Annotated in this window: 50 protein-coding genes and 2 tRNA genes (2 of these 52 running past the window's edge); 18 read left to right on the top strand and 34 right to left on the bottom strand. The window is 70.1% G+C overall.

Going from position 1 to position 55494, the window contains the following annotated elements:
- From KY572_RS00255 to KY572_RS00280, 6 genes are all read left to right on the top strand, one after another.
- Positions 1-114: the 3' end of a hypothetical protein gene (locus KY572_RS00255; RefSeq protein ID WP_224240100.1), read on the top strand. It extends 270 nt beyond the left edge of the window; 114 of the gene's 384 nt are visible here — the last part of the coding sequence; the start codon falls outside the window, past its left edge; its stop codon occupies positions 112-114.
- A gap of 94 nt (positions 115-208) precedes the next feature.
- The gene (locus KY572_RS00260; RefSeq protein WP_224240101.1) at positions 209-1531 is read left to right on the top strand and encodes a phosphatase domain-containing putative toxin; all 1323 of its coding nucleotides are present in this window, start codon (positions 209-211) and stop codon (positions 1529-1531) included.
- 438 nt (positions 1532-1969) lie between these two features.
- Positions 1970-2929: a hypothetical protein gene (locus KY572_RS00265; RefSeq protein ID WP_224240102.1), complete on the top strand. Its 960-nt coding sequence runs from the start codon at positions 1970-1972 to the stop codon at positions 2927-2929.
- A complete protein-coding gene (locus KY572_RS00270) occupies positions 2926-3570 on the top strand; it encodes a DUF2621 family protein (protein ID WP_224240103.1) in 645 nt (214 codons plus the stop codon). Before KY572_RS00265 ends, KY572_RS00270 begins: the two co-directional genes overlap by 4 nt.
- A 138-nt stretch (positions 3571-3708) precedes the next feature.
- Entirely contained in the window at positions 3709-4113 is a 405-nt protein-coding gene (locus tag KY572_RS00275; protein ID WP_224240104.1) for a hypothetical protein, read from the top strand.
- 115 nt (positions 4114-4228) lie between these two features.
- On the top strand, positions 4229-9250 hold the full coding sequence (locus tag KY572_RS00280; RefSeq protein ID WP_224240105.1) for a hypothetical protein: 5022 nt from the start codon (positions 4229-4231) through the stop codon (positions 9248-9250).
- A gap of 53 nt (positions 9251-9303) precedes the next feature.
- On the opposite strand, the gene KY572_RS00285 is transcribed toward KY572_RS00280, so the two are convergent.
- Both KY572_RS00285 and KY572_RS00290 read right to left on the bottom strand, forming a co-directional pair.
- Positions 9304-9588: a hypothetical protein gene (locus KY572_RS00285; protein WP_224240106.1), complete on the bottom strand. Its 285-nt coding sequence runs from the start codon at positions 9586-9588 to the stop codon at positions 9304-9306.
- A 305-nt stretch (positions 9589-9893) separates the two neighbouring features.
- Positions 9894-10580 carry a DUF4291 domain-containing protein gene (locus KY572_RS00290; RefSeq protein ID WP_224240107.1) on the bottom strand — a complete coding sequence of 229 codons (687 nt, stop codon included), beginning with the start codon at positions 10578-10580 and terminating at the stop codon, positions 9894-9896.
- Positions 10581-10722: 142 nt separating this feature from the next.
- Here KY572_RS00290 and KY572_RS00295 point away from each other — a divergent pair, with 142 nt between their 5' ends.
- Positions 10723-11160 (top strand): SRPBCC family protein, encoded by a 438-nt coding sequence (locus KY572_RS00295; RefSeq protein ID WP_224240108.1) that lies wholly within the window; start codon positions 10723-10725, stop codon positions 11158-11160.
- A gap of 26 nt (positions 11161-11186) precedes the next feature.
- Here KY572_RS00295 and KY572_RS00300 read toward each other — a convergent pair whose 3' ends face one another.
- From KY572_RS00300 to hemL, 3 genes are read right to left on the bottom strand one after another with little or no spacing between them, the layout of a single operon-like run.
- The gene (locus tag KY572_RS00300; protein WP_224240109.1) at positions 11187-12026 is read right to left on the bottom strand and encodes an alpha/beta hydrolase; all 840 of its coding nucleotides are present in this window, start codon (positions 12024-12026) and stop codon (positions 11187-11189) included.
- Positions 12027-12045: 19 nt separating this feature from the next.
- A complete protein-coding gene (locus KY572_RS00305; RefSeq protein ID WP_224240110.1) occupies positions 12046-13440 on the bottom strand; it encodes a serine/threonine-protein kinase in 1395 nt (464 codons plus the stop codon).
- Positions 13433-14719 (bottom strand): glutamate-1-semialdehyde 2,1-aminomutase, encoded by a 1287-nt coding sequence (gene hemL / locus KY572_RS00310; RefSeq protein ID WP_224240111.1) that lies wholly within the window; start codon positions 14717-14719, stop codon positions 13433-13435. The genes KY572_RS00305 and hemL overlap by 8 nt, the downstream gene beginning before the upstream one ends.
- A gap of 161 nt (positions 14720-14880) precedes the next feature.
- Between hemL and KY572_RS00315 the strand changes: the two genes are divergently transcribed.
- The gene (locus tag KY572_RS00315; protein WP_224240112.1) at positions 14881-15810 is read left to right on the top strand and encodes a DUF6929 family protein; all 930 of its coding nucleotides are present in this window, start codon (positions 14881-14883) and stop codon (positions 15808-15810) included.
- 15 nt (positions 15811-15825) lie between these two features.
- Here KY572_RS00315 and KY572_RS00320 read toward each other — a convergent pair whose 3' ends face one another.
- The 8 genes from KY572_RS00320 to lspA (KY572_RS00355) all read right to left on the bottom strand — a co-directional run bounded on the left by KY572_RS00320 (position 15826) and on the right by lspA (KY572_RS00355) (position 22345).
- Complete coding sequence (locus KY572_RS00320; protein ID WP_224240113.1) at positions 15826-16743, bottom strand: tetratricopeptide repeat protein; 918 nt, start codon at positions 16741-16743, stop codon at positions 15826-15828.
- Positions 16740-16994, bottom strand: a complete 255-nt coding sequence (locus tag KY572_RS00325) for a hypothetical protein (protein ID WP_224240114.1) — start codon at positions 16992-16994, stop codon at positions 16740-16742. Before KY572_RS00325 ends, KY572_RS00320 begins: the two co-directional genes overlap by 4 nt.
- A 100-nt stretch (positions 16995-17094) precedes the next feature.
- Positions 17095-17472 (bottom strand): hypothetical protein, encoded by a 378-nt coding sequence (locus KY572_RS00330; RefSeq protein WP_224240115.1) that lies wholly within the window; start codon positions 17470-17472, stop codon positions 17095-17097.
- Positions 17473-17637: 165 nt separating this feature from the next.
- Positions 17638-18147: a KdsC family phosphatase gene (locus KY572_RS00335; protein WP_224240116.1), complete on the bottom strand. Its 510-nt coding sequence runs from the start codon at positions 18145-18147 to the stop codon at positions 17638-17640.
- 9 nt (positions 18148-18156) lie between these two features.
- The gene (locus tag KY572_RS00340) at positions 18157-19632 is read right to left on the bottom strand and encodes an MXAN_5187 C-terminal domain-containing protein (RefSeq protein WP_224240117.1); all 1476 of its coding nucleotides are present in this window, start codon (positions 19630-19632) and stop codon (positions 18157-18159) included.
- A gap of 41 nt (positions 19633-19673) precedes the next feature.
- Positions 19674-20972, bottom strand: a complete 1299-nt coding sequence (locus KY572_RS00345) for a prolipoprotein diacylglyceryl transferase (RefSeq protein WP_224240118.1) — start codon at positions 20970-20972, stop codon at positions 19674-19676.
- A gap of 126 nt (positions 20973-21098) precedes the next feature.
- Entirely contained in the window at positions 21099-21689 is a 591-nt protein-coding gene (gene lspA / locus KY572_RS00350) for a signal peptidase II (protein ID WP_224240119.1), read from the bottom strand.
- A 32-nt stretch (positions 21690-21721) separates the two neighbouring features.
- Complete coding sequence (lspA, locus tag KY572_RS00355) at positions 21722-22345, bottom strand: signal peptidase II (protein WP_224240120.1); 624 nt, start codon at positions 22343-22345, stop codon at positions 21722-21724.
- A gap of 114 nt (positions 22346-22459) precedes the next feature.
- Here lspA (KY572_RS00355) and KY572_RS00360 point away from each other — a divergent pair, with 114 nt between their 5' ends.
- A complete protein-coding gene (locus KY572_RS00360) occupies positions 22460-22852 on the top strand; it encodes an FAM210A/B-like domain-containing protein (RefSeq protein WP_224240121.1) in 393 nt (130 codons plus the stop codon).
- Here KY572_RS00360 and KY572_RS48005 read toward each other — a convergent pair.
- A complete protein-coding gene (locus tag KY572_RS48005) occupies positions 22849-26001 on the bottom strand; it encodes a lamin tail domain-containing protein (RefSeq protein ID WP_407659854.1) in 3153 nt (1050 codons plus the stop codon). The genes KY572_RS00360 and KY572_RS48005 overlap by 4 nt on opposite strands.
- 259 nt (positions 26002-26260) lie before the next feature.
- Between KY572_RS48005 and KY572_RS00375 the strand changes: the two genes are divergently transcribed.
- A complete protein-coding gene (locus tag KY572_RS00375) occupies positions 26261-27019 on the top strand; it encodes a Mut7-C ubiquitin/RNAse domain-containing protein (protein ID WP_224240122.1) in 759 nt (252 codons plus the stop codon).
- A gap of 4 nt (positions 27020-27023) precedes the next feature.
- Here KY572_RS00375 and ileS read toward each other — a convergent pair whose 3' ends face one another.
- The 12 genes from ileS to KY572_RS00435 form a co-directional block, all read right to left on the bottom strand.
- Complete coding sequence (ileS, locus tag KY572_RS00380) at positions 27024-29921, bottom strand: isoleucine--tRNA ligase (protein ID WP_224240123.1); 2898 nt, start codon at positions 29919-29921, stop codon at positions 27024-27026.
- Between the two features lie 33 nt (positions 29922-29954).
- Positions 29955-30635 (bottom strand): hypothetical protein, encoded by a 681-nt coding sequence (locus KY572_RS00385; RefSeq protein WP_224240124.1) that lies wholly within the window; start codon positions 30633-30635, stop codon positions 29955-29957.
- Positions 30632-31576, bottom strand: a complete 945-nt coding sequence (locus KY572_RS00390; protein ID WP_224240125.1) for a hypothetical protein — start codon at positions 31574-31576, stop codon at positions 30632-30634. The genes KY572_RS00385 and KY572_RS00390 overlap by 4 nt, the downstream gene beginning before the upstream one ends.
- On the bottom strand, positions 31570-33165 hold the full coding sequence (locus KY572_RS00395) for a pilus assembly protein TadG-related protein (protein ID WP_224240126.1): 1596 nt from the start codon (positions 33163-33165) through the stop codon (positions 31570-31572). Before KY572_RS00395 ends, KY572_RS00390 begins: the two co-directional genes overlap by 7 nt.
- Before the next feature lie 7 nt (positions 33166-33172).
- Positions 33173-33976, bottom strand: a complete 804-nt coding sequence (locus tag KY572_RS00400) for a TadE/TadG family type IV pilus assembly protein (protein ID WP_224240127.1) — start codon at positions 33974-33976, stop codon at positions 33173-33175.
- A 168-nt stretch (positions 33977-34144) separates the two neighbouring features.
- Positions 34145-34423 (bottom strand): hypothetical protein, encoded by a 279-nt coding sequence (locus KY572_RS00405; protein ID WP_224240128.1) that lies wholly within the window; start codon positions 34421-34423, stop codon positions 34145-34147.
- A 55-nt stretch (positions 34424-34478) separates the two neighbouring features.
- Entirely contained in the window at positions 34479-35153 is a 675-nt protein-coding gene (locus KY572_RS00410) for a hypothetical protein (protein ID WP_224240129.1), read from the bottom strand.
- Between the two features lie 27 nt (positions 35154-35180).
- Entirely contained in the window at positions 35181-35489 is a 309-nt protein-coding gene (locus tag KY572_RS00415) for a hypothetical protein (RefSeq protein ID WP_224240130.1), read from the bottom strand.
- Complete coding sequence (locus KY572_RS00420) at positions 35489-36478, bottom strand: TadE/TadG family type IV pilus assembly protein (protein ID WP_224240131.1); 990 nt, start codon at positions 36476-36478, stop codon at positions 35489-35491. Before KY572_RS00420 ends, KY572_RS00415 begins: the two co-directional genes overlap by 1 nt.
- On the bottom strand, positions 36478-38109 hold the full coding sequence (locus tag KY572_RS00425) for a pilus assembly protein (RefSeq protein WP_224240132.1): 1632 nt from the start codon (positions 38107-38109) through the stop codon (positions 36478-36480). Before KY572_RS00425 ends, KY572_RS00420 begins: the two co-directional genes overlap by 1 nt.
- A gap of 3 nt (positions 38110-38112) precedes the next feature.
- Positions 38113-38877 (bottom strand): TadE family protein, encoded by a 765-nt coding sequence (locus tag KY572_RS00430; protein ID WP_224240133.1) that lies wholly within the window; start codon positions 38875-38877, stop codon positions 38113-38115.
- A gap of 233 nt (positions 38878-39110) precedes the next feature.
- Complete coding sequence (locus KY572_RS00435; RefSeq protein WP_224240134.1) at positions 39111-40556, bottom strand: sigma 54-interacting transcriptional regulator; 1446 nt, start codon at positions 40554-40556, stop codon at positions 39111-39113.
- A gap of 77 nt (positions 40557-40633) precedes the next feature.
- Between KY572_RS00435 and KY572_RS00440 the strand changes: the two genes are divergently transcribed.
- On the top strand, positions 40634-41659 hold the full coding sequence (locus KY572_RS00440; RefSeq protein WP_224240135.1) for an ATP-grasp domain-containing protein: 1026 nt from the start codon (positions 40634-40636) through the stop codon (positions 41657-41659).
- 126 nt (positions 41660-41785) lie between these two features.
- Positions 41786-42463 carry a DsbA family oxidoreductase gene (locus tag KY572_RS00445; RefSeq protein WP_224240136.1) on the top strand — a complete coding sequence of 226 codons (678 nt, stop codon included), beginning with the start codon at positions 41786-41788 and terminating at the stop codon, positions 42461-42463.
- Between the two features lie 42 nt (positions 42464-42505).
- Here KY572_RS00445 and KY572_RS00450 read toward each other — a convergent pair whose 3' ends face one another.
- Positions 42506-43450, bottom strand: a complete 945-nt coding sequence (locus KY572_RS00450) for a hypothetical protein (protein ID WP_224240137.1) — start codon at positions 43448-43450, stop codon at positions 42506-42508.
- A 256-nt stretch (positions 43451-43706) separates the two neighbouring features.
- Here KY572_RS00450 and KY572_RS00455 point away from each other — a divergent pair, with 256 nt between their 5' ends.
- The 3 genes from KY572_RS00455 to KY572_RS00465 all read left to right on the top strand — a co-directional run bounded on the left by KY572_RS00455 (position 43707) and on the right by KY572_RS00465 (position 46997).
- Positions 43707-44870, top strand: coding sequence for a hypothetical protein (locus KY572_RS00455; RefSeq protein ID WP_224240138.1), 1164 nt, complete (start codon positions 43707-43709; stop codon positions 44868-44870).
- Positions 44871-44948: 78 nt separating this feature from the next.
- On the top strand, positions 44949-45806 hold the full coding sequence (locus tag KY572_RS00460; protein ID WP_224240139.1) for a carboxypeptidase regulatory-like domain-containing protein: 858 nt from the start codon (positions 44949-44951) through the stop codon (positions 45804-45806).
- Between the two features lie 81 nt (positions 45807-45887).
- Positions 45888-46997 carry an FAD-dependent oxidoreductase gene (locus KY572_RS00465; protein WP_224240140.1) on the top strand — a complete coding sequence of 370 codons (1110 nt, stop codon included), beginning with the start codon at positions 45888-45890 and terminating at the stop codon, positions 46995-46997.
- Between the two features lie 6 nt (positions 46998-47003).
- Here KY572_RS00465 and KY572_RS00470 read toward each other — a convergent pair whose 3' ends face one another.
- The gene (locus tag KY572_RS00470; protein ID WP_224240141.1) at positions 47004-48113 is read right to left on the bottom strand and encodes a TolB family protein; all 1110 of its coding nucleotides are present in this window, start codon (positions 48111-48113) and stop codon (positions 47004-47006) included.
- A gap of 4 nt (positions 48114-48117) precedes the next feature.
- Positions 48118-49722 carry an N-acetylmuramoyl-L-alanine amidase gene (locus tag KY572_RS00475; RefSeq protein ID WP_224240142.1) on the bottom strand — a complete coding sequence of 535 codons (1605 nt, stop codon included), beginning with the start codon at positions 49720-49722 and terminating at the stop codon, positions 48118-48120.
- A 404-nt stretch (positions 49723-50126) separates the two neighbouring features.
- Between KY572_RS00475 and KY572_RS00480 the strand changes: the two genes are divergently transcribed.
- On the top strand, positions 50127-50864 hold the full coding sequence (locus tag KY572_RS00480) for a metallophosphoesterase (protein ID WP_224240143.1): 738 nt from the start codon (positions 50127-50129) through the stop codon (positions 50862-50864).
- An 83-nt stretch (positions 50865-50947) separates the two neighbouring features.
- Entirely contained in the window at positions 50948-51529 is a 582-nt protein-coding gene (locus KY572_RS00485) for a TIGR02265 family protein (RefSeq protein ID WP_224240144.1), read from the top strand.
- Positions 51530-51561: 32 nt separating this feature from the next.
- Here KY572_RS00485 and KY572_RS00490 read toward each other — a convergent pair whose 3' ends face one another.
- The 5 genes from KY572_RS00490 to KY572_RS00510 all read right to left on the bottom strand — a co-directional run bounded on the left by KY572_RS00490 (position 51562) and on the right by KY572_RS00510 (position 54663).
- On the bottom strand, positions 51562-52938 hold the full coding sequence (locus KY572_RS00490) for an SDR family NAD(P)-dependent oxidoreductase (RefSeq protein ID WP_224240145.1): 1377 nt from the start codon (positions 52936-52938) through the stop codon (positions 51562-51564).
- A 31-nt stretch (positions 52939-52969) separates the two neighbouring features.
- Positions 52970-53044, bottom strand: a tRNA-Met gene (locus KY572_RS00495).
- Positions 53045-53106: 62 nt separating this feature from the next.
- A tRNA-Ser gene (locus KY572_RS00500) sits at positions 53107-53179 on the bottom strand.
- A gap of 98 nt (positions 53180-53277) precedes the next feature.
- Positions 53278-53577, bottom strand: a complete 300-nt coding sequence (locus KY572_RS00505) for a cyclic-phosphate processing receiver domain-containing protein (RefSeq protein ID WP_224240146.1) — start codon at positions 53575-53577, stop codon at positions 53278-53280.
- Between the two features lie 150 nt (positions 53578-53727).
- A complete protein-coding gene (locus KY572_RS00510; protein ID WP_224240147.1) occupies positions 53728-54663 on the bottom strand; it encodes a LysR family transcriptional regulator in 936 nt (311 codons plus the stop codon).
- 90 nt (positions 54664-54753) lie between these two features.
- Here KY572_RS00510 and KY572_RS00515 point away from each other — a divergent pair, with 90 nt between their 5' ends.
- On the top strand, positions 54754-55494 hold the 5' portion of the coding sequence (locus KY572_RS00515) for a DODA-type extradiol aromatic ring-opening family dioxygenase (RefSeq protein ID WP_224240148.1). The gene runs 192 nt beyond the window's last position; 741 of the gene's 933 nt are visible here — the first part of the coding sequence; it begins with the start codon at positions 54754-54756; its stop codon lies beyond the right edge, outside the window.

A 55494-nucleotide genomic window follows, 5' to 3' on the forward strand; every position in this document is an offset into this window, starting at 1 on the left:
CCCTCACGGGCGCGGGCCTCGGTGTTCGTCTCCGTGGTGCTGGACCGGGAGCGCGCCAACCTCGGTCGAGCCCGCCTCGCGCTCTCCACCGTGGAGCAGGGCCTGAGCCTCTGAGCGGCCCGGGGGCTCCCTCGGGCTCCCTGCGCCGCACCTGGCGATGGTGGACAGGCCCGAGCAGGCTTGAGACGCTGGTGACGAACGGAGCTCAATGGCGGAATCGCGCGACGAGCAGGCGAGCAGCGGAGCCGACACGGTGCTGTCTCTGCGCCGCTTCGGCGTGTCCTTCGGCTTGAAGGTGGTGCTGGCGGAGGTCGACCTGGAGGTGCCGGCGCGAGGCGTCGGGGTGCTCCTGGGGCCTGGCGGGGCGGGCAAGTCCACGCTGCTGCGCACCGTGGCGGGCCTCAATGACATGCAGCCAGAGCTGGCGGTGTGGGGCAGCATCTCCTATCAGGGCGCGCCGCTGTCCCCGAGCCACCGTCCCTTCCTCATCCTCCAGAAGGCCCGCCTGCTCGGCTCCACCGTGCGCGAGAACGTCATCTCGGCGCTCCCCCACCGGGATCGGCTCACGCCCGGGCAGCAGCGGGAGTTCATCGTCGAGCTGCTCACCCGCCACGGTCTGCCGGAGCTCGCCCAGGCCCAGGAGCGCGGCGTGCTGGAGCTGCCCCTGGGCGTCCAGCGCCGGCTGCTGATCATCCGCGCGCTGTGCGCCTCACCAGCGCTGCTCATGGCGGACGAGCCCACCACCGGCCTGTCCGAGCAGGATGCGCAGGCGGTGCTGGAGCTGCTGCGGCTCCAGGGCCAGGAGCGCGCCGTGCTGGTGGCGCTGCACCACCAGGGCCACGCCCGGGCCGTGGGACAGTGGTGTGCCCTGCTGGCCGGCGGGCGCATCCAGGAAGTGGCGCCCACGCACGACTTCTTCTCGGCGCCTCGGAGCAGGGCCGCGCGCAGCTTCGTGGACACCGGCAGCTGCTCGGTCCCCAGCCCGGATGCGCAGCCCGCGGACCTCTCTCCCGATGAGGCTCCGCCGCCCCCTCTGCCCCCGCAGGCCCGCGACGCGACGGTGGCGGCCTCGCGCGGTCCCCGAGGCTTCTGCTGGCTGCTGCCCGGCCTGCTGGGAGGCACACCCCGTCCCGGCATCGTGTCCTCGCTGGAGGAGGACCTCCAGGCGCTCACCCGGGTGGGCATCCAGGTGCTCATGGGGCTCGAGGAGGAGCAGCACTTCCAGGTCCTCCCCGAGCTGGGCATCGACTACCTGCGCTTCCCCATCCCAGACATGCGCGCGCCCTCCTTGGAGGAGGCCCGACGGTTCTGCCAGGAGGTCGATCGACGGCTGGCCGCACGCCAGCCCGTGGCGGTGCACTGCCGCGCGGGGCTCGGCCGCACGGGCACCATGCTGGTGGCCTACCTGGTCTGGAAGGGGCACGCGGCCCGCGAAGCGCTCGAGCAGGCTCGCGGCATCAACCCGCGCTGGGTGCAGTCCGAGGATCAGCTCCGGTTCATCACCGAGTTCGAGTCGTGGCTGAAGGCCTGAGCCATACCTGGACCCATACACTCCAGGACAGCCCCGTCCGGAGCTGATCGCCTGTCATTGGCGCCAGCGTGGGCGAAGCCTGCTGAGGCAGAACGCTACACATTGCCCCGCACGCATCGCGCTCGCGAGCCCATCTCGCGGAAATCCTTGGTGGAATCCGGGCGGACCGGCTCAGTGAGGCAAAAAGTCTCGCTGCACACCACGGGCGCGCACTGCGGACGTTCGGGAAGCTCCCAGACACAGACATTCCGCAGGTTTGAAAGACAAGCAAGGTCCGGCATCCCGGTTGCTAAGGCTCTGGATCGTGCACTGGCGTGAGAGTGCGAACGATTGGAGGTCCATGTGTCGCTTCAGGCTGTGACGGGACTCGAGCCTCGAGAGGACTCCTCGCCTCGCACCAGACTCCATCTGACGGTGGTGCCTCGCGACGGAGCGAGCGTGCAGCCGACGCACAAGGGCTTGCTGGCACCCCGCGTGATGCAGGCCCTGAGCGAGGGGCTCGCGCACGCGGACGGGGGAGAGGTCGTCGTCCGCGCGGGAGAGGAGATCGGACACATCTATCTCCACAAGGGGAGCATCGCCTGGGTGAACTGCTCACGGGCCCGGTCGCGCGCACGGGACACGCTGCTGGCGAACTCGGCCATCACCGCCGAGGACCTGGACGCCGCGCTGCAGGAGTCCCAGCGCACGCGGCAGCACCTCGCCGAGACGCTGCTGACCTGGGGGCTCATCGAGCAGAAGCAGCTGTGGCAGTGCCTGCGCCTGCACAACGCCCATCACCTGAGCGCCCTCACGGAGCTGCAGCACGAGCTCCAGGCCATCTTCGTACCGCTGGCGCGCACCTACTCCGCGGGCGTGGGCTTCACGCTGGCGGAGCTGCTGGAGCCCCACGAGGTGCCGGCGGAGCTCGCAAGCGTCCTCCTGGAGGAGCCCGCCCCGGTGGTGCCGCTGGCCTCGCCCAGGTGCTGTGCCTTGGAGCACGCGGAGGCGGACCACGCCAGCGTGGGCAAGCGGCTGGCGGCGCTGCTGCCCCCGGGCGCGCTCGCGGGCGCGCTGCTGGACATGGATGCCCGGCATGTCTGCGGACAGCGCTCCCTCATGCCAGCGCTGGAGCCCGAGCTGGGCAGCATCACCGGCTGGCTCATGGAGGTGCTGAGCGCTCGGGCCGAGCCGTCCGGCGCGCTGCCTCGCGAGGTGCTGCTGGTGGCCGAGGACACCGTCCACGTGCTGAGCCGCTGCGAGGCGCACCCCTCGGTCTACCTGTGGATGATGTTCGACGGCGCCACCAACGTGGGAAGCGTCCTGGCCCGCTGCCACCTGACGCTCAGGAGCCTGGTCGAGGAGCTCTTCGTGGCGCCGGCCAAGCGCTCGGAGCGCGGGGAAGGAGGCCAGCCATGATCTTCGGCCTCAGCCACGTGGACGTGCCGGTGACGAACCTGGAGGCGGCGCTGCGGCTGTACGGCGGAGGGCTCGGCTTCTCCGAGCGCCGGCGCGGGCCGGGCTTCGTGGACCTGGATGGAAGCTCCTGCCTGCTGCGCCTGGTGGAGACGCGCCAGGTGGAGCACCCCGTCACGCTGCGGCTGTCGGTGGGGGACGTGGAGGTGGTAGCCCGAGCCCTGACGGACGCGGGGGCCCGGGAGCTGTACGCGCCCATGCGGATGGAGGGTGAGTTCCTGGCGCAGGTAGCGGACGCGGACGGCAACGCCCTCATCGTCTGGCGCGAGCTGAGCGAGGACGAGCGCGGGGTGGTCCCCGCCCTCCCGACGGAGCTCACGTGGGAGCCGGAGGCCGAGGAGCTGCTCAAGTCCCTGCTGCAGCGGGTGCCCGTCTTCTTCCGCGCGATGGCCCGGCGCCGGGTGACGGCCAACGCCGAGCACCTCGCCAGCGCCACCCGCCGCGTCGAGCGGCTGCACGTCATCCGCTCCTACGTGCTCTCCAGCGCCCGCGTCACGCGCTACCGGCTGCGCAAGCCGCTGCAGGAGCACGGCATCTCTCCCGATGACTTTCGCGAGGAGTTCGAGTGCGAGGAGCGGCTGTGACCCCGACCACAGCGTAGCCGCACTCGAACGCCTCTACCTCTTGAAGCAGGGCCACGGACGCATGGCGAGGGTCTCCGCGGCCACAGCTCCCTCCTCACCACCCCACCTCACGCCACACATAGAAAGCGCAGGCACACGATGTCTCTCGAGAAAGCGTTGGTTACGGCCCAGACCCAGGTCCCGGAGTGTGTCGCGGTCGGCTACGTCGACATGAGCACCGGGATGCTGCTGGGCTCCAAGACCGTGGACTCCCACCCCGCCGAGGTGCTGGACCTGGTGGCCGCCGCGACGGCCGACCTGTTCCAGGGCCCGAGCGTCTCGACCATCGAGAAGCTGTTCCGGCGCTCGCGCGGGCAGCAGGAGGATGGCCGGCACTACTTCCAGGAGATCTTCGTGATGAGCGAGAACCTCCTGCACATCTTCATGCGCGGGAAGAAGAACCCGTCGCAGGCCGTCTGCTTCGTCTGCCGTGCGTCGGTAAACATCGGCATGGCGCTCTCCAAGAGCCGCCAGGCGCTGCCCGCGCTCGAAGCCTCCGTCTGACAGCGGCTGGAGGCACCGCTGCACGCCTGCCTACCTGGGTCACACGCACGAGCCCACGTCTCGCCGATCCGATGGGTTCTTTGCTTCTGTTGATCACTGAACATACTGCCCGTGCATGAAACTCCACGGACAGTTGCGCGGCCCCCACGGCACGGATTTCTCCTCCCTCGAGCTCTTGCTGGGACAGAAGCTCGAAGCCCCCCTCTTCACCGGCGAGGTGACGAGCCCCCAGGGGGACTTCCTGTTCAAGGGGCTCACCTCCTCGAAGCTCCCCTATCCCCTCACCCTGTTCGCCCGGCTGGAGGGAGCCGTCGTCGCGCAGCGGAGCTTCCCCGACAAGCCCTCGCTGGACGCGGTGTTGATCGCGGAGAGCAAGCCCCTCGAGGAGGCCCGGAGCGTCGTCCTCGAGCTGCCGCCACCCGCCGCCGTCGAGAAGATGGAAGTGCTCGCGCCCACCCACGCGAGCAGGGCGGGAGTGGTGTTGGCGGAGGCGCCCGTCTTCACAGTGACGGACGCGGTGAAGGGCCCGTCCTCGAGCGGGACGATCCAACCCGTGAGCAGCGCCACGGCGGCCACGGCGGCCACGGCGGCCACGGCGGCCATCGCGGACGAGCTGCAGCTGTGCACGCTCCGAGGCACGGTCCTCAGCACCCGGGCCGGCGAGTCCATCGCCGGCTACATCCTGGAGCTCTCCTGTCCGGACACCATCGCGCTGGATGACAAGGCCACCCCCATCCACCGGCAGCTGGTGCTGGGCCACAACGGCGGCTTCCAGGTGGACTTCGTCGCCGCGGGCCGCTTCTCCGAGAGCCCCCTCACCCTGGTGGTGCGCACCCCGAACGGCCTGCCCGCGCGCATCGTCTCGCCGCAGCAGCTCACGCTGAAGCAGGCGCTCAAGCTCCCCTCGCTCGAGGTGACGGTGGAGCCCTTCACGCCCCGCGTCGTCGCCGCGAGCCCCAGCGCCCCGGCGAGCACCCGCGTCCTGAAGGGCCGGCTGGTGGACCGCGCCGGCAAGGCCATGAAGAGCCAGCAGATCATCTTCTACGGCCAGCACCTGGGAGCCAACGGCGAGCCCGTGGACGTGCCCCTGACGACGGTGAGCACGCAGGCGGGCGGCAGCTTCTCGGCGGTGGTGCCCAACGCGCCGTTCACCGGCGCCTACGCGGTGGCGGCCACGCGCCCGGACCAGCCGTGCCCCCTGCTCCTCCAGGCCGATGGCCACTTCCCCGCCTTCACCCAGCTGGTCATCGAGGCCCGGCCCACCGCCGAGGGAGGTGACGAGGACTGCGCCTGCCATGAGCCGACGCCGCGCCTGCCGGGCACCGAGGAGCTCGTCTCCGGCGAGTCCAGCTACTCGCAGGACATCGGCGGGGCGTGCGTCAACTTCACCGTGCCCAACCGGACGCTGGAGGAGTTCAGCCACTACGCCATCGTCCGGACCACGGATCCGCGCGGCCAGCTCGTCCCCATCGGCGAGAGCCCGCCGTGGGAGTGGAACGGCAACCCGGCGGACACGGCCGGCTACGCGAAGCACCTGCACCGCACCCTGCGGCAGACGCTCGGGCCGAAGAACCCCCTGCGCTGGGACGACGACGCCACCGGCTTCGAGCTCTACCAGGCCGTCACCCTGGCCCACGGCCACGTGCTCCACTTCAAGCAGACGTTCAAGGCGGACGGCTACTCGATGGGAGACCTGCTCTACTCGCTGCCCCTGGCGCCCGGGCAGAAGAAGCAGCTCGTCATCTACGACTGGAACCGCACCGAGGAGGCCTCGCGCGAGGAGAGCTCCTCCGTCCAGGAGCAGCTCAGCCACAGCCTCTCCCGGGACCGCGACATCGACGAGATCCTCAGCGGCACGATGAGCGAGTCCATGAAGGGCGGCAGCAAGGCGCGCACCCGGGGCTCCTCCTTCGGGCTGGGGCTGGCCGGCAGCGGGAGCAAGGACGGGGTGTCCCTGGGCCTGTCCACCGGCTTCAACATCTCCGGCGGCTCGGGCACCTCGTCGGCGTGGCAGGACAGCACCCGCGACATGACGTCCACCCTGCACAACCGCCTGCGGGACGCCACCATGCAGGCCACCTCCGCGGTGCGCAGCCAGCGGGCCACCGTCGTCACCAGCGCCCGCCAGGGCGAGACGTTCTCCGTGCAGACGGAGGTGGTGGCCAACCACAACCACTGCCACGCGCTGACCATCCAGTACTTCGAGATCCTCCGGCACTTCGTCGTCCAGCAGGAGCTGGTGGATGTGCAGGAGTGCCTGTTCGTCCCGCTGATGATGAGCCGCTTCACGGACGCGAAGGCCCTCCGCTGGCGCGAGTGCCTGGCCGAGCACCTGCTCTACGCCCCGGAGACGCCCAAGGGCCAGGAGCTGCTCAAGGGCTTCGAGGCCCTCGAGCGCATCTCCCGCGGCTACCAGGGGGTGGACTTCCCGCAGCGCCGCGAGGCCAACGGGAGCGTGACGTTCCTGCCCTTCTGCGAGGAGGCCGTGGAGGATGTCTTCGGCGAGTTCCAGCTCCAGTTGCACCTGCACCGCCCGGCCGACCAGCAGGACGGCTCGCTCGACATCGCCACCTGGGCCCCCCTGTCCACCGTCTTCCGCGGCCTGGACATCAACGGCATCCGCAACCGGCTGCACGGGCTGACGGCGCAGGAGAAGGATCGCGTCTTCCAGGAGAAGCACGCGCCCGCCATGGCCCGCAACTTCGTGGAGCAGCTGCGCATCGAGGCCATCCTCGCGGACGGGACGGCGGTGAGGGACCTCAAGCTGGACTGCACGCTGCTGACGGACTACGCGCCGGGGCGGCTGCTCACGGTGTCGGTGCGCTCCACGCGCCTGCAGGACACCAAGGCGCTGGCGGCGGGGGTGAGCCGCCAGGGCTTCTCGGGGACGCCCACGGACCTGCGGCGCAGCCAGATCGTCGGCCTGCGGCTGCTGTCCCCCAGCCTGAGCCTGTCGGGCAGCTTCGCGGTGGTGGAGCGCGGCACGCTGCGCTACCGGACGCGCCACCACACCGGCGTGCTGCTCAACAACCGCACCATCCGCAACGACATCGCCTTCGCCGATCAGATCTTCCTGCCCACGCCGCTGACCCCGGAGGAGCAGCGCAACCCCTGGCAGGAGGACCAGCGGCTGGCCCAGCAGCTCAGGGAGCACCTGAACGGGGAGAACCTGGAGTACTACCACCACGTCATCTGGTGCCACGGCATCACCGCGCACCGGCGGTACATGATGCTGGACCGCATCCACCTGGCCCATGACGAGTTCAACACCGTCTATGCGCGGCGTGGAGTGCTGGGGCGCTCGCTGGCGTCGCTGGTGGAGAACCGCCTGCTGGGCGTGGCGGGCAACTGCCTCATCTTCCCGGTGGCGCGGGGCTTCAACCTGGACCCCACCTACGAGCTGGGCCGGGCGGAGGACAGCGGCAGCGGCGCCATCGCCTTCGCGTCCCTGCTGGAGCACTACCAGACGGAGGCCGAGCGCGAGGGCGGCCAGAAGGTCGCCTTCCGCCTGAGCGTGCCCACCCCGGGCGTCTTCGCCGAGGCCGTGCGCGGGGCCTGCAACGCCTGCGAGCGCATCGACGACACGCGCTTCTGGCGCTGGGAGCAGTCCGCGGGGGACGAGCCCACCGCCATCAACCCGGTGGGCACCGACAGCCGCTACCAGGCGCCGCAGGACACGAAGCCCACCGCCATGTCGCAGCCCATCGTCAGCATCCAGAACGCTCCGGCGGCTCCGGATCCAACGGGCGCGGGCGCCATCCTCGCGGCGCTCGGCCAGGCCAGCCCCTTCGCCAACCTCACCGGCCTGGACCAGAACCAGAAGAACGCCCTGGCGGCGATGACGTCCAACCAGGAGGCCGCGAAGTCCTACGCGGACATGGCCACGAAGCTGGCGCTGGCGGCCCAGACCAGCCGCAACGCCGCCAACCTGGGCGAGCAGATCGACAAGGCCTTCCCCCCGAGCAGGTACCCGGAGAAGAACCAGGAGTGGAAGGAGCGGCTGCTGGAGTCCCAGCTCGGCGGCTCCTCCGCGCCCTCCAAGCGGGAGACGCCGCTGCAGCAGATGGACCTGATGGAGACCATCGACGCGGTGCGCGGCGCTCCGGGGATGGAGGTGAGCGTCGGCGAGGACGAGGTGGCCGTCCGCAACGGCGATCCCCGCGGCTCCGGCGGCACGGGCGGAGGCTCCTCCTCGGGAGGCGCGCAGCCCACGGGCGGCACCCAGCCCTCGAGCGGAGGCTCCGTGGAGGACTCGGGCGCCTCCGCCAACGAGTGGCCGCCCATCGAGGGCTATGCCGCGGCGCGGACGCTGATCCCACCCCTGTTCCAGATCATCGAGGGCTCGGAGGTGTTCCAGCGCGAGGTGATCGCGCCCTTCTGCGACAGGGACGCGGACGACTACATCCCGCTGGTGATGGAGCTGCGGCGCCAGGACGACGAGGGGGTCGACGGGTTCTGCCGGGTCGAGGTGAGGGACCCCTCGGACACCACCACGCCGGGCGGACGCTGGCTGCCCCTGCGGACCCTGTCGAGGGAGCTGCCGGGGTTCGACCTGCGCCGGCACGTGCGGCTGCACCTGCGCCTGGTGCTGAGCGGCCAGTCCACGTGGCACCCGGCGGGGATGGCGCAGACGCTGTCCCACGAGTGGGCGCTGCACGGGCTGGGCTGGCGCCGGACGATCCTCCGCGCCCGCGGCGAGGGGTGGACGCTGAGGGCGCTGCGCGACTTCTACGCCGACGAGGTCTCCCGCGAGGACCACCACCGGCAGATCAAGCCGGGCACCAACGTCACCTACGAGGCGGTGAACGACGACCTGGAGCGGGTGCTCCAGCTGCCGCGGTGGCGGCGCTACATGGTGAAGATCCGGGGCACCTACGTGCCGCCAGCCGGTGAGCGCCCGCGGCCGGATCAGGTGCTGCTGAACCTGCCGGCTCGCGCCGCCGCGCCGCAGGGCTCGAGCCTCTACGCGATGAACCTCAACCAGCAGCTCTACTCGGCCCACCAGCTCTTCGTCTGGGAGCGCGAGCTGGAGAAGACGTACTACTACAACCCGGATCACCCCCTGAACATGCTGGGCAGCGACTCGGAGACCGACAACCGGACCTGGGACTACCTGGACGGCTCCGGCGGTCGGTGACCGAAGCGGGCGGGGAGAGGAGGACTCCCGACGGGCTCCTCTCCCTGCCTGCGCTACTCAGCGTCCTCGTCCCGGCCTCGGAGCTCGGTGTCGGGTTGCAGGCGGGCCTGACGCTCGCTCGCCTCCCATGACGCCTCGGCGTCCTGGGCGTGTACCTGCGCGGCGGCCTCGTCGTCCTGCTGGCCCGTCCAGGTGGTGTGCCCACCGGCGAAGCCCTCGAGGGGACGCGGGCCTCGGCGCGCCTCCACCTCCAGGTCCTTCTCCTCCTGCTCGCGCAGCCGCTCCCGTTCCTGCTCCCGCTCTCGCTGGTGCTGCTTGTCGATCGGATTGTCCGCCATGCCCGGCACCTCCTGTTCCAAGGTGCGAACCGCGCTCGCTCGCGTCACCCCGGAGGGCCCCTTGCGAGGCCGCAGGGCAGGCGAGGGAGCGTGTGCCGAGCCCGTTCGGCCCGGCGGACCCGCCCCCCGCCCCCGCGTCCGGTCCGCCCGCCTGTCGGTCGCAAGCTGTCCGAACTGGTCTGCTTGTCATACCAGTTGGGTACCGGTCCGCCGACAGGGTGCCTCCCCGGCCCGGCCGCGGCCCTGGCACACGGGCCTCCCTCGCGGGTGTGGTTCCTTCTCCGAGTCAGCCCTGCCTGGGATGATCAGGGTGAGCCCGGTGTACGTGCCCGTCCATCCTGGGCTCCCTCCGGGGGCATGGCCAGCCCCAGGCGCTTCACCGTGGCCTCGTCCGCGGGCCAGAACACCGTCTCGCGTGGGATGAGGAGCTGGTCGAGCCGGTCCTTCGTGAGGTGCTCGCGCTGCTCCTGGACGAACGGCGTGATGTCCTCGATGTCGAGGAGCCACTCCTTCGCATAGCGCCGCAGCGTCTCTCCTTGCAGCCCGAGCTGGATGGCTCGCCGCTCCAGGGGCGCGCCCGTGGGCGAGTGGTCCGGATCCCACTGCAGCCGCACGTCCGAGCGCGCCATCTCCGCCTTCCAGTCCTCCGGCGTGCCGTACACCTCCGGCACGTGCTTGGAGTGCACCGCCCGCGCCAGCACCGACTCGAACGCCTCGCGGCGCAGCCGCACCGCGAGCACCGTCTCCTGGTCCGCCTTCGTCGCCCAGCCGCAGCGGTACATCATCCAGAGGAAGTTCGGCTTGATCCAGCTCATGCGCGTCAGCTTGAAGTCGCCGCCGAAGAAGCGGTGCTCCGCCGCGAAGCGCCCGATGCGCGGCGCATACGCCTGGTAGACGACGACGGAGCGCTCATCGTGCTGGGCCAGGATGTGGCGCCCTGAGGTGGGCCAGCGCTGACGCTGGGACGTGTAGGACTCGGTGACGAGAGGCATGTGTGGGTATGCCAGCCTACCGCCTGGGATGAAGGCTTGCAGGCACAGCGTGCTCGAAGCGGCGCCCCGTCCAAGACGCTGGCCAGGGAGATCCATGCCTGGAAAGCTCGCGCGCACTCTCGTTCCCGCAAGGAGATGGTCGATGAAGTTCAGCCTCAACCCCGCCACGGAGAGCGCGCTGTACCTGACCCGCACCTTCAACGTGTCGAAGGACAAGGTGATGAAGGCGTGGATGGACCCCGACGCCCTCCAGAAGTGGTGGGGGCCCATGGCGGCGGTGGACTGGAAGCCGAAGCTCGGCAACACGTTCCGGTTCGACTATCCCATCGTCGCCGGGGACAAGACCGCCGTGGTGGGCGAGTTCCGCGACATCTCCGATGACATGCTCGTCCTCTCCTGGGTGGGCGAGGGCGGGAAGAAGGCGCTCGGCGGCACGCTGGTGACGGTGGAGTTCCGCAAGCTCCCCAAGGGAACCGAGGTGGCGCTCACCCACGAGCTGCTGCCCACGGGCGCCGCGCGCGACGCGCAGCGCACCGAGTGGCTGGGCCGGCTCGAGCGGCTGAGCCAGACGCTCGGCTGACCTCCCCGCACCGCGGGCGGCTGCGTCTACGGGCCGCCCCGCGACACGGGCACGGCCGGCTCGCCGCGAGCAAAGGCGGCGATGCGGTCGACGAGCACCGGATACGTCCGGGTCAGCAGGTCGTTGTGCCCCCCTCCCGGCACCACCTCCATCGTGGCGCGGGGGAACAGGCGCCCCATCCGCTGGCCCATCTCGACGGGGATGACCACGTCCCGGTCCCCGTGGAAGATGAGCACCGGGATGTCGATGCCGGGCGCCTTCGAGGCGTTGTCGAACGGGTCCCTCACCAGCAGCCGCGTGGGCAGGAACGGGAAGGCGAGGTTCGCCATGTCCACCACCGAGGTGAAGGGCGCCGTCAGCACCAGCCGAGCGCCGTGGCCGCGCCTGGCCATCTCCACCGCCGGGCCCCCGCCCATGCTGTGGGAACTCAGCACCGTGGACTCGGGCTTCACGCCCTGGGCTCGCAGCTCCGCGAGCGCCACCTCCGCCGCCTGGTAGATGCCCTGCTCCGTCGGCGTGCCCGGGTTGGTGCCGTAGCCCGGGTACTCCACCGCGAGGAAGCCGAGCCCTCGCTCGTGCATCGCCTCGCCCAGGTCCACCAGCCACTGGAGCTGCTCGCCGTTGCCGTGGAAGTGCACCACCGTCGGCTGGCCCGGCCGGGCGGGCAGGTGGAACACGTCCACCACCGGCCCTCCGGGCGGTGTGAGCCGCCGGAAGCCTGGCCCCTCGGGGGGCGCCTGCTGGGGACCGCGCGGCGCCGGGAAGAGGATCGAGCGCTGGATCGCGAACATGCCCCCCATCAGGCCGAGGTAGCCCAGCGCTACAACCGAGAAGAACACCATCAGCACGCGCTTGATCCGGATCATTCGTACCCCGCTCCATCCATCATGGAGCGAGCAGCCACACCACGCCAAACCCCGCGGCGCACGCGCCCAGGAAGAGACCGAGCGCCAGCCAGATCCAGCGCCGCCGGGCATCCGCGCCGCTCTCCACCGCGGGCGTCAGCATGTCCTCTTCGTCGTCCTCGAGGTCCCGTACGAGCTGCGGCCGGCGCGCCTCCACCATGCCCACGTCCGCGTCCCCATCGCCCGCCACGTCCATGCCGAAGCTGACACGGGCCTCGCGCGTCTCACTGCGGCCCGCGGGAGCCGGCCTGGCCGCGGCACCCGCTGGGGGAGCGTCCTCGCCGGGGACATAGTCCTCGGGCGCCTCCAGCCCGCTGTGCTCGAAGGCCAGCGCGGTCGGGGGCGCCAGCTTCGCGGGGATGGCCTGCTCGGTGAGCGCTCGCGACGGGTCCTTGCCCAGCAGCTCCGCGAGCACCGCGTCCTCCGCGGCCTTCTCCTCGGCGAACGCGTCCCACATGACGCGCGCCACGTCCTCGTCCGTCACCTGGGGCGCCAGCTTCGCCTTGAGCCGCGCCAGCTCCGCCCCCAGCGCCGCCGCGTCCGGGAAGCGCTGGTCGGGCTCGGTGGACAGGGCCTTCATCACCACCGCGTCCACGGCCGGCGGCACGCCCGTGCGGTAGCGGCTCGGCGGATCCCACTTCGGGTAGGCCGCCTTGCGCCAGCGCTCCAGCGGCTCGCCCTTCTGCGGCAGCGGGTTCCACGAGAACAGCTCCCACAGCACCACGCCCGCCGAGTACACGTCCGCGCGCCGGTCCACGAACTTCTTCCGCGCCTGCTCCGGGGACATGTACGTGAGGTTGCCGATGACCACGCGCGGCGCCGTCTGCTGCTCCTTCAGCGTGGACTGCGAGGCGCCGAAGTCGATGATCTTCAGCTCTCCGTCGTAGGAGATGCAGACGTTGGCGGGGGACAAGTCCCGGTGCACCAGGTGCAGCGGCTGGCCCGAGCCGTCCCGGGCATCGTGCGCGTAGGCCAGCCCCTCGCAGAGCCGGATGCCAATCTGGAGGATGACTCCGGGCGTCATCACCTGGCCGCGCTGGCGCATGCGGTAGGCCAGGCGGCTGAGCGTCTTGCCCTGCACGTACTCCATGGCCAGGAAGAGCTGCCCCTCCGCCTCGCCCATCGCGTAGACGCGGGCGATGTTGGGGTGCTGCAGGTGCACCACCACCCGCGCCTCGTCCCGGAAGCGGCCGATGAACTGCTTGTTCTCCATCAGCCTCGGCAGCACCTTCTTCACCACGCACGCGCGACGGGGATTTTCCTCGCGCGCCAGGTACACCTCTCCCATGCCCCCGGCGCCGATGCGCCGCGCCAGGGTGTAGGGACCGAACCGGAAGGGCCCGCGAGGGGACTCTGGCTCTCGGGGGTTAGCCAAGCGCGCGGAAGGCCTTTCGCGCCGCGGCGAGGATGTGCGCCACCTCCGGCTCACCGATGGCCAGCGAGACGAACGCCGCCTCGAACTGGCTCGGCGGCAGGTAGACGCCCTCGTGCAGCATGGCGTGGAAGAACTTCCCGAAGCGCGCCGTGTCCGCCTTCTTCGCGCTCGCGTAGTCGTACACCGGGCTGCTGGTGAAGAAGACGGTGAGCATGCTGCCCACGCGGTTGATGGTGACGGGCACGCCGGCCGCCTTCGCCTCGGCCTCCAGCCCGTCCTCCAGCAGCTTGCTGATCTGCTCCAGCCGCGCGTAGGTGCCCGGCGCCGCCAGCGCCTTGAGGCACGCCAGCCCCGCGGCCACCGCCACCGGGTTCCCCGACAGCGTGCCCGACTGGTACACCGGGCCCTCGGGGGCGATCTTCGCCATGATGTCGCGCCGGCCGCCGTACGCGCCCAGCGGCATGCCGCCGCCCACCACCTTGGCGAACGTCGTCAGGTCCGGCTGCAGCCCGAACAGCTCCTGCGCTCCGCCGCGCGCCAGCCGGAAGCCCGTCATCACCTCGTCCAGCACCAGCAGCACGCCGTGCTTGCGGCACAGCTCCTGGAGGTCCTTGAGGTAGTTCAGCTTGGGGATGAGCACGCCCATGTTGCCCACCACCGGCTCGATGATGGCGCAGGCGATCTCCTTGCCCTTCTCCGCGAAGATGCGCTCCACCGCGCCGATGTCATTGAAGGGCGCGGTGAGGGTGAGCTTGGCCAGCGCGGACGGCACGCCCGGCGAGTCCGGCAGCCCGAGCGTCTCCACGCCGCTGCCCGCCTTCACCAGGAACGGGTCTCCCGCGCCGTGGAAGCAGCCCTCGAACTTGAGGATGGAGTCGCGGCCGGTGAAGCCGCGCGCCAGGCGGATGGCCGCCACGGTGGCCTCGGTGCCGCTGGACACCAGGCGCACCTTCTCCACGCTGGGCACGGTGGCGCAGATGAGCTCCGCCAGCTCCACCTCGCCCGGGTGCGGGGCGCCGTAGGAGGTGCCCCGGCGAGCCGCGTCGATGACGGCCTCGACGATGGGCGGATAGGCGTGGCCGAGGATGAGCGGACCCCAGCTCCCGACGAGGTCCACGTAGCGGTTGCCGTCCACGTCCGTCATCCACGCGCCCGTCGCCTCGCGGAAGAAGACGGGGTCGCCACCAACGCCGCGGAAGGCGCGCACGGGCGAGTTCACGCCACCCGGAATGCGCTCCTGCGCCCGGGTGAAGAGAGCCTTGCTCTGGGAGTGGTTCATGGCGGGCTCCATACCACGCAGGCGCGGATCAGGCCCGCGGTTGGCTCGCCCGATGGAAGGGGCGTGTATTCTTCTGTAAGCCCGCGCACCTGGCTCCATCACAAGCACCTGCCGTGAGCTGGCGATCGTCTGCTCCCCGGCTCCGGCATAGGGTTGCGCCCATGATTCGCACCACCCAGCGCCGGACCCTCACCCTGGAAGCACCCGAGGCACCCGGCCGCCCGGCTCACGTCTCGGCGGCCAGCGGCCTCGTGGCCGTGGGCTCGTGGCTCTACGTCGTCGCGGATGACGCGCTGCACCTCGCCGTCTTCCCTCGCGAGGGGACGGCTCCCGGCCGCAGCCTCCGCCTCTTCCCGGGCGAGCTGCCCCTGGAGCCCGTGGCCCGCAAGGCCGCCAAGCCGGACCTGGAGGCGCTCTGCCTGCTGGCGCCCTTCGCTGGCTGTCCCCACGGCGCGCTGCTCGCCCTGCCCTCGGGCTCCACGGCGGCGCGGCAGCAGGGCGCCGTCATTCCCCTCGCCGCGGATGGCGCGGTGACGGGCACGGCCCGCGCGCTGGACTTCACCGGGCTGTACGCGCAGCTCTCCCGCGAGCTGGGCCCGCTCAACATCGAGGGCGCCGCCGTCGCCGGGGGACGGCTGCGGCTGCTCCAGCGCGGCAACGGCGAGCAGGGCACGGACGCGCTGGTGGACCTGGACCAGGAGCGGCTCGTGCGCGCGCTCGAGTCCGGCGGAGCCATGGGCCCCGAGCTGGTGCGCACCGTGCGGCGCTGGGAGCTGGGCCGGGCCGGCGGCGTGCGCCTGTCCTTCACGGACGCCTCCGCGTTGCCGGACGGGCGCATCGTCTTCACCGCCGCCGCCGAGGACACCCGGGACGCCTACGCGGACGGCCCCGTGACGGGCTCGGCGGTGGGCCTGCTCGCCTCGGACGGCTCGCCGCTGTTCCTGGACGCGGTGGACGCGAAGGTGAAGCTGGAGGGCGTCAGCGCGCGCCTCGAGGGCGGGCGGGTGCACCTGCTGCTGGTGGCGGACGCGGATGACCCCAGCGTCCCCGCCCCGCTGCTCGAGGCCACCGTGGAGGGCCTGCCGGGCTGAGCCGGCCGGAGCACCTCAGTCGCCGTGGTCCTTCGCGGCCTCCTCGGCGGTGCCACCCACGGCCTCCACCGAGTTGCGCGGTGCCCGAGCCGGCGCCTTGCCATGGTCGAACGCCCACGCCTTCTGGCCCACGGCCTCGGGCGTGGTGCTGGTGATGCGCCGGCGCGCCCGGGTGATGTAGTCCTGCACCAGCGACGGATCCGGGTGCGTCTTCAGCGCGTCCACCCACATCTCGATGGCCTTCTCGTTCTCCCCCGAGTCGGCGCGAATCTTCCCCATCTCCACCAGCGCGTGCGGCGCCAGCTCCGACTCAGGGAAGCGGGTGCGCAGGTCCGCGTAGAGGCGCGAGGCCTCCTGGCGCCGCGGCTCCATCATGTGGACCGCCTGGGCCTGGAGGTACAGCGCGTCATCCACGAACGTGCTGCTGGCGAAGCGCTCGCCCAGCTTGCGCGCCTCCAGCTCGCACTGCGCGTAGTCGCCCAGCTCGAAGTAGAGCTTGGCCACCTGGTACTGCAGCTCCGCGCCCTGCGGCGGGTTGCGCTGGAGCGCCGCGGTGAGCTGATCGATGGCGCCGCGCAGGTCCCGGTAGTGCACCCGCAAGAGCTCGGCGACGATGATGCGCGCCTCCAGCGCCTCGGGGGACTCGGGGCACTGCTGAATCAGCTCCTTGTAGACGCTGACGGCCTCCTTCACCTTGCGCTGCTCCAGCCAGTACACGTCCGCGGCGCCCTTGAGCGCCCGGGCGCGCAGCACCAGCGACTGGGGCGAGTCATCCCGGCGCAGCATGTCGAAGGCCTTGCGGTACTCGACCAGGGCCTCGTCCGGGTTCTTCTCGAAGATGGCGTCGCGCGCGCGCTGCAGGTGGTCGGCGGGCGTCTCGTTGCACCCGACCAGGGCCCCCAGCAGGGCGCAGGCGACGACAGCCCGCCTCAATTGCAGGCCTCCGGGATGACCTTGTTGCACTCCGTCGCCTGGCACTTCACGCACTCCTGCTGAGGAGACACGTCGGTGACGCAGACGGAGACGCGCGAGGAGCGAGGGCAGTCCTCGGCGGTGGTGCAGCGGTAGACGCCGCCGTCGGTGGCGAGCACCTCCTCCTGCCGAGAGCCGCAGACCTCGATGTCATTACATCCCAGGAGCCCCGTCCCGGACAGGACGAGCGCCCCGAGCCAGAGGAGTCGCACGCGCCCGTTCTAGCTGGATTCCGCCGCCCCGTCACGGATCAGCCACCCTGTTCGCCTGCCTAATCCCCGAGCGCGGCGCCCCCGGTGGCACTCCCCGCGCTCACTCGTGGCTGGTCTGGGGCGCCTTGCCGGAGGTGAGCACCGTGGTGTCCACCGCCGCCACGCTGTGGCGCCGCCGCAGCTTGCGCGCCTTCTCCCACTGCTTCTCCTCGTGCTGGATGAGGGCCGCCATGTTCGCGTCCGCGTGCTTGCAGTGGACGGCGGACACCTGCTTGTGCCGCTCGCCCAGCTCGCGCCACAGGTGCACCCGCGCCTGATTGCCCAGCAGCCGCTCCTCGACGGTGTCGAGCGCCGCGTCCATCTTCTCGCCCTCGGCCTCGAGCGCGGCCAGTCGGGCCTCGGCGTCCGACGGGGGCTCCGCGCACCCGGACGACAGAGCGAGCGCCACCACCGCCACCCCCAGAGCCACCCGCCGCATCCCGACCACCATCTCCTACCTCGCCTCTCGCGCCGTGAGAGCCGCCTGCGCGCGCAAGCCAAGGTAGGAAGCACCTTCCAGGCCGACAACCCGGCCCCCCATCGAGCAGGGTCGGGTTTCCAGGACCCAACGTTTCGCGGTGGGCTCGGAGGCCCCAGAGGGCCGTCAGCCCCGCTGCCGGTGACGAAGAATGAACTCGCACACCTCGCGCGCCGCGCCGAACCCCGCCGGCTTCTGCGCCACGTAGTGCACCTGGGAGCGCACCTCGTCCGGGGCCTCGGGCGGCGCGGCGGAGAAGCCCACCGCCTTGAGCAGCGGCAGGTCCACCACCTCGTCCCCCATGTAGCCACATCGGTCCGCGGACACCTTCAGCAGTTCCAGCAGCTTCTCGAAGTGCGCCACCTTGTCCTGGCTGCCGAAGTGCACGTGCCGCAGCCCCAGGGACTGCATGCGCATCTGCGCCGAGAGGCTGTCGCCGCCGGAGATGGCCGCCACCTCGATGCCCACCTCCTGCAGCCGCTTGATGCCCATGCCGTCGCGCACGCTGTACATCTGCGTCCACCCGGAGTTGGGCACCCAGAAGATGCGCCCGTCGGTGAGCGTGCCGTCGATGTCGAAGATCATCACCGACAGGTGGCGCACCCGGGCCTTGAGTGACTCGGCGTCCTCGTTCATCCGCGAGGCCTACTTGGGCACGGCCTTGAGCGTGGCCTTGCCGTCCTTGATGACGACCTTGAACTCCACCGACTTGGCGTTGTGCTGCTTGAGCAGCTCCGGCACCTGCTTGCGCAGGTTGGCGGCCACCGACTCGTAGGACATCTTCGAGGTGTCCTCCTGGTTGCGGCGCTTGGCGGTGACGTACGCGTCGTAGACGGCCTTGAGCTTGTCGTCGGAGAGGTTGCCCGCCGACGCCGCGGCCGGCTTGGGCGGCTGCGAGGGCGCGGACGGCGGCTTCGCGGCGGGGATGTTCGGCTTGGAGCCCACCGTGGACGGGCTGCCCGGACGCGCGGCCGCCGAGGACGGAGGACGCGAGGCCGTGCCCGCAGGGGCCGCCGGCTTGCCCAGCGGCTCATCCGTGAGGCTCTCCAGCGCCGCGGCGATGCCGGAGGTGCCCTGCGAGGGCGCGCCGAACGCGGGCACTCCGCGCCCGGGCGTACCCGAGATGCCGGAGGTGCCGCGCGACGGGGTGCCGCCCGGAGGAATCGTGGGCGAGCCCTTCGACGGGGTGCCGCCCGGAGGAATCGTCGGCGCCTTCGCCGCCGCGACGGGAGGAATGGTGGGCGTCTTGGCCGGCACGGGAGGAATGGTGGGCGTCTTCGCCGCCGCGACGGGAGCAATCGAGGGCGTGCCCTTCGAGGGCGTGGCGCCGGGAGGAACCGCCTTCGACGGCGCGACGCTCGGAGGCGCCACGGAGGTGCCCCGCGCCGGAGTTCCCGCCGAGGGCGCCACCGAGGGCACCGAGGGCACGGGGGCCACCACGGGCGTGCCGCGGAACGGCGTGCCGGAAGAGGCCGCCACCGGCGCCACCGTCGGCGCCACCGTGGGGACCACCGGCACGGCGGGCACGGGCGCCGCCGAGGGCACGGGCCGGAAGGGCACGGCCACCGGCGCTTCGTCCACCGGCTGGGGAATGAAGCGCGAGCCCGAGGCCGCCGCGGGCTTCGGCTCGTTGGGGATGATGTCGGCGACCTCCTCGAGATCGTCCTCGGAGATCTCCTCCGTCAGCTCGATGGCGCCCTGGCGGCGCTCACCGCTGGTGCCCGCCTGCTGCCTGCGGCGCTTGGCCTTGAAGAGATCGCGCTTGTACGTGCCGGACTCGATCTCCTGCAGCGTGCGCTGCCACATCCGCTCGTAGGTGAGGAACTTGTTGTGGATCGACGAGATGCGGAACTTCACGGCCGTGTTGCGCACCAGGCTCGTCTTCAGCTTCTGGATCCGCTTCTTGAAGTCCTCGTGCGAGCGGACGGGAGGCAGCCGCTCGTTGCCGAGGAAGTACTGCTCGTAGGCCACCTTCAGCGCCGCCAGCTCTTCCTCGAGCTCGTGACACTCCTGGGTGGCCCTCTCGTTGTTGGACTTCTTGGACGCGTCGTCATCCCCCAGGGCCTTCACGTTGGGTGAGGACTTGGCGGCGGCTGTAGGCTTTCCAGGCTCCTGCGGCATGCAACCTCAGAGTGTCCCCAAGACGCGCCCGGCGATCAACCTCAGGCTGGGCTGGGAGTGGGCCCCAGGCTCGCTTCCCCGCCCAGCCGGCGGCTTCGCTGGTACAGGAGCGTAGCCCCAAAAGTGAACATACAGAGCGAGATGAACTGGCTGGTGGAGATGTTGTACCACGCCTCCAGTGGCACCCAGTGTGCGAGCGAGGGCGCGCTGTCGGACAGCAGCCCGTGCAGCGTGCCGCGCTCGGTGTCGCCGCGGAACAGCTCCACCGTGGAGCGCAGCACCGCGTAGCCCATGAGCCACAGGGAGAAGATCTGCCCGTGGAAGCGCCGGTGGCTGCGCAACAGCAGCAGGCTGACGAAGAGCACCGTCTGGCCCAGGGACTCGAACAGCTGGGTGGGGTGCACCGGCAGGGTGGTGCCGTGCTGCGTCACCCACTCGGAGATGCGCACCGCGCCGGGGGCCGCCTGGTGGAGCACCTCCCCCGTGGCCTCGACGACGTAGCGAGCGTCGGTGGCCTGGGAGCTGTAGGCGGCGCTGCCCGTGCCGGCGATGCGGCCGAAGACGTCCTGGGCCAGGCCCGAGCCGGGGAAGCGTACCGCCAGAGGGGCATGGCTTCCGGCGGGCCCACCCCAGCAGCACCCCGAGGCGAAGCAGCCCAGCCGCCCCAGCGCCTGGCCCAGGGACACGGTGGGGATGGCCAGGTCCGCCAGCCGCAGGAAGTCCATGCGGTTGACGCGCGTGAAGGCGTATGCGGCGAGCGCGGCGCCGATGAGGCCTCCGTAGAAGACCAGGCCTCCGCCCAGGGCGAAGATGCTCCACAGGTTCTTCGCGTAGTCCTTCCAGTTGACGATGATGAAGAGGACGCGGCTGCCCAGCAGCCCGCCGACGAGCACCCACACGCCCAGGTCCAGCACCTGCTCGCGCCGGCGGGGGCCCTCGGTGTCCACGAAGCCCTGGCCGTCCACCCACTCCACCTTGCGCCACTCCTGCTGGGCCAGCCGCGCCGCCACGTGCGCCGCGCAGAAGAAGCCGGTGGCCAGCAGCAGGCCGTAGGTGTGCACCGGGATGCCCTCGCCCTTGCCGCCGGGGAAGGCGCCAGCGGGCAGCGCGTACTTGAGGCCGAAGAAGGCCAGCCCCGCGCCGATGACGCCGTACAGGGCCGCGCGCTTCAGCCGGTCCTCCTGGGACACCGGCGCGCGCGAGCCGTCCTTCCTCAGCGGCCCCAGCGCGCCGCGCCAGCCGTTCCAGGTGATGTAGCCCACCACCCCCAGCGCCACGGCGTACAGGAGGAGCTGCGAGGCGAGCGACTCGAAGGTGAGGTGGAAGAGGACGGGGAGCATGGGGCCCTGCCGGAAGGAGACGACGGCGCCCAGCCTACCCGCTGGCGCCGCCGGAGAACGTCGGAGACATGGCGGGTGTTCCTGGCCGCTCGCCGGGCAGGCGCCCGGGCATGAGGTGGCCGGGGGCTACTTCGGCGGCTCCTTGCGCACGAAGGCATCGAGGATGAGCATGCCCACCCCCACGCAGATGGCCACGTCCGCCACGTTGAAGGAGGGCCAGTAGGCCTGGTCCTTCCAGTGCGCCTGGATGAAGTCCACCACGAAGCCGCGAGCCACCCGGTCGATGTAGTTGCCCAGCGCGCCGCCGAGCACCAGGGACAGGCCCCACAGCGCCCACTTCTCCTTGGGGTCCGTGCCGGAGAGCTTGGAGAAGTAGTAGCTGATCAGCAGCACCGCGCCGATGCTGACGACGTGGAACAGGGGCCCGCGCAGGTTGGGCGGCAGGTTGCGGAACATGCCCCAGGCGGCGCCCGGGTTCTCCTCGTAGCGCAGACGCAGGTAGGACTCGGACACCACCACCGAGCGCTTGGAGCGGAAGTGGCGGCCATCGAAGCCCAGCGGGGGCGGCTCGCCGTACATCGCCTTCAGACGCTCTCCCGTCGTGTTCAGCCCGTCGAAGCGCGTGGTGAGCTCCGCCACGACGTCATACTTGGACCACTGATCGAGCGCGACGACGCCCACGGTGATGAGCAGGAGGATGAGGTATTTGCGCGGCACGGGGGCGGCTTACACCACAAGCCCCCCGCCCGTCACGAATTGGGGCTCTCGGCGAGCGGCGGCGCGGCGGGCTCGGCGCGGCGCACGCGCAGCGAGTCCATGAGCATGAGCGCCACGCCCACGCAGATGGCGGCGTCCGCCACGTTGAAGGTGGGCCAGCGCATGCCGGGCTGGTTGCGCCAGTGCCAGTCGATGAAGTCGATGACGTAGCCGCGCGCCACCCGGTCCATGAAGTTGCCCAGCGCGCCGCCGGCCACCAGGGACAGGGCCCCGCGCACCAGGCGCTGCTCGGGCTCCAGCCGCAGGTACATGGCGAAGATGAAGCCCAGGGCCGCCAGGCTCACCACGTGGAAGAAGGCGCGGCGGGCTCCGTCCGGCAGGTTGGCGAACAGGCCCCAGGCGGCGCCCGGGTTCTCCACGTAGCGGAAGTGCCAGTAGTCCTCGATGAAGCGGTAGGGCCGGGTGGCGCGGTAGCGCCCCTGCTCCATGGGGGGCTGGTTGTCCAGGTTCTGCTCGGAGAAGTAGCCCGCTACCCGGGCCAGCCCCGTGCGCCCATCCAGCGCCTCGGTGAGGTTCGCCACGGCCAGGTATTTGGTCACCTGATCCGCGGCCAGGACGCCGAGGGCCACGATCACGAGGAAGCGCAGGTTCTTCATCTCACCCTGTTGTCTAACCCGCTCCCCCAACTCCTGACAACCCGGAGAGAGCCTGTTCGCCGTGCCCGCCTGCCTTGATTTCCCGCCCGCCCTCATTTCGGGCATGGTGAGGCCATGGCGCCTGTTGAACCCTCCGTGGACAAGCCCACCTCGACCGACACTGCCCCCGCTCAAGCCACGGCCAAGCCGTCGGTGAAGGAGCGCTTCACCGTGCTCTTCCGGGAGTACGGGCCCCTGGCCATCGGGGTGTACCTGGCCATCTTCGCCTTGAGCGTCGCGGGGTTCGCCGTGGCACTGAGCGCGGGGGTGGACCTGCAGACGCTCGGTCAGCGGGTGGGCGTGCAGCTCGATGGGGCGGGGGGGACGGCGGGCACGCTGTTCATCGCCTGGGTGCTGACCAAGGCGCTGCAGGTGCCGCGCATCTTCGCCACGCTGGTGCTGACGCCCCTGGTGGGGCGCATCCCCTTCATCGCCCGGCGGCTGCCGGGCCGCGGCACGACTCCTTAGAAGGGAGTCGCGTCGGCCCGGGTCCCCGGTGAAGTCTTGAGGGTGGACAGGGTGTTGTGCGGCACGAAGGGCCCGCCGAGGGCGCCGTCCGGGTTGCGGTTGGCGGAGATGCCTTCCTGCACGAGCGTCCCGCTGAAGGTGGCGACGTCCACCGTGGTGCCCGCCGAGGTCCTCACCGTCACGGTGTCGCTGCTGTTGGACAGCTCGAGCTTGCCCGTGGACGCGGCCACCGCGTTGGTGAGCCCCGGCGGAATGCCCGCCTCGCCTCCGAAGACGACGATGGCCTTGCCCGCCTCCAGCACCGTGCCGCTGGCGAAGGTGTGACGCAGGGCCGCGGCGTCCGAGATCGTCCAGCCGGAGATGTCCACGGGCCCGGTGCTCGAGTTGACCAGCTCCACGAACTCGGTGCTGGTGTTCTCGTTGCCGCCCACCTCGTTGACGAGCGTCTCGTTGATGAACACGCCGGTGGGGTCGCCACCTCCGGACGAGAGGATGGTGAAGGCCGCGTCGCTGATGTCTCGAACGACGGAGCTGGACGCGTCGCTCACGCGCACCTGCGCGGCGGTGGAGGCGATGTTCGGCACCGTCCACGGGTAGCTGCCCGCGGAGGCCGCCGTGCTCGCGGCGATGGTCGTCCAGGTGCTGCCGTTCAGCGTGTACTCCAGCTTCACGTTCGTCACGCCCGAGGACGTCCAGGTGATGCTCTGGCTGCTCCCACCCTGCCAGCTCTCGCCGCCGTTGGGCGAGAGCACGGTGACGCTCGCGCCGGTGATGGTGAAGGTGCCGTCGCTCGTGTCGGTGATCGCGGAGTTGGACGCGTCGCTCGCTCGCACCCGGGCGGTGGTGGAGCCGGCGTTCGGGAGCGTCCACGTGTAGCTGCCGGTGGAGGCCGCCGTGCTCGAGGTGATGGTCGTCCAGGTGCTGCCGTCCAGCGTGTACTCCAGCTTCACGTTCGTCACGCCCGAGGACGTCCAGGTGATGGGATGGCTGCTCGCGCCGATCCAGCTCTCGCCGCCATTGGGCGAGCTCACCGTGAGGCTCGGAACGATGATGGTGAAGGTGTCGTTGCTCGTGTCACTGAGCGCGGAGTTGGACGCGTCGCTCACCCGCACCTGCGCGGCGGAGGAGGCAATGTACGGCACCGTCCAGGTGTAGCTGCCGGTGGAGGCCGCCGTGCTCGGGGTGATGGTCGTCCAGGTGCTGCCATCCACCGTGTACTCCAGCTTGACGTTCGTCACCCCGAAGGCCGTCCAGGTGATGGCGCGGGAGGTGCCCGCCACCCAGCTCTCCCCTCCGTTGGGTGAGCTCACCGTGATGCTCGCGCTGTCGGAGCCTCCGGGGATGAGGAAGTCCTTGATGACGGCCATGTGCTGCATGTTGGAGGCGCCGCTGTCGCTGGACCGCGCCGGGGCAATCTCCGAGATGGGGGAGTACACGCGAGTGTCCGCCACCAGGCCTCCGGGGAAGGTGCTGCCGCCAATCACCGTGGCCACCTGGTACTGGCGCAGATCACCGTCGACGAGCACGTGGTCGTACGGCTTGGAGCGGCTCGCGTTGGTGTCGTCGTTGCCGTTGCGATCCGCCGGGTAGGGGCTGGCCGTCGACACCACCTGGGAGAAGGTGCCGAAGCAGGACTCGGAGCGGCTGTCGGTGTTGAAGTCGCCGCCGATGGCCAGGTAGTCGCCCGCGGGGACGTTGTTCTTGATGTATTGGACCAGGTTGGTGGCCTCGGTGTTGCGCACGCCGCTGCCGCTGGTGAGCAGGTGCACGCTCACCACCCAGAGGTCCCTGGGCCCCGGCACGTCGATGCGCGCCCAGGCGAAGTCACGGTTGCTCACCTGCGTGTCGGTCCACTCGCCCGAGGCGATGATGGGCCAGCGGCTGATGACTCCGTTGGGGATCTGCGCTCCCGACTCGCGGTAGTAGAAGAAGTTCGGGCCGAAGGCGGTGTCGACGAACTGCCGGATGGCAGCGGACGAGTTCGAGCCGTAGTTGAACTCCTGGATCATCACCACGTCCGGGCGTGTGCCCTGGAAGATGCGGATGCCCTCGCCCTGGTCGTAGCTCTGCAGGTTGCCGCTGGTGGTGTTGGCGGCCATGAGGCGGATGAGCGTGGGGCCCGTGGAGCCGCCATCCGTGCCTCCGTCCGTGCTCGTGCCGCCATCCCAGCCGGCATCGCTCGGGAAGCCGCCATCCGAGCCGCCATCCACGATGGGGCCAGCGTCACCGATGGGGCCAGCGTCTCCGATGGGGCCCGCGTCTCCGATGGGGCCAGCGTCTCCGATGGGGCCAGCGTCTCCGATGGGGCCAGCGTCTCCGATGGGGCCCGCGTCTCCGATGGGGCCAGCGTCTCCGATGGGGCCCGCGTCTCCGATGGGGCCCGCGTCACCGACAGGACCCGCATCTCCGATAGGGCCAGCGTCGCCGACAGGACCCGCGTCGCTGACAGGACCCGCGTCGCTGACAGGACCCGCGTCGCTGACAGGACCCGCGTCGCCGACAGGACCCGCATCTCCGATGGGGCCAGCGTCTCCGCTAGGACCCGCGTCGCCGACAGGACCCGCATCTCCGATGGGGCCAGCGTCTCCGCTAGAACCCGCGTCGCCGACAGGACCCGCATCGCCGCTCGGCCCGGCATCCACAGTCGGGCCCGCGTCCACGCTCGGCCCGGCATCCACAGTCGGGCCCGCATCCACGCTCCCACCGCCATCCGTCGTCCCGCCGGCATCCGCGGTGCTCCCCGCGTCCGTGCCGGCGTCGGTGGAGCCCACTCCTCCGTCGTCCCCGAGGCCCCCGTCCGTGTTGCCGCCCGTGCCTCCGTCCTGCGCATCCAGCCAGTCGCACTGGTCCTTCGGCTGGCAGTACCCACCCGCGCCGCCGTCCTCATTGCCGCCGCAGCACGCGACGCCCAGGTCCTCACACGCCTGCGAGGACTCGCAGGGGCGCAGACACAGGTAGCGCTCGTACACATCCACATACCGGCACTGCTCGCCGGGAGCGCACGCACCCGCGTCCTGCTCGTCGCAGTCGACCCACGAACCACCATCCGGGAGTGGCGGCACCGGCGGGACGTGATCGGGACCACAGGCCTGCAACACCAGCAACAGCGCCAGCCCCGCCCCCAGGAGGCCAGAGAGCATCTTCTTCATGAAACAACCGATTCCTTGCTGCCGGGGGAGCGGCCATCGTCTGCGCCGGCATGTGAGTGACCGGCCGATTATACGAGCACTTGCAGCGAGGCAGTGCACTCCCTTTGAAAAAAAACGTCGAGGCTGCCTGCTTTCTCCGACAGGGCGTGAATCCGCGCCGCACCGCGCATGTGACACCGTGAAAGGTGGACAACCTCCCGGGGCGGAGACGTAGCGTGCACATCGTGAGACCTCCGGGGTCTGCGGGAGCCCGGCAGCAATGACGTCGAAGCAGGTACATGTGCGCCTCTACGGCGCACTCAACGACTTCCTCCCGCCCGAGCGGCGCGGCGCCGAGTTCGTCCACACGTTCGCCGGAACGCCCTCGGTGAAGGACCTGCTGGAGTCGCTCGGCCCGCCCCACCCCGAGGTGGACGTCATCCTCGTGGACGGCGCGGCGGTGGGCTTCTCACACCGGGTGGAGGACGGCTCCCGCGTGGCGGCCTATCCCGCCTTCCACTCGCTCGACGTGACGCCCGTCACCCGCGTGGGGCTGCCCCTGCCGGCCGAGCCCCGCTTCGCGCTGGATGTCGGCCTGGGGCGACTGTCCGGCTTCCTGCGCATGCTGGGCTTCGACACGCTGTGGCGCAACGACTTCGCGGACGACGTGCTGGCGCGCCTGTCCGGGGACGAGGAGCGCGTCGTGCTCACCCGGGATCTCGGGCTGCTCAAGCGCGCCGAGGTGCGGCACGGCTACTACCCGCGCAACACGGACCCCGCGCACCAGCTGGTGGAGGTGGTGCGCCGCTACCAGCTCACCTCGAGGATGCGCCCCTTCACCCGCTGCCTGGCGTGTAACGCCTCGCTCGCGGTGGCCGAGAAGGGCGAGGTGCTGGACCGCATCCCCGAGGGCGTGGCCGCCACGCACTCGCGCTTCCAGCAGTGCCCGGAGTGCCGGCGCGTCTACTGGCCCGGCACGCACCACCAGCGCATGCAGGCCCTGGTGGACAAGCTGCGCGAGCTGGAGCACGAGGCCTGATGCCTCAGCCCAAGGCCTCCCGGCACTTGGGGCACACCTCGCCGCCCTGCCCCACCGCCTCCGAGTAGACCCAGCAGCGCGGGCACTTCGCGCCCTTCGCGGACAGCACCTCGGCCGTCACCGCCGCGCCCTCCCCCAGGGCCTGCGCCACCGAGAGCGTCCGCGCCTGGGGCCCCGGCTGCTCCGCGAGCTCCACCTGGCTGACGATCCACAGCGTCGGCAGCTCTCCCAGGTTCGCCTCGAGGAACTCCCGCGCCTTGCCGCTCGCCGTCAGCACCACCCGCGCCTCCAGCGAGGCGCCGATGCGCCTCTCCCGTCGCGCCTCCTCCAGCACGCCCTGCACCGCGCTCCGCACCGCGAACAGCTTCGCGTAGCGCTCCGCCAGCGCCGGCTCCATCGCTCCCACGGGCTCGGGCAGGCCCGCCAGGAAGACGCTCTCCGTCGGCCGCCCCGGGAGCTGCTGCCACGCCTCCTCCGCCGTGAAGCTCATCACCGGCGCCAGCAGCCGCAGGAGCGAGGAGGCCACCTCGTGCATCACCGTCTGCGCGCTGCGCCGGGCCCGCCCCGCCGCCTTCGTCGTGTACAGCCGGTCCTTCAGGATGTCGAAGTACACCGCCGACAGGTCCGCCGCGCAGAAGTCCACCACCGTCGCGTACACCAGGTGGAACTCGTAGGCCTCGTAGGCCCGGCGCACCCGCGCCACCACCTCCGCCAGCCGTCCCCGCGCCCACGCGTCCAGCGGCAGCAGCTCCGACGCGGGCACCGCGTCCCTCGCCGGCTCGAAGTCGAAGAGGTTGCCCAGCGCGTAGCGCAGCGTGTTGCGAATCTTCGCGTACCCCTGGCTCAGCCCCTGGAGGATCTGGTCCGACAGGCGGACATCGTTCCGGTAGTCACTGGCGGCCACCCACAGCCGCAGCACCTCCGCCCCGTACTTCTGGATGATCTTGTCCGGGCCGATGACGTTGCCCTTGCTCTTGGACATCTTCTCGCCCTGCCCGTCCACCACGAAGCCGTGCGTGAGACAGGCCCGGTAGGGCGACACATCCCTCGTACCCACCGACACCAGCATCGACGAGTGGAACCAGCCCCGGTGCTGATCACTCCCCTCCAGGAACAGGTCCGCCGGGATGCGCTGGCGCCGCTCCAGCACCGCCGAGAACATGCACGCCGAGTCGAACCACACGTCCAGGATGTCCGTCTCGCGCCGGAACTCGCTCCCGCCGCACGAGCCACACCGCGCCTGCGCGCCCAGGAACTCCTTCACCGGCGTGCGGTACCACACGCCCGCGCCCTCCTTCTCCACCGCCGCCGCCACGCGCTCCATCAGCTCCGGGGAGATGACCGCCTCGCCGCAGCCCTCGCAGTAGGCGATGGGGATGGGCACACCCCAGGTCCGCTGCCGGCTGATGCACCAGTCCGGCCGCCCCTCCAGCATGCCTCGGATGCGGCTGTGCCCCCACTCGGGCACCCACTGCACCTTGTCCACCTCCTCCAGCACCTGCTGACGGAACGTCTTCCCGCCCGGCAGCGGCGCGTCCAGCGCGATGAACCACTGCGACGTCGCCGAGAGGATGATGGGGTTGCGGCACCGCCAGCAGTGCGGATAGCTGTGCTCCACCGTGTCCGTCTTCGCGTTCAGCAGCGCGCCCCGCTCCGCCAGCCTGTCGATGATGAGCGGGTTGGCGTCGAACACCCGCAGCCCCTGGAGCCCCTCGCCCGCCGTCTCGTCGTAGCGCCCGTCCGCGCGCACCGGGTTGTAGATGTCCAGCCCGTACTTCAGACCGACCTCGTAGTCCTCCTGGCCGTGCCCCGGCGCCGTGTGCACCAGCCCCGTGCCCGCCTCCAGCGTCACGTGCTCGCCCAGCACCACCTTCCCCGTCCGCTCCAGGAACGGGTGCCGATAGGTGAGGTGCTCCAGGTCCTCGCCGCTCGCGTAGGCCACCACCTTGCGCAAGTCGTCGAACCCCACCGTCTCCACGTCCCCACCCGGCAGCCGGGCGTTCTTCATCACCAGCTCGTCCGCCTTCACCTCCGCCAGCACCTTGGCCAGCAGGTCCTTGGCCACGCAGAGCACGCGCTCGCCCGCGTCGTAGAAGACGTACTCGAAGCCCGCGTTCACCGCGATGGCCAGGTTGGCCGGCAGCGTCCACGGCGTCGTGGTCCAGATGACGAAGTCCACCGCGCGCCCCTTCAGCGAAGGGAAGCGCTCGGCCAGCTCCGGCCCCGCGCGGAAGGCCACGTACACCGAGGGGCTCTCGTGTGGCTCGTACTCCACCTCCGCCTCGGCCAGCGCCGTGCCGTCGTACACGCACCAGTACACCGGCTTCTTGCGCCGGTAGAGCATCCCCCGCCGCGCGAACGTGGCCAGCTCGCGCAGCTCCTGCGCCTCGTACGCGAAGTCCAGCGTCCGGTATGGCGCCTCCCAGCTGCCGAACACCCCCAGCCGCTGGAACTCCGCCTTCTGGATGTCCACGAACTCCAGCGCGTACTCGCGGCACCGCTCCAGGAACGCGTCCCTCGACAGGGTGCGCTTGTCCGTCTTCTGCTCCTTCAGCCGCTTCTCCACCGCCTGCTCGATGGGCAGCCCGTGCGTGTCCCAGCCGGGGATGAAGTCGCACCGCCGCCCGCTCAGGCCGCGGTACTTCACCACGATGTCCTTGAGCACCTTGTTGAGCGCGTGGCCCGCGTGCAGGTGGCCGTTGGCGTACGGCGGGCCGTCCGGCAGCACGAAGGGCTCACCGCCCGCGTTCTTCTCCAGCAGCCGGGCCCAGATGCCCTGCTCGGCCCACCACGCCAGCATCCGCGGCTCGAGCTTCCCCAGGTTGCCCTGGATGGGGAAGCCGGTCCGCGGGAGGTTCAGGGTGTCCTTGTAGTCCTTCGTCGGCGCGCCCGTGTCGCTCATGAGGGCGGCCGTAGCACGCCCCCCCGAGCCCCATCAACGCGCGTCCGGAGCCTCGCTCGAGGGGACTGTCCGGCGCAGCACCACGACCGAGACCATTCCAGGCCTGGCGTCTCGCACCCTCACCTGCATCTCGTCGTTCCCGTTGCGGTACACGTGCGGCTCCTGCTCCGTGTAGCCCGCCTTGGTGAGCTCCTCGCGGTAGAAGGCCTCCACCTTGTCCTGCTTCGCGGCGATGACGTACGTCAGCGTGCGCGCCAGCTCCAGGTCGCTGTTCACCACGTCCTTCGCCCCGGGGAACACCGGCGCGATGGGCGAGGTCTGCTTGCGAGGCTGCGAGAGGTTGGCCTCCCCGAGCACCACCGTGGTGGTGCCGTCCGGGTTGGGCTGCAGCACGAAGGTGTAGGAGATGAACCGCTCCGTATCCAGCGCCGTCAGCTGCGGCTCGCGCGTGAGCTGGGTGCGGTGATGGTCGGGCGGGATGTAGAAGCCCCACCGCTCGAAGCGATCCACCATGTGCTGGAGGATGACCTCGGGGCGCTCCGCGCTGCGCACCGAACGCAGCTTCACCGGGATGCCGTCGGCCCTCAGCACGCCGGGCACCTCCACCTGCTCCAGCACCTTGGGCACGTCCCAGGTGAAGGGCAGCCGCTGCGCGGAGGCCTCACCGGCCCCCAGCAGCGCCACCAGCAGCAGGCACAGGCCCGCGGCTCTCACTGGTAGTACTTGTGGTCGCACTCGAAACCCATCCAGCATGGCTTCCGCTCACCCACGGAGTCGACATACGCCTGCGTGGGGCTGTCCGTGCCCGGCGTGGTGACCCAGGTGCCGGGATCCTGGTCTCCGCCGTTCTCGTCGTCCGTGTAGCTGTTGCCGTTCACGTTGAAGCTCATCCAGAACTTCCCCGACTGGATGGGCACCTGGCCGATGGTGGCCCGGGCCAGCCGCTCGGCGGCCCCCGCGTTGCCCCAGGGGTGCCGCTGGAAGACGCGGATCGCCGACTGGTAGTAGGCCTGGTTGTCGCAGCCCGAGTCATCGAGCACCTGGCAGTTCCGCGACTCCTCGGGAGTGGCCAGGCCGAAGTCATCCAGCAGGATGCCGAAGCCCGCCTGGCAGCCGCCGCCGCGGTTGACGCCGCAGATGGTCATCGAGGTCGTCTGCAGGTGCCTCTCCTGGAAGAAGCTCCCCGCGCCGCTGTCCAGGAAGCTCGTGGGGAACTGCCACGCGGAGATGGTGGCCTGGGCCGAGCACCTCATGCCCCCGAGCGTGGCCTGGTAGACGCCATCCGTGGTGGGCGCCGGCGCGTGGGTGATGCTCCCCTCCGCCTGGCAGCGCACCTCGGGGCTCTGGGCCCGGGTGAAGACGTAGGTGATGATGCCGCCGCCCGAGCTCGAGGAGCGCCCGTCCAGGTCCGCGTAGCGGCTGGTGGCGCGCTGGGCCACCGTGCTGGGGTTGAGCAGGTCCCACTGGTCGGGCAGCACGTGCATCTTCGCCTGGGTGGCATCCCAGATGGCCGTCGCGCTCGACTCCTGCACCTTGAGCGACAGGAAGCCGATCTCCGCGAAGTGGATGCCGAACACCAGGATCGTCACGAAGACGAGCAGCCCGAGGGCCAGCTCCACCGTGCCCTGGCCTCGCCTCTGTCGCGTCGTCACCATGCCGCGTACCCCACGCCCCTGAGGGCGTCATAAGCTTCCCGAGTAAAGGATGCGCCCGAGGCATCGAGCGCCCGGCCGACGTCATCCTGCCCCGCCCGGTCCACCCACGCGGAGATGAGCGTGGCGCGCCAGAAGGGGTTGAGGAAGTTGGGCGGCTCCACCCACGCCTGCAGCCCGTTGCCACCCCGGTGGTGGTAGTAGGCGATGCCCGCCGAGAGCGCGGTGGCCCTGGAGATGTCCGTGCCGTCCGACAGGCGGATGCCCCGGTTGTCGAACTCGTTGTTCGTGGTGGCGAAGCGGAAGCGGAAGAAGAGGTTCCACGGGTCCGGGTTGCGGCTCTGCAGGTCGCGCTGGATGACGGCGTAGTTCTTCGGCTGCCCGTAGGCGTTCTCCGCGGTGGCCACGTTCTTGTAGTTGTAGTCCGCGTGCGGCGGCCACATACCCGGGCACAGGGTGCAGTTACCCATCGTGTGCTCCCGGTCGCGGCCGCTGGCGGCGTCACTGCCGCCAGTCCACACGTGCTCGTCCTGCTCCGGGTTCGGCAGGTCGTTGCTCTTCACGTGCGCCTCCATGCTGCCGTTGCCGATGGACGTCGGCGGGCAGGGCGCCTGCCCCCGGCCGAACGTGAGGGTCAGCGAGCCGTGGTCGTCGCCCCAGACGGCGCCGTTCTCCGAGGGCCTGCGCGAGTGGTTCTTCGTGGAGGCGAAGTAGCCGCTGCCCTCGTCCTCCAGGGTGTTGACGATGTCCCGCTGGGGGATCACCGACTGCAGCTTGTTCTTGATGGGGTCGGCTCCGCCCTCGCGGCCGGTGACGAAGGCGTAGCCGCGCGAGCCCATGGCCGCGTAGATGAAGTGGTTCTTGTTGCCCGCGTTGCGGCGCGTGCAGAAGGCGCCATCGCCGTTGCAGCTCTCGTCGCCCTTGATTTCGTCGGTGTTGACCTGCGAGGCGCCCGTGCTGGCCGTGATGTCGCTGATGACGCCCTGGTTGGCCTGGTCGGCGATGCGCTGGGCCAGCGACGCGTCCGTGAGGATCCGCTCCAGCTCGGTGTAGGCATCCCGCTGCGCCTGGGAGATGGACCCGAGCTGCAGGGCCCGCGCCTCGTGGCCGGCCCGCGCGTCCAGGCCCTGCCACGTGTTCTCCACGTTGTCGTCCTCGGTCCGCAGATCATCCTGCGCGTCGCTGATGTCCTGCAGGGCCTGCCTGGCGCAGGAGCAGAACTGCGAGCAGCCGGAGTTGGGCAGGCAGCACGGGAGCAGGGCGACGTACGGCGCCCTCGCCACGTCGTAGGCCTGCCGCGCGCCGTCGAGGCTGGCGCGGTAGTAGCCGCTCCAGGAGATGAGGCTCTCCACGCCCGTCATCACCACCATGTGGCCCATGAAGGCGCGGTTGAGCAGGGAGGCGCCGTTGAAGGCGCGCGCGGTGGCCACCGCCTGGGAGTAGGCCGCCGCGTCCGCGACGGTCTGCAGCTCCATCTTCTCGCGCGCCTTCATGCCGATGGACAGCGTCATGCAGACCATCAGCGTGAGCAGCAGCAGCGTGAGCGCGAAGATGACCAGCGTCTGGCCTCGCTGGCGCAGGGAGGGCCTCATCACATCCTCACAGTCCATTGGGAGTACCCGGGCAGTTCTGGGTGGAGAAGTGCACGCTCTTGGCGGGCGTCATCATCCGCATCCCGTAGGTGGCGTGGATGGGGAAGACGTATTCCCCGCTCATCACCCGGCTGACGAGCTCGTTGCGGATCAGCGAGTCGAGCGTGGGCGGCGAGCCCGCCGCCGTCCACCCGGCATTGCGCTCCGCCAGCATCAGCGGGTTGGCGTAGTTGTAGTCCTGCAGGCCGAAGTAGGCCAGAATCATCCGGCTGATCACCCAGTCGGCGAAGGGAATCTTCAGCGCGTACCAGTAGACCAGCCGCACCTCCAGGCGCAGCCCGCCGTTGTTCGGGTCGCCGGACAGGTCCCGCGGATCATCGAAGGCCGCGTCCTCCTGCCCCGACACATCCCCCGTCAGGGGCCGCTCGCGCGCCATCCAGAAGATGGGGCCGGTGTGGTTGCCGTCGATGCCCGACTGGTACTTGGGATCGGGGTTGTCGGGGCTGCCGATGCGCTGGCTCCAGGCCTGCGCCAGCTTCTGCCCGGGCTGCCCGCCGCCACCGCCCATATAGGAGACGACGTTCGGCAGCAGCCCCGCGAGCGCCGCATGCATCATGGGCACGCAGTCGCCGTGGTTGCGCGAGCCGGCTCGGACCGCCTGGAAGGCCGCGTACTCGGCCATGATGCGGCCCTGCAGCATCATGAAGAGCTGCAACGTTCCGAGGACCAGGAAGACGGTGAGGGGGAGCGTCAGGGCGGCCTCGACTGCGGCCTGCCCGGACTCCTTGCTCCGCGAGCGTTGGGAAACCATGCACCCGGTATCATCGCCGCACCGGGCTGGAGGGTGTATCCGCCAACTGGCCGCAAGGAAGGAGGACATGCGGCCATTCGCTACATGTGGCCTCCCAAAGCCCCCATGAATCTGTACTTTTTACAGCAGGACTGACCAGAACGACGCGACGGGGGCGGGATCAGCCGCCTAGCGCTTGTTCTCGTTGCAGGTGGAGACGCAGTCCTTGAAGGCCTTCTCGGCCTTCTCGTTGCAGGCCTTGGAGCACTTCAGGAAGGCGCCGCTGGTGCTGCCCTCGGGGTTGGGACAGCTCTTCTGGCACTGCTCGCCCACGTTGTTCGAGGCGGCGCACGAGCGCTTGCAGGGGTCCCGCTTCTCCTTGCTCTTCGCGAAGGCGGGGCCGGTCACCATCATCAGCCCCAGGGTCGCGGCGAGGGTCCAGCCGGACAGTGTCTTCAAGGTTGCCATGGTCGCTCCTCCAGGGGCGCGAGGATAGCGTACGTGCCGGGGCGCGTGCAGCTCTCTAGGGAGGAGGAATGTCGAGCGCGGCGCGGCGCATCACCACCACGGAGCTCTGGCCCGCCTTGGCGGCGCGCACCAGCACCTGCAGCTCGTCCGAGTCCTTGCGGTAGAGGTTCGGCTCCGTCTCGGTGTAGCCCTGCTTCGTGAGCTCCTTGCGGTAGAAGGCCTGCACCTCCTCGGGCTTGGCGGCGACGGCGTAGGTGAGCGTGCGCGCCGACTCGGTGTCGGTGTGCAGCACGTCCTTGGCGCCCGGGTGGACGGGGGCGAACGGAGAGGACTTCTGCGGCGGCTGCGAGAGGTTGGCCTCGCCGAGGAAGACGGTGGTGGTGCCGTCCGGGCCCGGCTGGAAGATGGCGGTGTAGGAGATGAGCCTCTCCAGGTCCAAGGCGGTGATCTGCGGCTCGCGGAAGGGCTGGGCCTGCGTCTCGATGGGAGGGATGTAGAAGCCCCAGTCCTCGAAGCGGTCGACGATGTGCTGGAGGATGACCTCGGGCTTCTCCTTGCTGCGCACCGCGCGGATCTTCACGGGGATGCCGTCGGCCATCATCACCCCGGGCACGTCCACCACGCCCACCACCTTGGGCACGTCCCAGGTGAAGGGCATCCGCTGGGCGGCCGCCTCGCTCGCGCCCAGCAGCGCCACCAGGGCCAGCCATCCCCACTTCGAGCCGCGCATCCGCATCCGCTCCTCGTCGGGCCCGCGCTAGTTGCGGCTCCGCTTCCTCTTGGCCGGCGCGTCCTTGCCCTCCTTGGTGGGGCAGCGATCGGCGCAGTTGCTCATGCTCTGCTCGAACTTGTTCTTGCAGCGCAGGGCGCAGGCCTGGAAGCTGCTGGCCTTGGTGGGGTCCCTCGCCTCGGGGCAGCGCTCCAGGCAGCTCTGCATCTCCAGGCCGGCGGAGGAGGCACAGTCGGCCTCGCACTTGCCCTGGTCCGCCAGGGCCGCGGGCGCGGCCAGCCCCAGGACGAGCATTCCCAGCAGCCGGGCGTGGACGAGAACACGGGTGCGTCGCATCAGTCGCAGTCCTTTCCGAGGAAGCAGTTCCCGTTGGCCCGGCGAGTCACGTAGGAGATGCCGTACGGGAAGGTGTCGATTCCGATGAGGGAGCCCGGCGAGGTGGTCCACATCTCGTTGCCCTTCAAGCCCATGATGCGGGGGAACTGGATGAAGTTGGTCTCCTCGTTGGCGGCGCTCATCCAGAACTGCTGCTCGTTGATGGGGGGCGGCATGGCCAGCACCGCCTCCGCCATGTAGTAGGAGCTCATGGGGATGAGCAGGGCCGAGGGCTCATAGGCGCCTCGCACCGCGGCGTAGAAGGGCAGGTTGGGACAGGGGATGTTGGCCATGTCCTGACCCAGCATGTTGCAGGGCAGGCTCTCCAGGCGGCCGGCCAGCCCCCAGTCATCCACCAGCATGGAGTAGCCCCCCTGGCAGACGCCGCCCACCGCGCGCCCGGCGGCGCACACGCGCAGGTTGGCGCCGGAGTTCTCCAGGTGCCGCTGCTGGTAGAGCGCGCCCGAGCCGTTGTCGAGGAAGGAGCGCGGGAAGCCGAACGCGGAGATGTCCGCGCCGGCCGTGCAGGTGGTGCCCTCGTTGTCGCGGTAGATGAGCGTCAGCAGCGGGAAGGAGCTGCGGAACTCGGGGCCATCGCCCATGTCGCAGTCGACGGTGAGGTTCTGCCCGCGGGTGAAGACCTGGGTGATGTTGCCGCCGACGTTGACGGAGGACAGGCCGTTGAAGTCCGCGTAGCGGGCCTCGGCGTTGTCGGCCGCGTCATCCATCGAGTCGCCGGCCTGCGAGTACGAGATGGGGATGATGTGCATGTCCCCAGCGGTGCCATCCCACAAGGCGGAGACGGCCGCCTCCTGCACCTTGAGCGAGAGGAAGCCCACCTCGGACAGGTAGATGCCGAAGGCGATGATGCTGACCAGCACCGTGACGCCGAGGGCCGTCTCCACCATCGCCTGGCCGCGAGCGCGGCGAACCGGGAACGAGGTCTTCATCAGTAACCCCCATAGCCCTGCTGGATGAGGGCATCGAAGGCAGCGCCGTACTCGCCGGCGCCCGAAGAGTTCAGGGCCCGGACCGCATCCTGCCGGGCATCATCGTCCACGTCCGGCGCGACGAGCGTGGCGCGCCAGTAGGGGTTGAGGAGGTTGGGCGGCTCGCTCCAGTGGTCGCCGCCGAGCACGGGGACGTTGATGGGCACGGCGCTGCCCCGGTGGTAGTAGGCCACGCCCGTCGAGAACCCCGTGGCGACGTTCTTCATCGGATCATTCAGGCTGGCGTCGAACGTGCCCGGGCTCGTGGGGGTGAACTGGAAGCTGTACTCGAGGTTCCAGGGGTCCGCCCCGCGCTGGCTGGAGTCGCGCTGGATGACGGCGAAGTTCTTGGGCTGGCCGAAGTTGTTGCCCTCGTCGGCCACCTGGAGCACGTTGTAGTCCAGGAAGGCGGGCCACACGCCCGGGCAGCTGGACGGGCCGCCGGTGCACGGCGTGAGGAAGTGGACGAAGGGGCTCTGGTCCTGGCCCCCCATCCACCTGTGCTGCGGCATCATGCCCGCCTTCAGGTCCACCTTGATCTGGTTGGGGCCCACGGAGCCGGGCATGACGGGCGGGCACGGCAGGCCGCCGCCATTGGCCATGTGCATGTAGAGCGTGAAGACGCTGCCCTCGTCATGCGCGGCGGCCGTGGGCGCGTAGGGAGGCAGCAGCCCCATGGGGCCGTTCTGGGTGAAGAAGGCGTTGCCCTCGCCGCTGTGGGGGATGGCGATGTCCGGCGCCCGGACGACGCGCAGCATGTTGATCAGGTGGGGCATGTCGTAGCTGCGCTTGGTGGTGAAGGTCCACCCGCGGCTGCCCATGGCGGCGTTGACGGAGTTGGCCACCGTGAGGGGCAGCGGATCACACACCGCGCCATCCCCCGTGCACACCGCGCCACCAGCCACCTCGTCCTTGGAGACGGAGCCACCCGCCGGGGGCGCCCTCCACTCGGCCCGGTTTCCGCCCTCGGAGACCTTGTCCAGGATGGGGTCGGCGAGCTCCTGTCCCTCCAGCTTGTCCTTCAGCCGGAGGAACACCTCCTGCTGCTCGGCGTACATGGCGAGCATGGCGATCTGCATGTAGAGCACCTCGCGCCCGGCCGCCGCGTCCATGCTCTTGAAGATCTTGTCGACGCGGGTGTCCTCCTTCTGCAGGGCGCTCTGCAGCTTCTTCAGGTCACTCACGCCCTTCTTGCCGCACTTGCACATCTTCGCGCACAGCTTGTTGGTCCACGCGCAGGGGCAGCCGATGTCCCTGTTGAGCTCATAGGGCCACTGGGAGTCCTTGAAGGACTTCTTCGCGCCGGCCAGGTACGAGCGGTAGAGCGTCGTCCAGCTGATGAGGCTCTGGGCGCCCAGTTGCGCCACGCCGTGGGCAATCTGCGCGCGGCTGAGCACGGCGATGTTGTTGAAGGTGCGCGCGGTGGCCACCGCGTTGGTGAAGGCCGTGGCGTCCGCCACCGTCTGCAGCTCGATGCGCTCACGCACCTTGACGGAGAACGAGAGCGTCATCACCACCATCAGAGAGACCAGCAGCAGGGTGAGGGCGAACAGCACCAGGGTCTGCCCACGCTGAGGAACGAGAGTGCGCATGGTTCACCAGGGACAGTTCATCGATGCGAAGCGGTTGGCCTTGGCAGGCGTCATCATTCGCATGGTGAAGGTGGTCTCGATGGGCAGGGTGTACTGCTGGCGCCCCACCCGGGACATCAGCTCGGAGGCCATGGCGCCCGGCAGGCTGAAGCCGTCCGGCGACTGCACCCAGGCGGCGTCCTTCTCCGCCAGCAGCAAGGGATTGGCCGCGTGGTACTCCTCCAGCCCCAGGCGCGCCAGGAACATGCGGCTGATCACCCAGTTGGCGAAGGGGACCTTCATGGGGAACCAGTAGACCATGCGCGTCTCGAGCCGCATGAGGTGCCCGGGGCTGTCGAAGCCGCGGTCCTGGGAGCCGGAGACGCTCCTCGCGTTGCCGCCCAGCTCGCGCATGATCCACACGATGCTGCCGTCATGGCCCCCGTCCGCGGCGGGCAGGAAGCGGTGGCCGTTGCGCTTGTACTCGCCGAAGGCGTTGGCCAGCTTCTCCGGACGGCTCGAGCCCGCGGTGCTGGCCCCCAGGAAGGAGCGGAACGAGGGCAGCAGCGCCAGCACCGCCGCGTCCTGCATCCGCATGCAGTCGCCGTGCGAGATGCTGCCGGCGCGCGTGGCCTGGAAGACGGCGTAGTGCGCCAGCACCCGCGCGTGAAACGCCAGGAACATCTGCATCGTGCCGAGAATGAGGAACACGACCAGCGGCAGCGTCAGCGCCGCCTCCACCGCGGCCTGCCCCGACTGGCTTCCACGTGTAGGACTCAAGGTATTCATCGGCCTGATCCCACGATCCGGCATCTCCGGGCGTCCCCGCCATCCGTCATCTTGACCGCGAGTGTGGGTCCCGTCTTTTTCTCCGTCACATCCATGTGACATGGCAGGTAGGTCCAGCTACCCACGGGTCCTTGCTGGGAAGACATCCCCCTACGGCGCGCCCTCTGTCAAAGAACCCACAGGGGCTCCGCGCCCCCTGCCCCGCCCAGGAGGCGAGCGGCGAGCAGCCAGGCTCAGCGCGGCTTCATCCCCTTGGCGTCGAGCTGGTACTTCTTCACCAGCCGCTCGATGGACTTGCGGTGCAGGCCGCTCTCTCGCGCGGCGCGGGAGAGGTTGCCCTCACACCGAGCGAGCACGCTGGTGACGTACTCGCGCTCGAAGTTCTCCAGCAGCTGCTCCTTGGCGTCCTTGAAGGAGAGGTGCTCGTTGAAGGGCAGCGGCCCCTCGCGGGCCTGGCCGCGCACGCGCGGGGGCAGGTGCGCCGGGAGGATCTCCTCACCTTCCGAGAAGGTGAGAACGTGGGAGAGCACGTTGACCAGCTCGCGCACGTTGCCCGGCCACGCGTAGGACATCAGCAGCCCCAGGGCCTCGGGGGAGAAGCGCTTGCGGCCGTGGCGCTCCACCACCTCGGGCTCGGCCAGCGCGCGCTTGAGGATGTTGGGGATGTCGTCGCGGCGCTGGCGCAGCGGCGGCAGGTGGATGTGGATGACGGAGAGGCGGAAGTACAGGTCCTCGCGGAAGTTGCCCGCGGCGATCTCCTTCACCAGGTCCCTGTTGGTGGCGGCCACCACGCGGCAGTCCACCTCGATGACGTCGTTGCCGCCCACGCGCCGCACCTCGCGGTTCTCCAGCACGCGCAGCAGCTTGGGCTGCAGGTCCAGGCGCAGCTCGCCCAGCTCGTCCAGGAAGATGGTGCCGCCGGCGGCGCGCTCGAAGGCGCCGGGCCGGCTGGACACCGCGCCGGTGAAGGCGCCCTTCTCGTGGCCGAACAGCTCGCTCTCGATGAGGTTGGGGGGAATGGCGCCACAGTCCAGCACCACCATGGGCCCGCGGCTGCGCAGCGACAGCTCGTGGATGGCGCGCGCCACCAGCTCCTTGCCGGTGCCCGTCTCGCCCTGGATGATGACCGACACGTCCATGGGGGCGATGCGCTTGATGAGCCCGAAGATCTGCCGCATCTTCACGCTCTGGCCCACCATGCCGCACAGCTCGCCCTCGCGGTCGGGCTCGATGGTCACCTCCTCGTCGATGGGCGAGAAGGTGATGACGCTGGAGCCGGCGCGAATCTGCGAGTTGGCCGAGAGGTAGGCGCGCTCGATGCGGCGGCCGTCCAGGAAGGTGCCGTTGGTGGAGTTGAGGTCCACCAGCAGGTAGCCGCGCTCGGTGTACTGGATCTCGAAGTGGTGGCGGCTGGCGGCGCGGTCCTCCACCAGCACCAGGTCATTCTGGGGGTGGGCGCCCACGCGCAGGCGCTCCTTGTCCGTCACGACGGCGCGGCCCTCGTCCGGCCCGGCGGAGACCTGGAGCCGGCACTTGTGGAGCTTGACGGTGGTGGCGGTGGCCACGCCGCCCAGCACCAGCGTGTGGCTGGGGGGCTCGCCGGTGGGATCGGCGCCGAACTCGGCGACCGGTCCTGGGTTGGTGCCTATCTCATCCGGGTGGGGGGCCTTGGTACTCATCGGCGGCGCAAGATAGCAAACAGACGCGTGAGATCCGCCTGGTTGCTGGCTGCTCGTGCTAGGCTTGCACGCTCTCCATGCCCCCCCGCAAGGCGAAGCCGAAGAAAGCGCGTGCCCCGGCGCAGCCCGCGGCACCCGCGAGTGAGCCCGTGCCTCCGGCCCGCGCCTCGCGGCGCCGCGCCAAGAAGACCGTGGTCATCCTCTCGCGCAAGCGCTCCTTGTACTCCACACGCCGACTGGTGGAGGCCATCAAGAAGCGCGGGCACCGTCCCCTGGTGCTGGACACGCTACGCTGCAGCATGATTCTGGCCAAGGGCCAGCCTCGGATGATGTACCGAGGGGTGGAGATTCGCGGCGTGGACGTGGTGATTCCCCGCATCGGCGCCTCCATCACCGCCTACGGGCTGGCCGTCGTCACCCACTTCGACATGATGGGCGTGCCGGTGGTGAACGCCGCGCAGTCCATCGCGCGCAGCCGGGACAAGCTGCGGTGTCTGCAGTACCTGTCACGGGCAGGGTTGGACATTCCACGCACGGTGATGGCGCACGACCGGAGCAACGTGCGCAAGCTGGTGGAGGAGGTGGGCGGGCTGCCGCTCATCATCAAGCTCATCCGGGGCACCCAGGGCGTCGGGGTGATGATTGCCCACACGCTGTCCGAGGTGCAGACCATCGTGGACACCTTCTGGGACCTGGGGCAGGAGATCGTCCTCCAGGAGTTCGTCGCCGAGAGCAAGGGGAAGGACGTGCGCGCGCTCGTGGTGGGCGAGCGGGTGGTGGGGGCGATGCGGCGGCAGGCGAAGAAGGAGGGCGAGTTCCGCTCCAACATCCACCGGGGCGGCGAGGGTCAACCCATCCAGCTGCCGCCCGCATATATCGAGGCGGCGGTGACGGCGGCGCGCATCATCGGCCTGGGCATCGCCGGGGTGGACATGCTGGAGGGCAACGAGGGGCCCCGGCTGATGGAAATCAACTCCAGCCCGGGCTTCGAGGGCCTGGAGGCGGCTACCCGTCAGGACATCGCCGGGGAGATGATTGACTACGCGCTGGCCTTCGCCGAGAGCAGACAGGCGGCCGAGCGGAGCCAGCGCCGGGTCAGTTGAGGTGCTGAAGGGGTGGCGGGCATCCGAGCCCTCCACTTGGTGGATCCTTCGGGAATGAGCGTAGCCGCCGAATGTCAGGAGGGGATTGGCATCGGCGGATCGCCCCTCTAATCTGGGCGCCTCCGAATGAGAGCCCTGCTGCCCAAGCCGCTGCAGATTACCGTCTACCAGGATGTGCTGTGCGCCTGGTGCTACCTCGCCGACCTCCGCCTGGAGGTCCTCCGCAAGGAGTTTGGCGACACCGTGCGGTGGCGCGTCCGCCCCTACCCGCTGCGTATCCAGGACACACGCCCCACGGAGCGAGAGCTTCGTGGTCTGTCCGAGGAAGTGCAGCGCGCGCGGGAGGAACCCGAACCCGTGGCGCGCCTGCTGACGCCGGACCTGTGGCTGGGCGGAGATCCTCCGCGCTCGAGCCTCCCGGGACTGGCGGCGCTGGAGGCCGCGCGGCTCCAGGGTCCGCAGGCGCGGACGTACCTGGCCAGGGCCATGCAGCGCGCGGCGCTCGAGCAGGGCGTGAACGTGGCGCGCACGGATGTGGTGTTCGAGCTGGCCAGTCGCGTGGGCCTGGCGATGAACGACTTCTCCGCGGCGTTCAACTCGGAGGAGACGCGCCGGCTCATCCTCGACGAGCACCGGCTGGCCGCGGGGCGCGGCGTGCGCGGCGTGCCCACCCTCGTCATCGCCGGCCGGTGGATGGTCTGCGGCCTGCGGGACGTGGCCGAGTACCGCGAGCACATCCTCACCTGCATGGGGAAGCTGGCGGCGTCGCGCTCGGGTGGTTCGTCCGAGCGCATCGTCCACTGAGGTGAGCCTCGAGGTGAGGCCGCGGCAGCCCGCGGCCCCCGCTCAGCTCCCGCGCTCCACGTCCGCGCCATTGCGCAGGGCGAGGTAGAGGCCGCCCAGCAGCAGGTAGGTGAGACCGGAGGCGGGGAGCACGCCCACGCAGCACGCCATCACACCCAACATGGCCACCAGGCCTCCCACGAGGCTCACGCCCATGATGGAGAGCCGCTCGCCGCGCGCGTACGCGTAGCAGTTGCGGATCATCTGCGTGGCCGAAGGCTCCTCGTCGTTGTAGGCGATCTCCGCCTGGAGCAGGTACAGCGGGATGGTGAAGTAGATGAGCGGGAAGAGGGCCAGCACGCCCACGCCGATGGCGATGGGCAGCGCCGCGTCCCAGCCGATGGCGTAGCCCAGGCCGGCGACGATGCCCGCGAGCGCGCCGATGGGCACGCCGACCATGAGCACGACGATCAGCATGGCCAGGAGGTAGGTGCCCGTCTTGTGGACCTGGCTGAAGAGCCTGCCGATGTCGAGCTTGTTGCCATTGAGCACGTCGAACACCATCCGCATCAGGCCGAGGCCCAGGATGCCCTGCACCGCCTGCTGCAGCACCGTGCTGATGATGGTGAAGAGGACGGAGAGCGCGGTGTTGTCCAGCGCTTCGCCGATGGTCGGCAGCAGGCCACCGACGAGCTGCACGGCGAAGAGGATGCCGAAGAAGGCGAGCATCGCCACGCCGAGCATCAGCCAGTCGCGCTTGAAGATCTCGAAGCAGTAGTCCCACAGCGCGCTGAACGTCCAGTTGTCGCGGTCGAGCGGGAAGCGATACTCCATGCCCAGGCGCTGCTGGCATGCGGGGCAGAGCGTCTGCGCGCCCCCCTCGGCGCACATGGAGCACATGAAGCTGCCGCACCGCGTGCAGGTGCGCGTCGCGGACTGCTCCGGGTGGATGGCGCACCGCGCGCCTGCCAGGCCGTAGCCCATGCCGCCAAGGTTCGAGTCGGTCATCGTCCCCCCATCCTGCCTGCCGGACGAGGACTGTTCGAGTCCCGACCGCGTAAGCCGCCCATTTTCCAGGGCCTGGCATGTGGGCTCAGCACTCCGAGGACGACCGGCCTCTCGCCGGGTCCGTGTAGGCGGGAGAGACACACGGGCCGGTGATCGGTTTTCGGGGGCTTGAATTTCTTTCCGATCTGCTCGTCTGCTCGAATGTCTACGCAAGACCCGAACGGGCCGGCGTGTTCTGGCCTGGGAGACTCCTCACATGCGTCACCTACTCACACTCCTCACGCCGCTGGCCCTGGTGGCAGGCACTGGCTGCGTCGTCACGCCGTACCACGGTCACACGCGCACCTATCGGACGGTGGAGGTGACGCAGTACCGCTTCACCGGCCCGCACCCCTTCGACAACGGCGACGGGTGGTGCCTCGAGGAGTTCGACCACGTTCACGACTACGCGCCGAACGTGCAGTACTACACGTACACGAACAACGTGTACCGGTACCGGGGCCCCACGGTGGTCTGGTACACGGACTACCACCCGATTCCCGCCGGCGGACACTGCGGCCTCCACGGCCGGCACTCCCACGACTACTACCCGCGGCGGTATGACGGCTGGACCTACTCCTGGGACCGCGGCCGCTCGGGCTACGTGTACAGCAACCCGCGCTACACGCACGGCGCCTCGCCCGCCTCGGGCTACTCGCAGCCGGCGCCCACCTACCCCTCGCGTCCGGCCTACCAGCCGCCCAGCCACAACGGTGGCTACAGCAACGGCAACAGCGGCAGCGGCTACCGCCCGCCTCCGGGTGGCGTAGGCCACGGCTCCTCGTCTCCGGGCAACGGCGGCGGCTGGGGCAACCCTCCTCCGAGCGGCGGCGGCTACAACCCTCCTCCTCCGAGCGGCGGCGGCTACAACCCTCCTCCTCCGAGCGGCGGCGGCCAGACGCCGGGCACCGGTGGCGGCAATAACGGTGGTGGCAACGGTGGCGGCTACGGCCATGGCGGTGGCAACGGTGGTGGCAATAACGGTGGGGGCTGGGGCAACGGCGGCGGCAACCACGGCGGTGGCAACGGCGGCGGCAACCACGGCGGTGGCAACGGCGGCGGCAACGGTGGTGGCAACGGTGGCGGCTATCGCGGTGGCAACGGTGGCGGCGGTGGCTACCGGGGCGGCAGCAGCAGCAGCAGCGACAGCAACAGCGGCGGCGGCTGGGGCAACAGCGGTGGCAGCAGCAGCAGCAGCAGCAGCGGCGGTGGTTACCGGGGTGGCAGCAGCAGCAGCAGCGACGGCAACAGCGGCGGCTGGGGCAACAGCGGTGGCGGCAGCCGGGGCAGCAGCGGTGGTCGTCCGCCCCCGTCCGGCTCCAGCGGCTCGTCTCCCCGCAGCGGCTCGTCCCGCTCGGGCTCGGGCTCCAGCGGCTGGTAGCGGATCGTCCGCAACGGGACGGTCTCCCGCGGGGTGGATTGCCTCCCCGCGGGTGCATGGAAATCTTGGCGAGCAGTCATGAAGTCCTCGTGCCTGCTCGCTTGTTGTGCCCTCCTCGGGCTGAACGTCGTCGCCTGTGGTCCTGGCTCCATGCCGGATCCGGGGACGCGCACCGAGAACGCCCAGATCGTCGATCTGGACAACCTCCTCATCACCGTGAATGGCCGGGCGGAGCTGCTGCCCGAAGCCGCGCGGTGGCTGGCTGAACAAGGACAGCCGCCTGCTTCCCTCGCGGGACTTCCCCTCGTCATCGAGGAGCCCCTGCGTGTGGGAGTGAACGATGCGAGCGCCACCTTCGGCGCCGGCACGCTCGGCGAGGACGACGGGTTCTCCATCTCGGATGTCCAGGTGAAGGACATCCACCTGAGCCTCTCGGCGGGCGTCCTGCACGAGAGCCTGGCGCGAAGCTCCACCATCATCTTCGACACCGCCTTCACCGGCGCGCGTCCACGCACGGACGTCATCGACGCCCGTGTCTGGGCGCTGCCTGTGGCCTTCCATGACGCGCTCACCCGCGCCGTGGGCGAGGAGGCCGTGCTGGCCCACACCGAGGGCCGCGCGCGGACGCTGCAGGAGGCGGGCTTCGTGCTGGGCCGCGTGGTGGATGCCAGGGGCCAGCCCGTGTCGGGGGCCCGCGTGCGGCTCGAGCGGGGCGACCTGGCCGATCGGCTCTACTACCCCAGCGAGGACCTGTCCCGCGCGGGCCAGGAGGGCACCAGCGCCAACGGGCTCTTCCTCTATGTCCACTCGGGCGCGGAGGTGGAGACGTTCCGCCTGAGCATCCACGGCTCGGAGGACTACGTGTGGCGCAACGCGGGTGCCATGCCCGGCCACGGCCTGGTCCTCTCGCTCTTCCCGGGCACCATCGCTCCGTAGGCGGCTGGACGCGCCCAGCCGCGGCGGGAGGCGCTGAAGCCAGGTGCCACCCGAAGGCGAGGGCGTGCTAGCAGTGCCTTCATGAAGCGGCTGGTCCTCGTAGGCCCCGGGCATGCCCACCTCTATGTACTGGAGGCCCTGGCGCGTGCGCCGCTGCCCGACGTGGAGACGGTGCTCGTGTCGCTCGGGACTCGGCAGCTCTACAGCGGCATGCTGCCGGGCTGGATCGCCGGAGACCATGCGCTGGAGCAGCTCTCCTTCGAGCTGGAGGGGCTCGCGCGGGCCGCGAAGGCGCGGCTGGAGCCGAGCGGCGCGCTGGCGCTGAGGGCGGATCAGCGTGAGCTCCAGCTCGGGGATGGCCGCGTGCTCGGCTATGACGTGGCAAGCTTCGACATCGGCTCGCTCCCCGCGGGCACCGAGCTGCCCGGCGTGAAGGAGCATGCCCTGGTGCTCAAGCCGCTGGAGCGAGCGCTCGCGGTGCTCTCCGAGGCGAGCCAACCCTTGGGCCCCCTGCTCGTGGTGGGCGGCGGGGCCGCGGGCGTGGAGCTGGCCCTGTGCCTCCAGGCGCGCACCCGACGCCCTACCCTGCTCCTCGAGCGCGGAGAGGAAGTTCCCCGCGGCGCATCGCGTGCCGCCCGGCGCCTCATTCGCGGGCTGCTGGCACAGCGCGGGGTGGAGCTGCGGACCGGTGCGGCCCTGGCCTCCCTGGAGCCCGGCTCCGCACGCCTGGAGTCCGGCGAGTCCCTGCCGTTCACCACCTGCGTGTGGGCCACGGGGGCCCGCGCACCGGAGCTCTTCGCCCCGAGCGGCGCGGCGGTGGACGCGCAAGGCTACCTCGCGGTGGAGGACACGCTGCGCAGCCCCTCGCACCCGGAGCTGTTCGCCGCCGGAGACTGCGCGGGCTTCATCAGCGGCCAGCGCGTGCCCAAGGCCGGGGTGTACGCGGTGCGCCAGGGGCCGGTGCTCAGCGCCAACCTGCGCGCGGCCCTCACGGGCGAAGGCGCCCTGCGGCCCTACCATGCGCAGGCCGGCTTCCTCTCCCTCATGAACGCCGGAGACGGGACGGCGGTGGCCGCCTGGAAGGGGCTCGCCTTCCACGGCCGGGCCATGTGGCACCTCAAGGACGCCATCGACCGGCGCTTCATGGCGCGCTTCCAGCGGCTCGCGGGACAGCGCTCGGAAGCGCGCTGAGCCGACTCACCGGGGAGAGGCAATCCACCGCGGCAGCCAGTCCGCGCCCTTCGCCGTGGTGAGGCGCGTCTGCCCGCTGCCGTCCGCGCGCATCAGCCACAGGTCCGTGTCTCCGTTCCGCTCCGCCACGAAGACCAGGTACTTCCCGTCCGGGCTCCACGCGGGCTCGTCGTCCCGCGTCTTCCCATCCGTGAGCGCCACCGGCTCGCCGCCCGCCACGCTGGCCACCCAGATGCGGCTCTTCGCATCTGGCAGCCGCTCCACGTAGGCCACCTTCTGGCCGTCCGGGCTCCATGCCAGCTCGCGCTCGTCGCTCTGGGAGGCCGTGCCCGACACCGCGCGCAGCCCCGTCCCATCCGGGCGCACCAGGAAGAACCGCTCGCGCCCCTCGCGGTTGCTGATGAACGAGAGCCACTTCCCATCCGGGCTCCAGCGCGGCTCGCGATCCTCCTTGTGGAAGGCGGTGATGCGGCGCTCGCCCGTCCCATCCGCGCGCATCACGTAGATCTCCGGGTCCCCCTCGCGGCTGGACACGAAGGCGATCTCACTCCCATCGGGAGAGACCGACGGCTCGAAGCAGCCCTCGCGCACCGACGTCAGCGGCTTCTCCTCCACGCCGGGCCTGGGCTCCATCCGCACCAGGTCGCTGAAGCTCTTCGCGTCCGACTCGGCCACGAGCCAGCGCCCGTCCGGGGACCAGCTCGCGTTGCGAGCGCGCGCCCGAGGCGTGTTGAGCGGCACCGGCGCCGAGCCATCCAGCGGCTGCAGCCGCAGCTGCTCCAGGTGGAGCCCGTCCACCGTGCGCGTGGCGATCGTCAGCAGCGCCTTGCCGTCGGGAGCCGGCGCCGCGGTGAAGTCGTCCTCCTCGGGGCTCTTCGTGAGCTGCGTCTCCTCCCCCGTCGGCTTCACCAGCCAGATGTCCTTCTGCGTCGCCCGCTCGGAGATGAAGGCGATGACGCCAGGGATGGCCCGCCGCTCCTCCTCGGACAGCGGACCGACGCCGGTCGTCCCACGGCCACACTTCCCCGCGGGACAGCCGACGCACAGCAGGGCGAGCGCGGCACACAGCCGCGCCCACCACGGCCAGGGACGATGAGGTTCGAGGCCCTGGCTCATCTGGCTACCGGACGCGGATGGCGTCGGCGACGACCTGAGCGCCGGCCGTCGTCCAACGGCTCACCTGCACCTTGTTCCAGCCCGCGGAGAAGCTGTAGGTGCCCAGCGTGTTCCACTTGCCGCCATTGAGCTGCTGGTTCACGTTCACCGTGGCCAGCTTGGTACCCGCCGCGTTGTACACGATGAAGGGCGTCGTCGTGGAGCGGTCCGTACCCGCCGTCCACCAGGCGTCGATCGTCTTGGTCGCCGCCGCCGACAGATAGAACGAGAAGGTCACCGGATCCGAAACAGCCTGCGTGGGCGCCACGAAGTAGCCCGTGCCGTAGTAGCCCGCCACGTTCGTGGACGAGGTCCAGTTGGCCGACACCGTCTCGATCTTCCCCTTGCTGGTGTCATTGTTGGCGTTGTTGCTGTCGATGATCAGGCCGGTTGTCGTGTTGCCGCAGGCCGAGTTGATCTTGCTGATGTAGCTGGACCACGGCCAGTTCGGACCCGGGTCCGTGCGGCTGGCCGGCTGCAGCCGCCCGTGCGCCACGATGTGGAAGCTGTCCATCGGGATGCCCTGGCCCTTCGCGATGTCGCAGGACAGCCGGGCCGAGGAGTCGATCTGCGCGGCCGGGAACGTCGTCTGGCTGGCGAAGCCGCCGTGCTCGATGCCCACCGAGAAGTGGTTCACCGACGTGCCGTTGAGCCCGCAGGAGACGCTGCCGTTGAGGCTGCAGTCATACGTGGCTCCCACGTGCCAGGCGCGGTTCGCCTCGTTCACGAGCTGGGACACCTCGCCCCCCTCGCTCACCACGTAGTGCGCCGACACACCCGACGCCGAGTTCGTCAGCCAGCTCCAGCAGCTGGAGTAGCTGCCCTCGCAGGTGTGGATGACGATCATCGAGATGTCGGTGCCCGCCGGGCGCGCGTTGTAGTTGGGCGAGGGGCGCCAGATAGCGCCGGGGTAGTCCACCGCCAGGGCGTGCAGCGAGGGCGCCGCGAACTTCGCCTCCACCGGCGTGGGCATGATGGACGCGGTCACCTTGCCGTCCGCGCCCTCGGCCACCACGCCGCTGCGCAGCGTGGCGTACACCTGCTTGTGGATGTACTCGGCCTGCGCGTCCGTGTTGTCGATGCCGCTCAGCCGCACCACCGCCGGGGCCCAGGCGCCCAGGTCCGCGCGGTCCACCTTCAGCTCGTCGGCATGGGCGGACAGCAGCGCCGCGGCCGCGCGGATGTTCTCCGCCGCGTCGTTGCGCACCTGCTCGGCGGAGACACCCGCCAGCGCCGCGCCGCGCTCGAGCGCCTCGCCACGCAGGGCCATCACGCCGTGAGCGGCCGGCATGCCGTCGAACTCCACCTCGCCGTGCACCATCTGCCAGCGCGTCTCATTGAAGGAGATGGCCTTGAGCAGGTCGGTCGGGACGTTGAACTCACGGGCCGCCGCATCGAAGAGCGGATCCAGCTGGCCGGTGGAGCCGCGGTTGAGGACGTCCTGCGCCGAGTCGATGGCGCTGGAGGGGGTCTGCGCGGGCTCGGGGGACTCGGGGCTCTGCTGGGGACCACAGGCCGCCAGAGACAGGGCCGCGGTGGCGGTCACGAGCGCTTTGCGCAACGTGTACATGGATGCTCCTTCGGAGGGGGGATATGCGCTACGTCGGCGAGCCCTCATCGACGAGGGCGCCGGCGGGGTCCGCATAGCAGCCTCCGTGCCAACGCCTCTTCCCTCGGAGCTTCAGCCTTCACAGCGGGCAAAGTGGAGCATCCATGCTCCATCCTACATCCGAAGTTTGAAAAGCGAGTTTCGCCCCACGGCTCCAACCCCTTGTTTCCACGGGAGAAAACAGCTCCGTTCGGCACGCCTGCCAGGCTGACTCGAATGAGAGCGGAGGGGATGTCTCATTTGACCTGCTTTGAGTCGCTCTCCGGCAAAGCATGTTTTGATGGATTCGCAATAATCGCATGTATCTAGAGGGCTCGGCGTTCAGGGGGGCCGACATCGGTGGCGGGCTTGGGTATGAGGGTGGCATGCGCCTCTTCGCCATCGGCGACACCCACCTGCCCTCCACCCGGAACAAGGACATGCACCGCTTCGGCTGGGCGGAGCATCCCCTGCCGCTGCAGCGCGCCTGGGATGAGAAGGTGCGCCCCGAGGACGTCGTCATCGTCGCCGGAGACATCTCCTGGGCCACGCGGCCGCCGGAGGTGCTGGAGGACCTGAAGTGGCTGGACGCGCGGCCCGGACGCAAGGTGCTGGTGCGCGGCAACCATGACTACTGGTGGGGAGACTCGGCGTCCAAGCTGCGCAAGCTGCTGGAGCCCTTCAAGACGCTGGAGGGCTTCGTGCAGAACAGCGCGGTGGTGATGGGGCCGTGGCTCATCGCCGGCTCGCGGCTGTGGACGGCGCCCGAGGCTCCGCCCATGCCCGGCGGAGAGATGGGCGACGAGCCCGTGGACGCCGGCTACGTGGAGCGCGAGGTCAACCGGCTCAAGCTCTCCTTCGAGGACGCGATGAAGAAGGAGAAGGCGAGCCCCACGCCACTCACACGCGTCGTCGCGGTGCACTTCCCCCCGCTGTACGCCAACGAGAAGGCCACCGCCTTCAGCGAGCCCATCGAGGCCTTCCAGCCCAAGGTGTGCGTCTACGGCCACCTGCACGCCGAGGGCATCGCCGCGGGCTTCACCGGCATGCGCGCCGGGGTGCGTTACGTGCTCGCTTCTTGTGACGCCGCAAAGTTCTCGCCTGTCTTGCTCGACGAGATGTGAGGGCTGTACCTGCATTCCATGTTTTGTCTCAGCGGCTCTACAATTCCCCCACTGCCAGCAGTCGGGAAGGCAGAGGGTGATACATGCCGGCGAACAAGGCTGATCTTCTGGCTCGCCTCACGGCCGTTCATCCCGGGGACAACGCCCTGGGGCTGTTCTTCACGACGGTGTTCCACCTGGTCGAGCAGCAGGCCGGGCCCGCGGCGCTGACGAAGCTGCGCACGGGCGAGCTGGCGAAGGACTACTCCGAGCTGCGCATGTACCCGGTGAAGGACTTCCTCCACCTGCTCTTCAGCGTGGCGGATCTGCTCGAGCCGCGGCTGGGCTCTCCGGAGGCGGTGTTCCGCGCGTGTGGCGAGACCAGCGTCACCCGCTACAACTCGGGCCCGGGGCGCTTCCTGTTCAACGTGCTGGCCCGGGGCGACCCGCACAAGCTCTTCTCCATGGCGCAGGTGGGCTACAACACGGCCGTCACCTACGGGCGCCGCGAGTACCAGGTCATCAGCCCCAAGTCCGGCGTGCTGCGCGCCAACGGGGACATGATCCCTCCGGCATACCACGAGGGCATCCTCATCGGCTCGCTGAAGCTGCTCAACGTGCAGGGCCGGGCGCGGGCGCGCGTGCAGGGCATCGACCGCGTGGAGTACGACATCACCTGGAACTGAGGCGGCGGGCCGTGCGCTGCTTCCAGCGCTCCTCACCAGGGAGCGCTCCGGTAGTCCTTGATGAAGTGGCCGTGGACCGGCTGCCCGCGGATTCCCTGCACGATGGGATCGTACAGACGCGCGGCGCCGTCCACGGAGTCCAGCGGCGGAGTGAAGCCGCCGGCCTCCATGCGCTCGCGCTTCTCGTGCGGGTTCTCGTTGGTGAACCAGCCCGTGTCCACGCTGTTCATGTAGATGCCGTCGCGCGCGTAGTCCGCCGCCGAGGTGCGCGTCATCATGTTGAGCGCCGCCTTGGCCATGTTGGTGTGCGGGTGGAAGACCGTCTTGCCCTCGCGCTGGAACTGCCCCTCCGCCGCGGAGACGTTGACGATGTAGCGGTCCGCCCACGGCGAGCGCAGCAGCAGCGGCTTGAGCCGGCTGTTGAGCAGGAACGGCGCCATGGCGTTGACGCACTGGACCTCGAGCAGCTCCACCGGGGGCACCTCGTCCAGGCGCAGCACCCAGCTGTTGCTCGGGCGCGGGTCCTCGAGGTTCCCGTCGGCGCGCTCCTTCAGGAATGCACCGAGCGGCTCCGGGGCCAGGGCTCCCTCCGGGAGGGCGAGCAGCCTCGAGTGGCGGGCGACTTCCGAGGGCAGCTCGCGCACCCGGCCGAGCGCGGCGGCGGGCAGGGTGCGCGCCAGCTCCTGTTCCCGCTGATGGAGCGCGGTGTCCTGCTCGGCGGTGGAGCGCAGCGTCTGGGCGGCGTTGTTGACGAGGATGTCCAGGTGCGACTCGGTGGCGAGCAGGTGCTCGGTGAAGGCGACCACGCCCGGCAGGAAGCGCAGATCCAGCCCGTGGAGGACGAGCCGCTCCCGCCACTGCTCGAAGTCGGGCTCCTGGGCGTAGCGCCGGGCGGCGTCTCGGGGGTAGCGCGAGAGGACATGGACGTGCGCCCCATCCCTCAGCAGCTTGAGCGCGAGCTGGAAGCCCACCTTCACCCGGCCTCCGGTGATCAGGGCGCGACGGCCCTCCAGGGAGACCCGCTGCGTGCGCTTGTCCTCGTGGAAGCGCGCGCACTCGGGACAGAGCGAGAGGTAGAAGGGGTGCAGCCGGGTATAGCGCCCCTTGCAGCCGTAGCAGTGGCGCGTGCGCAGGAGCTCCTGGGTGGAAGGCTCCACGGAGGCGGACAGGCTGCGCACGCCGGCCACCTCGCTCCGAGCGCTCGCGAGCGTCTCCATGAGAGAGCGGTCCGCCTGCCGGGAGGCCACGTCACGCTGACGGCGGCGGCGCTTCTTGGACTCGCGATGGACGTGCGAGGCGGCGTCCTCGACAGCGCAGCGGGTCGGATGATCGGCCGGGAGCTTCACGATGGCGCGCAGCACCGCGAGGCACCGGGCCACGTCCGCTTCCGTCGGCTCCTGTATGGCCATCCTCCAGCCCTCCTGAAGAAGCGCTCGGGGCAGAGACTGGCCGGATTCGAACCGGCGTCCTTCGGTATTATGAGTACCGACGCGTCGGCCACTGCGCTACAGCCCCTGCCCGAGCACTTCCTGGCTACCGCCTCGACAGGGGAAGCGCAACGGGGGGAGTGCCTGGGCGGAAACCGACGGGATTCGAACCCGTGTCCTCCTGATTAGCAGTCAGGCGCGTCGGCCACTGCGCTACGACTCCCGCCCAGGCTCCTTCTCATTACCGCCTCGGAGTGCCGAGCGCAAAGCCCGGTGCAGCACGACGCCCGTCTCCTTCTCCAGAACCGCTGCCGAGCCCCGCTACCTTCGTTGTCGAAGGAACCGCTCGATCCGCTCGACCGCCAGCTCCATCTTCCGCCGGGCCGAAGCGTTCGCCGAATGGATGGAGATGCGCGGAGGGACGAAGCCGCGTGTCGCCACTGCCTCTTCGATCCAGCACAGGACGTCGTACCCCGTGCCGTGGAGATCGTCTCCCAGGTCGTGATCGAGGCTGATGTCCGTCACCTGGCCGGTCTGCAGCAGCGCGATGGCATCCTCCGGCCACCTCGCCGCCACCCATCCGGCGGGGGTCGCCCGCTCATCGTCGAGGTAGACCTTCATGTCCTCGCACCAGGAAAGCGCACGTGGAGCTCCGTGCGGAGGCGCTCGAAGGTCGGGAAGGGATTCGCGAAGAAGCCCTCTCTCAAAAGGTCGACGTCCGCGGCTCCGCTCATGGTCCGCCCCGTGAAGAGGTGGGCTGCGGCGGCGATGCTAGCGCAATCCCCCTCGGGGGCGGACCTCCCTGGGGGGTGTCGTGTCCATCTTGGACGACAGGGGGTGGGTGGCCACGAAGTCGAGCAGGAAGTCCCGAAAGGCCGCCACCTTCCTCGGGACACGCTCGGCGCGCGGGTGCACGAAGAAGAGGCTCCCGCCATGCTGCGCCCACCTTGGCAGCACCCGGATGAGCCGTCCCGAGGTGACATCCTGTCGCGCGAGGAAGGTCGGCAGGACCCCCATGCCCAGCCCCTCGCGGATCGACCGGTGCGCGAACATCAGGTCGTCCGTCACCAGCCGGGGCTTGCTCGGCGCGCTCAGCGGAGGTGGCACCTTCATCCGGTGGACCAGCACCCAGTCATGCGTGCCGGTGTCCTCGGGGGCTCGCGGCTGGCCCCTGCGTGCCACGTAGGTCGGCGCGGCATACAGGCCCATGTCCACCGCGCTCACCTTCCGGGCCACCAGCGTCGAGTCCGGGAGCGGGCCCGACACCCGGAGCGCGACATCGAACCCCTCGGCCACGAGGTCGACCCGCCTGTTCGCCAGTCGGATGTCCAGGGTGACCGCGGGGTAGCGCGCCGAGAACCGGGCGGAGAGCATCGGCAGGAAGGTGAGGCCCATGTCCACCGGCGCGGTGACCCTCAGCTCGCCCGAGGGCTCCGCCTCCTGCTCCGGGAGGCTCCCCGTCAGCGCTCGCAGCGAGGCGACGAGCGGGCGCGCCCTCTCATAGAAGGCGGTGCCCGCGGTGGTGAGCGCCACGCTGCGGGTGGTGCGGTGGAACAGCTGCACGCCCAGCGAGGCCTCGAGCCCCGCCACGCCCCGGCTCACCGAGGACTTCGGCAGCCCCAGCTTCCGGGCAGCCGCTGACATGCTCGCCGTCTCCGCGACCGTCACGAAGAGGGGCAGGAGGTTCAGGTCCGGCGTTCCAGGCATGGAACGCAGTTATGCCAGAAGTCCCCCTAGTGCGAGCCCTGCAACACCTGCATGATCCACGGGACTGAGCATCCGTACCGGAGACGCACCATGAGCAACGAGCACGATGAAGGACTCACGCGCCGCCAGGCCATCGGCGTGGGGCTCGTGGGCGCCGCGAGCCTCGCCGCGCTGCCCGCCGCCACGGCCGCCTCATCGGACGAGCGCCGCAAAGCTGGCTCCCAGGAGCGGATGCCCGTCGTCTTCATGCCGCACGGCGGTGGCCCCTGGCCCTTCGTCGAGCTCGGCTTCGACAAGAACGACTGCGACGCGCTCGCCGACTACCTGCGCTCGGTGCGCGCGCTGCCGAAGACGCCGCCCAAGGCGCTGCTCGTCGTCTCCGCGCACTGGGAGGAGCCGGTGCCCACGGTCATGACGGCCGAGCGCCCGCCCATGTACTACGACTACTACGGCTTCCCGCCCGAGTCCTACCAGCTCACCTGGCCCGCCCCGGGTCAGCCGAAGCTCGCGGCGCGGGTGCAGGAGCTGCTCGGCGCGGCGGGCTTCCAGACGGCCATGGACTCCAAGCGCGGCTTCGACCATGGGACGTTCGTCCCCCTCAAGCTCACCTACCCCAACGCGGACGTGCCCACGGTGCAGCTGTCGCTCAAGCAGGGGCTCGATCCGGAGGAGCACCTGGCGATGGGCCGCGCGCTCGCACCGCTGCGAGACGAGGGGGTGTTCATCGTCGGCAGCGGCATGACGTTCCACAACCTGCGCGCCTTCCGCGACCCGCGCGCCCCCGAGATCGCCGAGGCCTTCGATGGCTGGCTGCGCGAGGCCGCCACGCTC

Origin of the sequence: Hyalangium gracile (assembly GCF_020103725.1) — a bacterium.
GTDB lineage: Bacteria > Myxococcota > Myxococcia > Myxococcales > Myxococcaceae > Hyalangium > Hyalangium gracile.

Coding starts and splice junctions, on each gene's coding strand:
- KY572_RS00260 (WP_224240101.1), top strand. CDS start 209: ATGGCGGAATCGCGCGACGAGCAGGCGAGCAGCGGAGCCGACACGGTG.
- KY572_RS00270 (WP_224240103.1), top strand. CDS start 2,926: ATGATCTTCGGCCTCAGCCACGTGGACGTGCCGGTGACGAACCTGGAG.
- KY572_RS00275 (WP_224240104.1), top strand. CDS start 3,709: ATGTCTCTCGAGAAAGCGTTGGTTACGGCCCAGACCCAGGTCCCGGAG.
- KY572_RS00280 (WP_224240105.1), top strand. CDS start 4,229: ATGAAACTCCACGGACAGTTGCGCGGCCCCCACGGCACGGATTTCTCC.
- KY572_RS00285 (WP_224240106.1), bottom strand. CDS start 9,588: ATGGCGGACAATCCGATCGACAAGCAGCACCAGCGAGAGCGGGAGCAG.
- KY572_RS00290 (WP_224240107.1), bottom strand. CDS start 10,580: ATGCCTCTCGTCACCGAGTCCTACACGTCCCAGCGTCAGCGCTGGCCC.
- KY572_RS00295 (WP_224240108.1), top strand. CDS start 10,723: ATGAAGTTCAGCCTCAACCCCGCCACGGAGAGCGCGCTGTACCTGACC.
- KY572_RS00300 (WP_224240109.1), bottom strand. CDS start 12,026: ATGATCCGGATCAAGCGCGTGCTGATGGTGTTCTTCTCGGTTGTAGCG.
- hemL (WP_224240111.1), bottom strand. CDS start 14,719: ATGAACCACTCCCAGAGCAAGGCTCTCTTCACCCGGGCGCAGGAGCGC.
- KY572_RS00315 (WP_224240112.1), top strand. CDS start 14,881: ATGATTCGCACCACCCAGCGCCGGACCCTCACCCTGGAAGCACCCGAG.
- KY572_RS00330 (WP_224240115.1), bottom strand. CDS start 17,472: ATGCGGCGGGTGGCTCTGGGGGTGGCGGTGGTGGCGCTCGCTCTGTCG.
- KY572_RS00335 (WP_224240116.1), bottom strand. CDS start 18,147: ATGAACGAGGACGCCGAGTCACTCAAGGCCCGGGTGCGCCACCTGTCG.
- KY572_RS00340 (WP_224240117.1), bottom strand. CDS start 19,632: ATGCCGCAGGAGCCTGGAAAGCCTACAGCCGCCGCCAAGTCCTCACCC.
- KY572_RS00345 (WP_224240118.1), bottom strand. CDS start 20,972: ATGCTCCCCGTCCTCTTCCACCTCACCTTCGAGTCGCTCGCCTCGCAG.
- lspA (WP_224240120.1), bottom strand. CDS start 22,345: ATGAAGAACCTGCGCTTCCTCGTGATCGTGGCCCTCGGCGTCCTGGCC.
- KY572_RS00360 (WP_224240121.1), top strand. CDS start 22,460: ATGGCGCCTGTTGAACCCTCCGTGGACAAGCCCACCTCGACCGACACT.
- KY572_RS48005 (WP_407659854.1), bottom strand. CDS start 26,001: ATGAAGAAGATGCTCTCTGGCCTCCTGGGGGCGGGGCTGGCGCTGTTG.
- KY572_RS00375 (WP_224240122.1), top strand. CDS start 26,261: ATGACGTCGAAGCAGGTACATGTGCGCCTCTACGGCGCACTCAACGAC.
- ileS (WP_224240123.1), bottom strand. CDS start 29,921: ATGAGCGACACGGGCGCGCCGACGAAGGACTACAAGGACACCCTGAAC.
- KY572_RS00390 (WP_224240125.1), bottom strand. CDS start 31,576: ATGGTGACGACGCGACAGAGGCGAGGCCAGGGCACGGTGGAGCTGGCC.
- KY572_RS00395 (WP_224240126.1), bottom strand. CDS start 33,165: ATGAGGCCCTCCCTGCGCCAGCGAGGCCAGACGCTGGTCATCTTCGCG.
- KY572_RS00400 (WP_224240127.1), bottom strand. CDS start 33,976: ATGGTTTCCCAACGCTCGCGGAGCAAGGAGTCCGGGCAGGCCGCAGTC.
- KY572_RS00405 (WP_224240128.1), bottom strand. CDS start 34,423: ATGGCAACCTTGAAGACACTGTCCGGCTGGACCCTCGCCGCGACCCTG.
- KY572_RS00410 (WP_224240129.1), bottom strand. CDS start 35,153: ATGCGCGGCTCGAAGTGGGGATGGCTGGCCCTGGTGGCGCTGCTGGGC.
- KY572_RS00415 (WP_224240130.1), bottom strand. CDS start 35,489: ATGCGACGCACCCGTGTTCTCGTCCACGCCCGGCTGCTGGGAATGCTC.
- KY572_RS00420 (WP_224240131.1), bottom strand. CDS start 36,478: ATGAAGACCTCGTTCCCGGTTCGCCGCGCTCGCGGCCAGGCGATGGTG.
- KY572_RS00425 (WP_224240132.1), bottom strand. CDS start 38,109: ATGCGCACTCTCGTTCCTCAGCGTGGGCAGACCCTGGTGCTGTTCGCC.
- KY572_RS00430 (WP_224240133.1), bottom strand. CDS start 38,877: ATGAATACCTTGAGTCCTACACGTGGAAGCCAGTCGGGGCAGGCCGCG.
- KY572_RS00435 (WP_224240134.1), bottom strand. CDS start 40,556: ATGAGTACCAAGGCCCCCCACCCGGATGAGATAGGCACCAACCCAGGA.
- KY572_RS00440 (WP_224240135.1), top strand. CDS start 40,634: ATGCCCCCCCGCAAGGCGAAGCCGAAGAAAGCGCGTGCCCCGGCGCAG.
- KY572_RS00445 (WP_224240136.1), top strand. CDS start 41,786: ATGAGAGCCCTGCTGCCCAAGCCGCTGCAGATTACCGTCTACCAGGAT.
- KY572_RS00450 (WP_224240137.1), bottom strand. CDS start 43,450: ATGACCGACTCGAACCTTGGCGGCATGGGCTACGGCCTGGCAGGCGCG.
- KY572_RS00455 (WP_224240138.1), top strand. CDS start 43,707: ATGCGTCACCTACTCACACTCCTCACGCCGCTGGCCCTGGTGGCAGGC.
- KY572_RS00460 (WP_224240139.1), top strand. CDS start 44,949: ATGAAGTCCTCGTGCCTGCTCGCTTGTTGTGCCCTCCTCGGGCTGAAC.
- KY572_RS00465 (WP_224240140.1), top strand. CDS start 45,888: ATGAAGCGGCTGGTCCTCGTAGGCCCCGGGCATGCCCACCTCTATGTA.
- KY572_RS00470 (WP_224240141.1), bottom strand. CDS start 48,113: ATGAGCCAGGGCCTCGAACCTCATCGTCCCTGGCCGTGGTGGGCGCGG.
- KY572_RS00475 (WP_224240142.1), bottom strand. CDS start 49,722: ATGTACACGTTGCGCAAAGCGCTCGTGACCGCCACCGCGGCCCTGTCT.
- KY572_RS00480 (WP_224240143.1), top strand. CDS start 50,127: ATGCGCCTCTTCGCCATCGGCGACACCCACCTGCCCTCCACCCGGAAC.
- KY572_RS00485 (WP_224240144.1), top strand. CDS start 50,948: ATGCCGGCGAACAAGGCTGATCTTCTGGCTCGCCTCACGGCCGTTCAT.
- KY572_RS00490 (WP_224240145.1), bottom strand. CDS start 52,938: ATGGCCATACAGGAGCCGACGGAAGCGGACGTGGCCCGGTGCCTCGCG.
- KY572_RS00505 (WP_224240146.1), bottom strand. CDS start 53,577: ATGAAGGTCTACCTCGACGATGAGCGGGCGACCCCCGCCGGATGGGTG.
- KY572_RS00510 (WP_224240147.1), bottom strand. CDS start 54,663: ATGCCTGGAACGCCGGACCTGAACCTCCTGCCCCTCTTCGTGACGGTC.